The organism is Vibrio sp. E150_011 (assembly GCF_053544015.1).
On record NZ_JBHFOL010000003.1, the window covers coordinates 346,029 to 403,699 of the forward strand.

Annotated in this window: 49 protein-coding genes (2 of these 49 cut by a window edge); 31 read left to right on the forward strand and 18 right to left on the reverse strand. The window is 45.6% G+C overall.

The window, feature by feature from the left end; translation table 11 throughout:
* On the reverse strand, positions 1–2,636 hold the 5' portion of the coding sequence (locus tag ACE1OE_RS07680) for a heavy metal translocating P-type ATPase (protein WP_449210691.1). The gene continues 112 nt to the left of window position 1, outside the view; 2,636 of the gene's 2,748 nt are visible here — the first part of the coding sequence; the start codon lies at positions 2,634–2,636; its stop codon lies off the left edge, out of view.
* 163 nt (positions 2,637–2,799) lie between these two features.
* Between ACE1OE_RS07680 and gltX the strand changes: the two genes are divergently transcribed.
* On the forward strand, positions 2,800–4,227 hold the full coding sequence (gltX, locus tag ACE1OE_RS07685; protein ID WP_449210630.1) for a glutamate--tRNA ligase: 1,428 nt from the start codon (positions 2,800–2,802) through the stop codon (positions 4,225–4,227).
* Positions 4,228–4,323: 96 nt separating this feature from the next.
* Here gltX and dxs read toward each other — a convergent pair whose 3' ends face one another.
* From dxs to xseB, 3 genes are read right to left on the reverse strand one after another with little or no spacing between them, the layout of a single operon-like run.
* Positions 4,324–6,189 carry a 1-deoxy-D-xylulose-5-phosphate synthase gene (dxs, locus tag ACE1OE_RS07690; RefSeq protein ID WP_372059488.1) on the reverse strand — a complete coding sequence of 622 codons (1,866 nt, stop codon included), beginning with the start codon at positions 6,187–6,189 and terminating at the stop codon, positions 4,324–4,326.
* Between the two features lie 22 nt (positions 6,190–6,211).
* Positions 6,212–7,096, reverse strand: coding sequence for a (2E,6E)-farnesyl diphosphate synthase (gene ispA, locus ACE1OE_RS07695; protein WP_102468810.1), 885 nt, complete (start codon positions 7,094–7,096; stop codon positions 6,212–6,214).
* Positions 7,097–7,116: 20 nt separating this feature from the next.
* The gene (xseB, locus tag ACE1OE_RS07700; protein WP_102468809.1) at positions 7,117–7,359 is read right to left on the reverse strand and encodes an exodeoxyribonuclease VII small subunit; all 243 of its coding nucleotides are present in this window, start codon (positions 7,357–7,359) and stop codon (positions 7,117–7,119) included.
* Between the two features lie 325 nt (positions 7,360–7,684).
* Between xseB and pomA the strand changes: the two genes are divergently transcribed.
* The 3 genes from pomA to thiI all read left to right on the forward strand — a co-directional run bounded on the left by pomA (position 7,685) and on the right by thiI (position 11,174).
* Positions 7,685–8,449 (forward strand): flagellar motor protein PomA, encoded by a 765-nt coding sequence (gene pomA, locus ACE1OE_RS07705; RefSeq protein ID WP_102468808.1) that lies wholly within the window; start codon positions 7,685–7,687, stop codon positions 8,447–8,449.
* Positions 8,450–8,548: 99 nt separating this feature from the next.
* Positions 8,549–9,445, forward strand: coding sequence for a flagellar motor protein MotB (locus ACE1OE_RS07710; protein ID WP_372078294.1), 897 nt, complete (start codon positions 8,549–8,551; stop codon positions 9,443–9,445).
* Positions 9,446–9,725: 280 nt separating this feature from the next.
* Positions 9,726–11,174: a tRNA uracil 4-sulfurtransferase ThiI gene (thiI, locus tag ACE1OE_RS07715; protein ID WP_449210631.1), complete on the forward strand. Its 1,449-nt coding sequence runs from the start codon at positions 9,726–9,728 to the stop codon at positions 11,172–11,174.
* Between the two features lie 76 nt (positions 11,175–11,250).
* Here the strand turns inward: thiI and ACE1OE_RS07720 are convergent, their stop codons facing one another.
* Positions 11,251–12,039: a DUF1853 family protein gene (locus ACE1OE_RS07720; RefSeq protein WP_449210632.1), complete on the reverse strand. Its 789-nt coding sequence runs from the start codon at positions 12,037–12,039 to the stop codon at positions 11,251–11,253.
* Positions 12,040–12,118: 79 nt separating this feature from the next.
* Between ACE1OE_RS07720 and ACE1OE_RS07725 the strand changes: the two genes are divergently transcribed.
* A complete protein-coding gene (locus tag ACE1OE_RS07725) occupies positions 12,119–12,874 on the forward strand; it encodes a Nif3-like dinuclear metal center hexameric protein (protein ID WP_449210633.1) in 756 nt (251 codons plus the stop codon).
* Between the two features lie 133 nt (positions 12,875–13,007).
* Here the strand turns inward: ACE1OE_RS07725 and ACE1OE_RS07730 are convergent, their stop codons facing one another.
* Positions 13,008–14,297 (reverse strand): citrate synthase, encoded by a 1,290-nt coding sequence (locus tag ACE1OE_RS07730; RefSeq protein WP_102468803.1) that lies wholly within the window; start codon positions 14,295–14,297, stop codon positions 13,008–13,010.
* A gap of 393 nt (positions 14,298–14,690) precedes the next feature.
* Here ACE1OE_RS07730 and sdhC point away from each other — a divergent pair, with 393 nt between their 5' ends.
* From sdhC to sucD, 8 genes are all read left to right on the forward strand, one after another.
* Complete coding sequence (gene sdhC / locus ACE1OE_RS07735) at positions 14,691–15,083, forward strand: succinate dehydrogenase cytochrome b556 subunit (protein ID WP_102468802.1); 393 nt, start codon at positions 14,691–14,693, stop codon at positions 15,081–15,083.
* The gene (gene sdhD / locus ACE1OE_RS07740; RefSeq protein WP_102468801.1) at positions 15,077–15,424 is read left to right on the forward strand and encodes a succinate dehydrogenase, hydrophobic membrane anchor protein; all 348 of its coding nucleotides are present in this window, start codon (positions 15,077–15,079) and stop codon (positions 15,422–15,424) included. The genes sdhC and sdhD overlap by 7 nt, the downstream gene beginning before the upstream one ends.
* Complete coding sequence (gene sdhA, locus ACE1OE_RS07745) at positions 15,425–17,191, forward strand: succinate dehydrogenase flavoprotein subunit (RefSeq protein WP_102468800.1); 1,767 nt, start codon at positions 15,425–15,427, stop codon at positions 17,189–17,191.
* Between the two features lie 15 nt (positions 17,192–17,206).
* Complete coding sequence (locus ACE1OE_RS07750; protein WP_102468799.1) at positions 17,207–17,917, forward strand: succinate dehydrogenase iron-sulfur subunit; 711 nt, start codon at positions 17,207–17,209, stop codon at positions 17,915–17,917.
* Between the two features lie 124 nt (positions 17,918–18,041).
* Positions 18,042–20,861: a 2-oxoglutarate dehydrogenase E1 component gene (sucA, locus tag ACE1OE_RS07755; protein ID WP_102468798.1), complete on the forward strand. Its 2,820-nt coding sequence runs from the start codon at positions 18,042–18,044 to the stop codon at positions 20,859–20,861.
* A gap of 21 nt (positions 20,862–20,882) precedes the next feature.
* Positions 20,883–22,088 carry a 2-oxoglutarate dehydrogenase complex dihydrolipoyllysine-residue succinyltransferase gene (gene odhB / locus ACE1OE_RS07760; RefSeq protein WP_372059481.1) on the forward strand — a complete coding sequence of 402 codons (1,206 nt, stop codon included), beginning with the start codon at positions 20,883–20,885 and terminating at the stop codon, positions 22,086–22,088.
* 189 nt (positions 22,089–22,277) lie between these two features.
* Complete coding sequence (gene sucC / locus ACE1OE_RS07765) at positions 22,278–23,444, forward strand: ADP-forming succinate--CoA ligase subunit beta (RefSeq protein ID WP_372059480.1); 1,167 nt, start codon at positions 22,278–22,280, stop codon at positions 23,442–23,444.
* On the forward strand, positions 23,444–24,316 hold the full coding sequence (gene sucD / locus ACE1OE_RS07770; RefSeq protein WP_102468795.1) for a succinate--CoA ligase subunit alpha: 873 nt from the start codon (positions 23,444–23,446) through the stop codon (positions 24,314–24,316). Before sucC ends, sucD begins: the two co-directional genes overlap by 1 nt.
* Before the next feature lie 104 nt (positions 24,317–24,420).
* Here the strand turns inward: sucD and znuB are convergent, their stop codons facing one another.
* Entirely contained in the window at positions 24,421–25,206 is a 786-nt protein-coding gene (gene znuB / locus ACE1OE_RS07775; RefSeq protein ID WP_102468794.1) for a zinc ABC transporter permease subunit ZnuB, read from the reverse strand.
* Entirely contained in the window at positions 25,199–25,987 is a 789-nt protein-coding gene (gene znuC, locus ACE1OE_RS07780) for a zinc ABC transporter ATP-binding protein ZnuC (protein ID WP_372059479.1), read from the reverse strand. Before znuC ends, znuB begins: the two co-directional genes overlap by 8 nt.
* Positions 25,988–26,069: 82 nt before the next feature.
* On the opposite strand from znuC, the gene znuA reads away from it, so the two are divergent.
* Both znuA and ACE1OE_RS07790 read left to right on the forward strand, forming a co-directional pair.
* Positions 26,070–26,951 carry a zinc ABC transporter substrate-binding protein ZnuA gene (gene znuA, locus ACE1OE_RS07785; protein WP_102468792.1) on the forward strand — a complete coding sequence of 294 codons (882 nt, stop codon included), beginning with the start codon at positions 26,070–26,072 and terminating at the stop codon, positions 26,949–26,951.
* Positions 26,952–27,171: 220 nt separating this feature from the next.
* On the forward strand, positions 27,172–30,591 hold the full coding sequence (locus ACE1OE_RS07790; protein ID WP_449210634.1) for a helix-turn-helix domain-containing protein: 3,420 nt from the start codon (positions 27,172–27,174) through the stop codon (positions 30,589–30,591).
* Here the strand turns inward: ACE1OE_RS07790 and ACE1OE_RS07795 are convergent.
* From ACE1OE_RS07795 to ACE1OE_RS07805, 3 genes are read right to left on the reverse strand one after another with little or no spacing between them, the layout of a single operon-like run.
* Entirely contained in the window at positions 30,586–31,605 is a 1,020-nt protein-coding gene (locus tag ACE1OE_RS07795) for a 5-oxoprolinase subunit C family protein (RefSeq protein WP_449210635.1), read from the reverse strand. The two genes, ACE1OE_RS07790 and ACE1OE_RS07795, sit on opposite strands and share 6 nt — an antisense overlap.
* Entirely contained in the window at positions 31,590–32,288 is a 699-nt protein-coding gene (gene pxpB / locus ACE1OE_RS07800; protein WP_449210636.1) for a 5-oxoprolinase subunit PxpB, read from the reverse strand. The genes ACE1OE_RS07795 and pxpB overlap by 16 nt, the downstream gene beginning before the upstream one ends.
* Entirely contained in the window at positions 32,278–33,024 is a 747-nt protein-coding gene (locus tag ACE1OE_RS07805; RefSeq protein WP_449210692.1) for a 5-oxoprolinase subunit PxpA, read from the reverse strand. The genes pxpB and ACE1OE_RS07805 overlap by 11 nt, the downstream gene beginning before the upstream one ends.
* A gap of 83 nt (positions 33,025–33,107) precedes the next feature.
* On the opposite strand from ACE1OE_RS07805, the gene ACE1OE_RS07810 reads away from it, so the two are divergent.
* The 4 genes from ACE1OE_RS07810 to ACE1OE_RS07825 all read left to right on the forward strand — a co-directional run bounded on the left by ACE1OE_RS07810 (position 33,108) and on the right by ACE1OE_RS07825 (position 36,319).
* Entirely contained in the window at positions 33,108–33,242 is a 135-nt protein-coding gene (locus ACE1OE_RS07810) for a hypothetical protein (protein ID WP_277869432.1), read from the forward strand.
* 349 nt (positions 33,243–33,591) lie between these two features.
* The gene (locus ACE1OE_RS07815; protein WP_102468787.1) at positions 33,592–33,822 is read left to right on the forward strand and encodes a FeoA family protein; all 231 of its coding nucleotides are present in this window, start codon (positions 33,592–33,594) and stop codon (positions 33,820–33,822) included.
* Positions 33,819–36,092: a Fe(2+) transporter permease subunit FeoB gene (gene feoB, locus ACE1OE_RS07820; protein WP_449210637.1), complete on the forward strand. Its 2,274-nt coding sequence runs from the start codon at positions 33,819–33,821 to the stop codon at positions 36,090–36,092. The genes ACE1OE_RS07815 and feoB overlap by 4 nt, the downstream gene beginning before the upstream one ends.
* Positions 36,089–36,319, forward strand: a complete 231-nt coding sequence (locus ACE1OE_RS07825) for a FeoC-like transcriptional regulator (RefSeq protein WP_102468785.1) — start codon at positions 36,089–36,091, stop codon at positions 36,317–36,319. The genes feoB and ACE1OE_RS07825 overlap by 4 nt, the downstream gene beginning before the upstream one ends.
* 48 nt (positions 36,320–36,367) lie before the next feature.
* Here the strand turns inward: ACE1OE_RS07825 and ACE1OE_RS07830 are convergent, their stop codons facing one another.
* Positions 36,368–36,796 (reverse strand): HIT domain-containing protein, encoded by a 429-nt coding sequence (locus ACE1OE_RS07830; protein ID WP_449210638.1) that lies wholly within the window; start codon positions 36,794–36,796, stop codon positions 36,368–36,370.
* Positions 36,797–36,887: 91 nt separating this feature from the next.
* A complete protein-coding gene (argS, locus tag ACE1OE_RS07835; protein WP_372059473.1) occupies positions 36,888–38,621 on the reverse strand; it encodes an arginine--tRNA ligase in 1,734 nt (577 codons plus the stop codon).
* A 162-nt stretch (positions 38,622–38,783) separates the two neighbouring features.
* Between argS and ACE1OE_RS07840 the strand changes: the two genes are divergently transcribed.
* Together ACE1OE_RS07840 and ACE1OE_RS07845 are read left to right on the forward strand one after the other, a co-directional pair.
* The gene (locus ACE1OE_RS07840) at positions 38,784–39,380 is read left to right on the forward strand and encodes a VOC family protein (protein ID WP_372059472.1); all 597 of its coding nucleotides are present in this window, start codon (positions 38,784–38,786) and stop codon (positions 39,378–39,380) included.
* 220 nt (positions 39,381–39,600) lie between these two features.
* Positions 39,601–40,407: a hypothetical protein gene (locus ACE1OE_RS07845; protein ID WP_449210639.1), complete on the forward strand. Its 807-nt coding sequence runs from the start codon at positions 39,601–39,603 to the stop codon at positions 40,405–40,407.
* Between the two features lie 160 nt (positions 40,408–40,567).
* On the opposite strand, the gene purU is transcribed toward ACE1OE_RS07845, so the two are convergent.
* Positions 40,568–41,401, reverse strand: coding sequence for a formyltetrahydrofolate deformylase (gene purU, locus ACE1OE_RS07850; protein ID WP_102468780.1), 834 nt, complete (start codon positions 41,399–41,401; stop codon positions 40,568–40,570).
* Between the two features lie 413 nt (positions 41,402–41,814).
* Between purU and ACE1OE_RS07855 the strand changes: the two genes are divergently transcribed.
* The 7 genes from ACE1OE_RS07855 (at position 41,815) to rnd (ending at position 49,446) form a co-directional block, all read left to right on the forward strand.
* Entirely contained in the window at positions 41,815–43,773 is a 1,959-nt protein-coding gene (locus ACE1OE_RS07855; RefSeq protein ID WP_372059470.1) for an ATP-dependent DNA helicase, read from the forward strand.
* Positions 43,774–44,475, forward strand: a complete 702-nt coding sequence (gene tsaB, locus ACE1OE_RS07860) for a tRNA (adenosine(37)-N6)-threonylcarbamoyltransferase complex dimerization subunit type 1 TsaB (protein WP_102468778.1) — start codon at positions 43,774–43,776, stop codon at positions 44,473–44,475.
* 122 nt (positions 44,476–44,597) lie between these two features.
* On the forward strand, positions 44,598–44,915 hold the full coding sequence (locus ACE1OE_RS07865; protein WP_102468777.1) for a chromosome partitioning protein ParA: 318 nt from the start codon (positions 44,598–44,600) through the stop codon (positions 44,913–44,915).
* Positions 44,916–44,959: 44 nt separating this feature from the next.
* Complete coding sequence (locus ACE1OE_RS07870; protein WP_102468776.1) at positions 44,960–45,508, forward strand: Slp family lipoprotein; 549 nt, start codon at positions 44,960–44,962, stop codon at positions 45,506–45,508.
* Positions 45,509–45,510: 2 nt separating this feature from the next.
* Entirely contained in the window at positions 45,511–46,374 is an 864-nt protein-coding gene (locus ACE1OE_RS07875; protein ID WP_449210640.1) for an alpha/beta fold hydrolase, read from the forward strand.
* Between the two features lie 178 nt (positions 46,375–46,552).
* Complete coding sequence (gene fadD, locus ACE1OE_RS07880) at positions 46,553–48,253, forward strand: long-chain-fatty-acid--CoA ligase FadD (protein ID WP_449210641.1); 1,701 nt, start codon at positions 46,553–46,555, stop codon at positions 48,251–48,253.
* A gap of 74 nt (positions 48,254–48,327) precedes the next feature.
* On the forward strand, positions 48,328–49,446 hold the full coding sequence (rnd, locus tag ACE1OE_RS07885) for a ribonuclease D (protein ID WP_449210642.1): 1,119 nt from the start codon (positions 48,328–48,330) through the stop codon (positions 49,444–49,446).
* A 140-nt stretch (positions 49,447–49,586) separates the two neighbouring features.
* Here the strand turns inward: rnd and dapD are convergent, their stop codons facing one another.
* Positions 49,587–50,618 carry a 2,3,4,5-tetrahydropyridine-2,6-dicarboxylate N-succinyltransferase gene (gene dapD, locus ACE1OE_RS07890; RefSeq protein ID WP_372059464.1) on the reverse strand — a complete coding sequence of 344 codons (1,032 nt, stop codon included), beginning with the start codon at positions 50,616–50,618 and terminating at the stop codon, positions 49,587–49,589.
* 483 nt (positions 50,619–51,101) lie between these two features.
* Positions 51,102–52,985 carry a hypothetical protein gene (locus ACE1OE_RS07895; RefSeq protein ID WP_449210643.1) on the reverse strand — a complete coding sequence of 628 codons (1,884 nt, stop codon included), beginning with the start codon at positions 52,983–52,985 and terminating at the stop codon, positions 51,102–51,104.
* A gap of 41 nt (positions 52,986–53,026) precedes the next feature.
* Here ACE1OE_RS07895 and ACE1OE_RS07900 point away from each other — a divergent pair, with 41 nt between their 5' ends.
* Positions 53,027–53,680, forward strand: a complete 654-nt coding sequence (locus ACE1OE_RS07900; RefSeq protein WP_449210644.1) for a TetR/AcrR family transcriptional regulator — start codon at positions 53,027–53,029, stop codon at positions 53,678–53,680.
* Positions 53,681–54,199: 519 nt separating this feature from the next.
* Here the strand turns inward: ACE1OE_RS07900 and ACE1OE_RS07905 are convergent.
* Positions 54,200–54,490 carry a YebG family protein gene (locus ACE1OE_RS07905; RefSeq protein WP_102468770.1) on the reverse strand — a complete coding sequence of 97 codons (291 nt, stop codon included), beginning with the start codon at positions 54,488–54,490 and terminating at the stop codon, positions 54,200–54,202.
* Between the two features lie 167 nt (positions 54,491–54,657).
* Positions 54,658–55,554, reverse strand: coding sequence for a LysR family transcriptional regulator (locus ACE1OE_RS07910; RefSeq protein WP_449210645.1), 897 nt, complete (start codon positions 55,552–55,554; stop codon positions 54,658–54,660).
* A 99-nt stretch (positions 55,555–55,653) separates the two neighbouring features.
* Between ACE1OE_RS07910 and ACE1OE_RS07915 the strand changes: the two genes are divergently transcribed.
* Together ACE1OE_RS07915 and recC are read left to right on the forward strand one after the other, a co-directional pair.
* On the forward strand, positions 55,654–56,640 hold the full coding sequence (locus ACE1OE_RS07915) for a TDT family transporter (protein ID WP_449210693.1): 987 nt from the start codon (positions 55,654–55,656) through the stop codon (positions 56,638–56,640).
* A gap of 87 nt (positions 56,641–56,727) precedes the next feature.
* Positions 56,728–57,671: the beginning of an exodeoxyribonuclease V subunit gamma gene (gene recC / locus ACE1OE_RS07920; protein WP_449210646.1), read on the forward strand. It continues 2,569 nt past the right edge of the window; 944 of the gene's 3,513 nt are visible here — the first part of the coding sequence; the start codon lies at positions 56,728–56,730; its stop codon lies beyond the right edge, outside the window.

Here is a 57,671-nt window from a genome sequence, read left to right on the forward strand (position 1 = left end):
GGATACAATGCGCCGGCGGCAATAGGAATGCCGAGTGAGTTGTAAACGAATGCACCAAACAGGTTTTGCTTGATGTTTTTTACCGTTGCTCGCGAGAGTTCAATCGCATAGTTTATGGCGTTGGGGTTACTGTTAAGTAACGTCATTGAGGCACTCTCAATGGCGACGTCACTTCCCGAGCCCATCGCAATACCGACATCAGCTACGGCTAAGGCGGGGGCATCGTTAATACCATCCCCGACCATTGCGACGCTGCCGTATTGTGCTTTGAGCTGCTTAATATGATTGGCTTTTTCGTCAGGTAACACCTCTGCTATGGTCTGTGCGACACCAATTTGTTCGGCGACAGTGTTGGCTACGTGCTGGTTATCCCCGGTGAGCATGACAGTATGGATACCATTCGCCGTTAACGCGTCGATAGCCTGTTTTGCTTCCGGTTTTATTTCGTCGGCGATGGCAATCACGGCTTGAATTTGACCGTTAACGACAACAATCACCGGTGTAGAAGCCAGTCTCCGGCTATGCTCTAACGCCGGTTTAATTGATGACGTTTCAATACCAATAGATTGGATATGATTAAGGGAGGCGATGAGCACAGACTTTCCGAGAATGTCGCCAGAAACGCCTTTCCCTTGAATATTTTCAAATCTCTCGACGTCTACCGCTGTATCGATACGTTCCCAATACTGTGTGACCGCTTTCGCTAATGGGTGTTCTGAGCGGTGTTCTAGCGGCACAACAAGCGTCGCGAGCTCCGGCTCTGAAAGACCAAATAGAAATACGCGTTGAACCGTCGGTTTGCCAATAGTGAGGGTCCCTGTTTTATCAAACACAACGGCTTTAACCTTGCTGAGTTTTTGGAGCGCGTCGGCGTCCTTTATTAAGATGCCAGCTTGAGCCGCCTTGCCAACCCCTACGGTAATAGAGAGCGGGGTTGCTAGGCCAAGCGCGCAGGGACAGGCGATAATGAGCACGGTGGTGGCGACAACAAGCATATAGCTCGCTTGAGGCTCTGGTCCAAAGAAAAACCATAGCATTGCGGATGCAAGTGCGATGACCACCACCACAGGGACAAACACTGCAGAAATGGAGTCCGCCAATTTGGCGATAGCAGGCTTACTGCTTTGTGCTTGTCGAACCATGGTGATGATTCTAGACAGTTTGGTGTCAGCACCGACTCCAGTGGTCACCACTACTAAGCTTCCATTGCGGTTGAGCGTGCCAGCTGAAACGATATCGCCTTGCTGTTTTGATATTGCAATAGGTTCCCCGGTTAGCATGGACTCATCAATATAGCTTTCTCCTTGCGTCACGTAGGCATCTACGGGGATTTTTTCTCCAGGCTTAATGCGCAGCGTCATTCCCAGCGTAATCTCTGCGATAGAGAGGACCGTATCTTTACCGTCGATAATGGCAACAGCATGTTGAGGTTGTAGCGTCATTAATGCCTGAAGCGATTGATTTGTTCTAGATTTTGCTTTGGCCTCAATAAAATGCCCGAGAGAAATCAAGCCGATAATCATTGCGCTTGCTTCGAAGTATACGTGGCGAGATTGAATAGGGAACCAATCGGGTTTGATCACGACCAGTGTTGAATAAAACCATGCCGCACCAGTACCAAGTGCCACTAGAGTATCCATAGTGGCACGTTTATGTTTTAGCGCTTTAGCGGCGTTGACAAAAAAGTCACGCCCAGCGGTGGCAAGCAGCCATAAACACGCAAGACCTATTACGCCCCACACGACTTGGTCCTGAGGGTTTCGAATGATCATATTGCCACCTAGTACTCCCCAAAGCATCAAAGGCGCTCCAAGCGATAGCGCTATGATGGTATTTTTCTTTTGGTGCCGCTGATGATCAAGGAGTCGCTGTTGTTGGGTCGCTTGACTTGATGAAAGGTCGATAACGATTTCCGCATGATAGCCAGCCTCTTCGATCGCTGGGATCAATAATGCGGCGGCATCTTTGTCATTTTCTATCGATACCATGGCACTTTGTTCCGCCAGGTTAACACTCGCTTGGTTGACACCATCCACTTGTTTGAGCGCTTGCTCAACAGAAGAGACACAACTGGCACAAGTCATGCCTTGGATGAGAAGTTGAATACTGCGGTCATTCTCGTCAGTAGTGTGGTTCTGGTGGTTAATCTGAGGTGCGGGTGAGGTTAACACTCGGTCGTGGCTTTGTTTCGGTTCTACCGTTGATACCTGATCGACATGTACATCACCATGATCAACGAGCGTATCGCCAGTGTGCAGTGTCGCTTGATAGCCAGCGTGTGTCACGATATCGGCAATATTGATGTTTGGGTTCGAGCGGCTAACAATGAGTGACAACTTATCGAGGTGGATAATGGACAGTTCGTCATGCTGCTCTAATTGTTGTGTTAGCTTTGCGACGCATTTGCCACAGCTTAATCCAGTGAGCGAGAAATGAAGTGTCTCACTAGCGGTGTAACCAAGTTGGGAGATGATCGGGTAGATCGCTGCCAATGGTGATGTGGAAGAAACCTGCAATTGTGTCGTAGTGATCGAGTGGATAATAATGTCATTTAATGATTGCTTGAGCGCCGCCTCTAGTTTGTTGACACAGCGAGAGCAAGACAGACCTGATAAATCCAATACATAATGATGCATCATAAACCTCAAAAACCTTGGTGTGAGGTTACAACATAAACCTTGACGCAAGGGCAAGGTCAAGCAATTCGTTGTAGATTTAATATAAGGTGATAAAATGGCGTCCAAAATTTGCAACGTACGATGACGAGCATCGTGCGCAGTTGACAACAAGGTACTTTCAATGACGGTTAAAACACGTTTTGCTCCAAGCCCAACGGGCTATCTTCACGTCGGTGGTGCACGTACTGCACTGTATTCTTGGTTATTTGCGAAAAGCCAAGGCGGTGAATTCGTTTTACGTATTGAAGATACCGATCTAGAACGCAACTCTCAAGAAGCGGTCGATGCGATTCTTGAAGGCATGACGTGGATGGGATTGGAGTGGGATGAGGGTCCTTACTTCCAGTCTAAACGCTTTGATCGCTACAACGAAGTCGTTGAGCGCCTGCTTGCTGAAGATAAAGCGTACAAGTGTTATGCGCCTAAAGAGCTACTTGAAGAGATTCGTGCTGAACAAGAAGCGAATAAAGAAATGCCTCGTTACGATGCAAATCATCCTAAAATTGTTGCGGCTAACGCTGCTGCTAAAGAAGGCGATGCTTGCGTGATTCGCTTCCGCAACCCTAAAGAAGGCAGTGTGGTCTTTGAAGACCAAATTCGTGGTCGTATCGAGATTGCTAATAGCCAAATGGATGATCTGATCATTCGTCGTACTGATGGCGCGCCAACTTACAACTTCGTTGTGGTTGTCGATGATTGGGATATGGGCATTACCCATGTTGTTCGTGGTGAAGACCATATCAACAACACGCCTCGTCAGATTAATATCTATGAAGCGCTAGGCGCCCCGGTCCCAACGTTCGCTCACTGTGCCATGATTCTGGGTGATGACGGTGCAAAACTGTCGAAGCGCCATGGTGCGGTTTCAGTTATGCAATACCGCGACGAAGGTTACCTGCCAAATGCGCTCAACAACTACTTGATTCGTCTGGGTTGGTCTCATGGTGACCAAGAGATTTTCTCCCAAGAAGAAATGATCAATTTATTTAGTCTAAGTGCGATCAGTAAGTCGGCATCTGCGTTCAATACGGACAAACTGTTGTGGTTAAACAACCACTACATTAAGACATCGGAACCAGAGTATGTGGCTAAGTACCTGCAATGGCACCTTGACCAGCAAACTATTAAGACAGATAACGGCCCTGCGATTACAGAAGTGATCACATTGGTGGGTGAGCGTTGTAATACCTTGATTGAACTTGCTGAGCAGTCTCGTTATTTCTACGAAGATTTCTCTGAGTTTGAAGCGGGTGCGGCGAAGAAGCACTTACGTGGTGTAGCGAAAGGTCCATTGGAAGCAGCGCTGGCAAAAGTTGAAGCGCTCGAAGAGTGGACAACCCAAAGCATCAAAGACAATGTCATTACAGCGGTATGCGAAGAGTTAGAAATCGGTATGGGTAAGATTGGCATGCCATTGCGTGTTGCGGTGACCGGTGGTGGTCAATCTCCATCTGTCGATGCCGTTATGGAACTTGTTGGTAAAGAGCGCGTGATCGCTCGCATCAAGATGGCCTTAGCGTTTATTGCAGAGCGTGAAGCGAACGCGTAATGCGTTTATGACACGATGTAGTTATTAAAAAAGCCGCTGATATTATTCAGCGGCTTTTTTTGTTCTATATTTAGACTAAATTGTTAATCAGCTTAACTACTTAGTGAGATAATCACGGATTGATTGTTCAATTCCAGCGGCGTCTAGACCAAGCTCTGCATGCAATTCATCTTGGGTGCCTTGGGCAATGAATCGATCAGGCAAACCGAGGTTGAGGACAGGTTTGAGAAGCTTTTCTTTCATCATAAACTCAATCACACCAGCACCAGCACCGCCTGCAATTGCATTTTCTTCAAGCGTGACTATGACATCGTGAGACTGACAAAGCTCACGAATCAGCGCCTCATCCAGAGGTTTCACAAATCGCATATCTGCGACCGTCGCATCCAATGATTCTGCAGCGACGAGTGCACTTTCAAGGAAGGTACCAAAAGACAAAATTGCGATCTTATGACCTTCTTTAACAATGCGACCTTTGCCTATGTCGAGGGCAGTGAATACACTCTCAGGAGTGGTGCCATTGCCGCTGCCTCTAGGGTAACGTACTGCACTAGGTCCGTTGTGAATATGTCCGGTATATAACATCTGACGACATTCATCTTCATTGCTTGGGGCCATAATGACCATGTTCGGAATGCAGCGCATGAAGCTGAGATCAAAAGCCCCTTGGTGTGTTTGACCGTCAGCCCCCACTAAACCTGCGCGATCAATAGCAAACATAACCGGTAAGTTCATGATCGCCACATCGTGAATGAGTTGATCATAACCACGCTGTAGGAATGTGGAGTAGATTGCCACGATAGGATGATTACCTGCTATCGCCATGCCCGTTGCCAGGGTCACCGCGTGTTGCTCAGCAATCGCAACATCGAAGTACTGCTCAGGGTACTCTTTCGAGAAGCGAACCATACCAGAGCCTTCTCTCATAGCCGGTGTGACCGCCATCAGTTTAGGATCTTGTGCCGCCATATCACAAAGGAAGTCACCAAAAATTTTAGAGTACGTTGGCTTGCTTGACGTGCTCTTTGGCAGGCTTGAGTGCGATGGGTCGAACTTAGGAACGCCATGATAGCCTATCGGATCTTTCTCCGCAGGTTCATAGCCTTTGCCTTTTTTTGTCATGATATGAAGAAATTGCGGGCCTTTCAGCTCACGCATATTTTTTAGCGTCTTGATTAGCTCATTCACGTCATGGCCGTCAACAGGGCCGATGTAGTTGAAACCAAACTCTTCGAATAACGTTCCAGGAACGATCATTCCTTTTAGGTGTTCTTCTGTACGTCGCACCAACTCTTTAATTGGTGGTAGTCCCGACAAGGCTTTTTTGCCGCCTTCACGGATAGAGGTGTACAGGCTTCCAGATAGAACTTGTGCTAGGTGGTTATTTAGCGCACCAACGTTTTCTGAAATCGACATCTCGTTATCATTGAGGATAACCAGCATGTCAGGGTGGATATCACCGGCATGATTGAGTGCCTCAAAGGCCATGCCTGCGGTAATCGCACCATCACCAATTACACTCACGACCTTGCGGTTTTGTTGTTCTTTTTGCGCACTAATCGCAATACCAAGCGCCGCGCTGATCGAGGTCGATGAGTGACCGACAGATAATACGTCGTACTCACTTTCTTCTCGCCATGGAAAAGGGTGTAGCCCATCTTTTTGGCGAATCGTCGACATTTTTTCTCGGCGGTTCGTCAGGATTTTGTGTGGGTAAGCCTGGTGTCCCACATCCCAAATAAGTTGGTCAAATGGGGTATTGTAGACGTAGTGTAGGGCGACAGTCAGCTCAACCGTTCCAAGACCGGAAGCAAGGTGGCCGCTCGACTGGCTAACTGAATTTAACAAATACGTCCGTAGCTCTTCGCAGAGCTTAGGAAGTGACTCCTTAGGCATCAGACGCAGCTCTTCTGGCGTATTTGCTAATGTCAGTGTCGGATATTTGGAAATATCAAGTGTCATAGTAATTCAGCGCTTAGTATTGTTAATTGTTGCGCTCGATGACATATCGGGCGAAATCTTCAAGTAATTGCGTATTGTAGGGGATCGCATCTAAAGCACAAAGCGCTTCTTCGAAAAGTGTTTGTGCTTTTTGTTGTGCCCCTTCCAAACCCAGTAGGGCAGGGTAGGTGCTTTTGTTTAACTCTTGATCAGAGCCTTGGGGCTTGCCAAGTGTTTCGGTATCTCCGATGACATCAAGTATGTCATCGTGGACTTGGAACGCGAGCCCTACGGCATCGGCAAACTTTTCAAGTTGTGGTAAAACCGCCAACCCTTTCTCACCGCTCGCCAGTGCACCAAGTTGTACCGCGCACTTGATTAAAGCGCCGGTTTTATGGCGATGAATTTGTTCCAACTCATCAATGCCAACGAAGCGGTTTTCTGCTTCTAGATCTAGCGATTGCCCTATACACATGCCTGCAGCTCCAGAGGCGCTGGCAAGTTGTTTTATCATGGTTATACGCTGGGCTTCAGCATTGGGAGCAATCATACCGTCTGCAAGTATAGTAAATGCAAGCGTTTGTAGTGCATCGCCTGCCAAAATGGCAGTGGCTTCATCGAATTCTATATGGCAAGTGGCTTGACCACGGCGCAGCTCGTCGTCATCCATCGCAGGAAGGTCGTCGTGAATGAGCGAATAGGCGTGGATGCACTCAATGGCCGCTGCCGGGGTATCAAGCTCTTCACGTGAGCATCCGAGCATTTGACCGGTAGCGTATACCAAAAATGGGCGTGCTCGCTTTCCGCCAAGCAAAAGCGCATAGCGCATCGCTTCGGTTAGACGTTGCTGCTGGAATGGGTTTGTGTCTAACCACGCATTGAGTTGCTGGTTATTTCTTGTCTGATAAGACTGCAAAGTCTCGATCATGTAGGCACTCTCTTTTGACTTTATTCTGGCTGTTGAGGGAAATCTTGCAGCTCAGCGTTATCGTCCTTACTAAGAAGAATGCTGACTTTCTGTTCTGCATCGGTAAGCTTGTGTTGGCCGGCTCGAGCTAAGGCAATACCGCGTTCAAATTTTTTGAGGGCATCATCAAGGGCTAAGTCGCCGTTTTCGAGCTGTTCGACAAGCTGATCGAGTTCGTCAATTGTTGCTTCAAATGACATGTTTTCTGGTTTTTTCGTCGCCATAACGTACTTGTTTTATCCGAAATGATCGAACGTTACAGGAGCCTTGCCAGATGGTCAAACTAATGGTGTCAAAAATGTAATAGAGATGTGTGGCTAGCCAATTTTTAACCAAGGTTGACGGTGTTTTGTCATCAACTCATTGCAACTTAGCACTACCAATGCCTACTGGTTTACAGTACTTATGTCTAAAACTGTGATTTTATGGTCATAAATAACTTAAAGATATTGAGGTGTGGTCGATAACCTCATTATAAAGCGATAGACTCAAGCGCATTATCAACCGACAAACGGTTATGTGCGACGTCAAATTATAACGGAGTATTGAGTGGATTTAGCGACGCTTATTGGCCTCATCGGTGGGGTTGCATCTATTATTATGGCCATGGTGCTTGGCGGAAGCATCATGATCTATTTCGACACCACTTCTGTGTTTATTGTGATCGGTGGTTCAACTTTTGTTGTTTTGATGAAGTTCACGTTGAGCCAATTCTTTAGTGCTGCAAAGATTGCCGGTAAGGCCTTTATGTTTAAGACCGATGAGCCTGAAGACCTCATTGCGAAAATCGTGGAAATGGCAGATGCGGCTCGTAAAGGTGGCTTCTTAGCGCTTGAAGAAATGGATATTCAAAATAGCTTCATGCAGAAGGGCATCGACCTGCTAGTGGATGGACATGATGCAGAAGTGGTGAGGAACGCGATGCAAAAAGACATTGCGTTGACCGATGAAAGACACGTCAAAGGCGCCAGTGTCTTTAAGGCTTTTGGTGATGTCGCACCTGCAATGGGCATGATCGGCACCCTGATTGGGTTGGTGGCGATGTTGTCGAATATGGACGATCCCAAATCTATCGGGCCGGCCATGGCGGTTGCCTTGCTGACGACACTGTATGGCGCGATACTATCCAATATGCTGTTCTTCCCTATTGCCGATAAATTGACGCTACGTCGAGAGCAAGAAAAGCTTAATCGTCGCTTGATTATGGACGGAGTGCTAGCAATTCAAGACGGCCAGAACCCTCGTGTTATTGATGGTTATCTTAAAAACTATCTGAATGAAAGCAAGCGCGCTTTTGACTTGGACGGTGAGTAATATGGCACGCCAGCACATTGAGCGAATAAGCGCGGGGGAGGCATCATGACTGAAGAAGACAAGCAATGTGATTGTCCACCTCCAGGACTCCCTCAGTGGATGGGCACCTTTGCCGATCTTATGTCGTTGTTGATGTGTTTCTTTGTTTTGCTATTGTCCTTTTCTGAGATGGATGTTCTAAAATTCAAGCAAATTGCAGGTTCAATGAAATTTGCTTTTGGCGTGCAAAATAGATTGGAAGTCAAAGACATCCCCAAAGGGACGAGTATCATTGCTTTGGAATTTCGTCCAGGTCGTCCTGAGCCCACGCCAATAGATGTGATTATGCAACAAACCATCGATATCACTCAGCAAACCTTGGAGTTTCAAGAGGGTGATTCTGATCGTGCTGGTGGCAACCAGCGTGATGACGGCAAAATCACAGGTGGCCAGACTGCTGACCGAACACAGAAAAATCAAATTGGTACCGCATCTTCTGAGAGTGAATCTGACAGCCAAGAGGCCTCTAAAGATCTAGAAAAACTGGAAGAAGCGATCAAGACTGCGCTTCAGCAAGAGATCAAACAAGGGGCGGTTGAGGTAGAAAATCTAGGCCAGCAACTTGTGATTAGAATCGAAGAAAAAGGGGCATTTCCCGAAGGGTCTGCATTTTTGCAGCCTAAATTCAGGCCATTGGTGCGCCAAGTCGCTGATCTTGCTAAAGACATTCCAGGACTAGTACGAGTATCAGGCCATACCGATAATACGCCATTAGATTCCGAGCTGTATCGCTCAAATTGGGATCTCTCTTCTCAGCGGGCGGTATCCGTAGCGCAAGAGATGGAGAAGGTTGAAGGGTTTTCACATCAAAGGCTGCGAGTATTAGGTGTTGCCGATACAGAGCCATTAGTGGCGAACGATACGGAAAGGCAGCGCGCTAGAAATCGACGTGTTGAAATTAGTATCATGCAAGGTGAGCCTCTGTTTACCGACGAGGTGTCCGCAGACGGCAAGTAGCTTTAGTAAACTTGATAAAAACGTCAGTGCTTTTGTATTGGCGTTTTTTTTGATCCTCACTCACTGTGAATACTTGGTTTTTACCGAGATCTCAGGTGATCAGCCGTCATAAACTGGAATCCAAGAGTCAGTTGGGTATATACTTGCGCCCCTGACGAATTCCCCTAAACTTTTTGCGTCAATATTGATGCCGCAAGAGTCGTGAATTTTGTACTAAAATTGATGTATTGCCACGCCTGTCGAGTTGATTGACAGCATTCCAATGAGATGTGATTAGACTATGAGATTTATTGTAAAACCCCATCCAGAGATTTTTGTTAAAAGTGAATCAGTGCGCAAGCGCTTTACTAAAATCCTTGAGTCCAATTTACGTATTATTATTCAACGTCGTACTGAATCTGTTGCGGTGATTAACCGCCGCGATCACATTGAAGTGACGGCAAACTCGTCGCAATACTACAATGAAGTACTAGAAATCCTGACGCACTCATCAGGGATTCATCATGTTTTAGAGGTTCAGCAATCTGACTTTACCGATATGCATGATATCTACGAGCAAGTACTAGAGCTAAACGGTCGACGTATTATCGATAAAACGTTCTCGGTACGAGCTAAGCGTCGTGGTAAGCATGAGTTTACGTCAATTGAATTAGAGCGTTATGTTGGCGGTGGCTTAAACCAGGCCATTGAATCTGCACGCGTTAAGCTGAATAAACCGGACGTGACAGTCAATATTGAAGTCACCAATGACAAGCTCAATCAGGTCATTGCGCGTTACAAAGGTTTGGGTGGTTTCCCACTAGGTACACAGGAAGACTTGCTGAGCTTGATCTCGGGAGGCTTTGATTCCGGTGTTTCTAGTTACTTGCATATCAAACGTGGTTCGAAAACACATTACTGTTTCTTTAATCTTGGCGGTCCAGCGCATGAAATCGGCGTTAAGCAAGTGGCACATTATTTATGGAACAAGTACGGTTCATCAGCAAAAGTTAAGTTTATCTCTGTTGATTTTGAGCCGGTTGTTGCGGAAATTTTAGAAAAAGTTGACGACGGCCAGATGGGTGTGGTCCTTAAACGTATGTTCATGCGTGCGGGTGGCATGGTCGCGGATAAATTTGGTATTCAAGCCCTAGTCACTGGTGAAGCGCTTGGTCAGGTATCGAGTCAAACACTGACCAACTTGCGCCATATTGATGGTGTGACAGATGCCTTGATCCTTCGTCCATTGATCAACTGGGATAAAGAGGACATCATCGATGTTGCCCGTGAGATTGGTACCGAGGATTTTGCTAAAACAATGCCAGAATACTGTGGTGTGATTTCTAAAAAACCGACAGTAAAAGCCGTAAAAGCCAAGCTTGAAAAAGAAGAAGAAAAGTTCGATTTTTCTATTCTAGAGCAAGTGGTTCTTGACGCACGTGTAATGGATATTCGTGACATTGAGAAACAAAGCCAAGAAAAAGCACCGGAAGTTGAGCAAGTACAAGCCGTTGGAGAGCATGCGATTGTACTTGATATCCGTAGCGCTGATGAAGAAGAGGAAAGCCCTCTAGTACTGGACGGTGTGGAAGTGAAGCATCTACCTTTCTTCAAGCTTGGCACTCAGTTTGGCGATCTTGACCAATCGAAAACGTACTTGCTGTATTGTGACCGAGGTGTGATGAGTCGATTACAAGCGCTGTACCTTCAAGAGCAAGGGTTTGCCAATGTTAAGGTTTATCGCCCATAGCGAGATCTACATTGGACAATAAAAAAGGCGCTTAATGCGCCTTTTTTTGATCGTCTCGTGTCTGACTCTGGCATGTTTACATAGAACTTTGTGGCCAGTCATTCGGAACAATGAACCAAAACACGCCAGATTCTGATTGGCAATGAACAAAATGTCCGGGCCAGGTCACTAAAGCCTCAGGCTTTTTATTCATCGCAGACTCTCCATCAATAAAGCCCGTTGCCCAGCGGTGTTTTGGCAGTACATACATGGGCTCATTAAGTTTGTGGATGTCTTTTTGATAACACCAACGGCCCGACACGTTAGCCGTGTCGATGTCTAGTTCGAGGCATTGTGTCGGTACTGATTCACAATCAAATGGGTTGATGTAGAGCCTTCCCTGCATCAAAAGATGCTTGCTGGCAGGTTTATGATTAGGAAACTGCTCTTGAAATGCAAGCGTGTCACTCATCATGAGCTGGTGATGCATCATTCGAGATAGCTTGAGGTCAAGCCTGTCTTTGGCGTTAGGGCCAAACCATTGACCATCTTTAAGCAGGTAGAACTTGATCGCAACTTCCCAATGTTCCACGTCGCCATTTCGTTGGTTCTGGAGCAGAAAATCGATGGCACCTAATGTCCGCTTGCCTTCTTGCAATTGGATCTCTTCCGCAAGGACCTCGTAATTAGGGTGTTGCTCAAATTGTCGTCGGCATAGCTCTTGGTAAAGAAACCCCAATCTAGGGTTGCCTTTGTAGGGCGCAGATTTGGATAAAGAATGATCGACCTTGGTCGGTAAGCGGATTGCTATTCGCGGATCGCCAAAGACAAGGCTTGTAGAGGTTGATATCCATGATGTAAATTCAGTGAGGTCGTCTGTAGTCATGAGTGCTCTTATTTCCTTTCGACAGCCTTAGATTAAATTGCTATAACCATTTGGATCAAGAAACAAATCAGGAATTTGCATGAATCATCTACAACTTGAAGCCATATTAAACGAGAAACTGGCCCCGCAACTCATTAAAGATTACTGCCCCAATGGATTACAGGTAGAGGGGACATCTCAGATCAATAAAATAGTCACAGGTGTTACCGCTTCTCAAGCGTTGATTGATCATGCTATTGCCGTTAATGCTGATGCTATCTTGGTCCATCATGGGTACTTTTGGAAAGGAGAAACAGAGGCCATTCGAGGGATGAAAGGGCAGCGTATTCGTAGCTTAATCAAACACGACATTAATTTATTTGGCTACCATCTTCCGCTAGATATCCACCCAGAGCTCGGTAACAATGCCCAGTTGGCTCAATTGCTTGGTATTGATGTGGAAGGTGGCTTAGAGGGGCATCCTCAATCTGTGGCTATGTATGGCCGCTTAAAGGCGCCGGTCTCTGGTCATGAGTTTTCCAAAACCATTGCGACAGTGCTTAATCGTGAACCCTTGCATATTGCACCTGACGTGGATAAACCAATAGAAACGGTGGGCTGGTGTACAGGTGGTGGTCAGGATTATCTTGAGCTTGCCGCTTCTCACGGCCTTGATGCATTTGTGTCGGGTGAAATCTCTGAGCGAACCACCTATATTGCACGTGAAATGGGGATTCACTACTTTTCAGCTGGGCATCACGCCACGGAGCGGTATGGCATTAAAGCGTTGGGTGAATGGCTAGCGAGTGAGCATGACCTTGACGTTGAGTTTATCGATATTGATAACCCCGTATAACGCATCTTAAAAAGCCCACTGTGTTTGCAGCGAGGGCATGGTTGGGTTTTACGAAAAAAAAGAGCAGCCCTGGCGCTGCTCTTTTTTGGGTTAAAGTGGGCTCAAAAAGACGTTGAGCGCAAATAAAACGTTGTTATTCACGTTCGTGTAACGGTCTGAAATCACGCATATCTTCACCAGTGTAAAGCTGGCGTGGACGACCAATTCGGTTTGCAGGGTCACTGTGCATTTCGTTCCAGTGTGCAATCCAGCCAACGGTACGAGACATCGCAAAGATAACCGTGAACATAGAGACCGGAATACCAATTGCTTTCAAGATGATGCCTGAGTAAAAGTCTACGTTTGGATACAGTTTCTTCGAGACAAAGTACTCGTCAGATAGCGCAATACGCTCAAGCTCCATAGCAACATCAAGAAGAGGATCTTGAATGTTTAGTTCTTTGAGAACGTCATGGCAAGCTTCACGCATAACCGTTGCTCGTGGGTCATAGTTCTTATAAACACGGTGACCAAAGCCCATTAAGCGGAATGGGTCATCCTTGTCCTTTGCTCTATCAACATATTCTGGAATGTTGTCGACTGAACCGATTTCTTCCAGCATACGCAAGCACGCTTCGTTAGCGCCGCCGTGCGCAGGGCCCCAAAGCGAAGCAATACCAGCCGCAATACAAGCAAACGGGTTAGCACCAGATGAACCCGCAAGACGCACTGTTGATGTTGATGCATTTTGTTCGTGGTCAGCATGCAGAGTGAAAATCTTATCCATTGCGCGAGCAACGATAGGATTGACTTCATATTCTTCACATGGATTAGCAAACATCATGTGTAGGAAGTTTTCCGCGTAAGTCAGATCGTTACGTGGATAGATGAATGGTTGACCGATTGAGTATTTGTAACACATCGCAGCAAGTGTTGGCATCTTCGAAATGAGACGATAGGCGGCGATTTCACGATGATTGTCATTATTGACGTCTAAAGAGTCGTGATAGAAGGCTGCAAGAGCGCCAACTACGCCACACATTACTGCCATCGGGTGAGCGTCACGACGGAAGCCGTGGAAGAAACTTGCGATTTGCTCGTGAACCATTGTGTGACGAGTCACCGTTTGTTTAAAGCTCTCATAAGCTTCGCGAGTCGGTGCTTCTCCCATGAGAAGGATATAACATACTTCTAGGTAATCTGCATTGTTAGCCAATTGATCGATTGGGAAACCACGGTGCAGCAACACACCTTTGTCTCCGTCGATGTACGTGATTTGAGATTCACAGGATGCAGTGGCAAGAAAACCTGGGTCAAAAGTGAAATAACCATTTGCTCCAAGCTTACGAACGTCAACCACTTCCGGTCCAAGTGAACCTTCCATAATCGGCAATTCGATCGGTGCGGTACCTTCGATGTGAAGGGTCGCTTTCTTATCCGCCATAACAATCTCCTTTGTTTATTATTAATCCGTCCAGGATGTTTATGTGCCAATTTTTTACTTTGCTTCGAGTTCAAAGTCAATTTATATACGGTTTTGTGTGCACTTGTTATGATTTTTTGAGTAAAAATGGTTAAAAATCTGTGCTGTGTAGCATATTTTGTTACGGTAATTGTATTAGAATGTTGCCAGCCGTATAGTTGCGGTGAAAATTTTGGCCAAGTCCTTATAAAATCTAGGGTGCAAACCGAAGTGAGGTCGGTTTTAACTGCGGTCCTTTAACATTTCATTTACAATTATCTCTCTTGTAACACGGGAAATTTGTTAAGTTTGTGTTAATTTTTGAGGCTTACGTGCCAAAATTTATCTATAACAATAAATGCTCAATGGAGCTGAGTGAGCAAGCCCATGAAAGAAAGAAAGCCCAGACCTGTTAATTTAGATTTACAGACAATAAAAATGCCAATCACAGCAATCGCGTCCATCCTGCACCGAGTGTCGGGTGTGATTACTTTTGTGTCGATTGGAATCCTCCTATGGTTACTATCCAAGTCACTTTCATCACCTATTGGATTTGCGCAAGCGGCTGAAATCGTTGACGGTTTCTTCGTTACGTTTATCTTGTGGGGGATTTTGACTGCATTGGCTTACCACATTGTTGGTGGTATTCGTCATTTGCTTATGGATCTTGGTTATTTTGAAGAGCTCGATACTGGAGCAAAAAGTGCCAAGGTTTCCTTCATCTTGACAGGTATTCTGTCTCTGCTGGCGGGAGTATTAGTATGGTAGGTAGTGTTTCTTCAGTTGGTCGTAATGGTGTTCACGATTTCTTGTTAATTCGTGCAACCGCGATCATTATGACGCTTTATACGATTTACATCGTAAGCTTTTGTGCCTTTTCTGGCGATATCTCTTATGTGTCATGGACGCAATTCTTTGGTGGGACGTTTACGAAAGTCTTCACTATGCTCGCCCTGACATCAGTGCTGATTCATGCATGGATTGGCCTATGGCAAGTACTTACAGACTATATCAAATGCACTAAGTTACGTGGTGGACTGCAACTTGCGATTGTTGCCACACTTCTTGGTTATTTCTTTTCTGGTTTCTTTATTCTGTGGGGTGCGTAAGTGACTATTCCAGTTCGAGAGTTTGACGCTGTTGTAATCGGCGCTGGCGGTGCGGGTATGCGCGCTGCTCTACAAATTTCAGAGCAAGGCCTAAGCTGTGCTCTTTTATCTAAAGTTTTCCCAACTCGTTCACATACGGTGTCCGCTCAAGGTGGTATTACCGTGGCGCTAGGCAATGCGCATGAGGATCACTGGGAACAACATATGTACGATACGGTTAAAGGTTCCGATTATATCGGTGACCAAGATGCGATTGAATATATGTGTAAAAATGGGCCTGAATCTGTGATTGAGCTTGAGAAAATGGGCTTACCATTCTCTCGCTTTGATGATGGTTCAATCTATCAACGCCCATTTGGCGGACAATCAAAGAACTTTGGCGGAGAGCAAGCAGCACGTACTGCGGCGGCTGCAGACCGTACTGGTCACGCCTTGCTGCACACGCTGTATCAACAAAATATTAAACACAAAACGACCATCTTCTCTGAATGGTACGCGCTTGACCTTGTTAAAAACGAAGACGGCGCGGTAATGGGCTGTACGGCACTTTGCATGGAAACAGGCGAAGTGTGCTACTTCAAATCCAAGGCGACGATTTTGGCAACAGGCGGCGCTGGTCGTATCTATGCCTCGACAACGAACGCGCATATCAATACCGGTGATGGTGTTGGCATGGCAATTCGTGCTGGCGTCCCAATGCAAGATATTGAGATGTGGCAGTTCCACCCAACGGGTATTGCTGGCGCTGGTGTGCTGGTCACTGAAGGTTGTCGTGGCGAAGGTGGCTATCTACTTAATAAAGACGGTGAACGTTTCATGGAGCGTTATGCACCGAATGCAAAAGATTTGGCTGGCCGTGATGTTGTGGCGCGTTCAATGATGATTGAAATCCGCGAAGGTCGTGGTTGCGATGGTCCTTGGGGTCCACATATTAAGCTGAAACTTGACCATCTAGGAAAAGAGACACTTGAATCTCGCCTACCAGGTGTTTGTGAATTATCTCGTACGTTTGCTCACGTTGATCCAGTAAAAGAGCCGATTCCAGTGATCCCAACTTGTCACTACATGATGGGCGGTGTACCAACGCAGGTGTCCGGGCAAGCTATTAAACAAGATGCCGATGGGACTGATGTTGAGATTCAAGGCCTATTTGCTTGTGGTGAAATTGCTTCAGTTTCTGTGCATGGCGCAAACCGTTTAGGCGGAAATTCACTGCTAGATTTAGTTGTATTTGGTCGAGCGACAGGTTTACACCTTGGTGAAACACTGAATAAACAAGCCGAAGCAAAACCAGCAACTGACGCTGATATCGAACGTTCTCTCGCGCGTTACAACCGTTGGGAAAATAGCACTGGCGGTGAAGACCCAGCGCAGATTCGTAAAGATCTACAGCAATGTATGCAGAATAACTTCTCAGTATTCCGTGAAGGCGACGCAATGGCGAAAGGGCTTGAAGAGCTAAAAGTCATTCGTGAACGTTTGAATAACGCGTATCTTTCTGATAAATCTACAGAGTTCAACACTCAACGTATCGAATGTTTAGAGCTTGAGAACTTGATGGAAACGGCTTTTGCAACCGCTGTGGCAGCAAACTTCCGTACAGAAAGTCGCGGGGCGCACGCCCGATTCGATTTCCCGGATCGTGATGATGAGCAATGGCTATGTCACTCAATTTACAATCCTGAGACGGAAGCTATGTCTAAGCGTGGCGTAAATATGGAACCAGTACATCGTGACGCTTTTCCACCAAAAGCACGTACGTACTAAGAGGAGGACCAAATTATGCAACTGAATTTCTCTTTGTATCGTTACAACCCTGATGTTGATCAAAAGCCCTACATGAAAGATTACACCCTTGAGGTGGATGAAGGCTCTGACATGATGCTTTTGGATGCGTTAATTTTGCTTAAAGAGCAAGATCCAAGTATTTCATTTAGACGCTCGTGTCGCGAGGGTGTTTGTGGTTCTGACGGTCTCAACATGAACGGTAAAAATGGCTTAGCATGTATCACGCCATTGTCAGCGTTAGGGGGCGATAAGATAATTATTCGTCCTCTACCTGGATTACCTGTCGTTCGAGACTTGATTGTCGACATGACTCAGTTTTATGATAACTACTCGAAAGTTAAGCCATTTCTTGTTTCTGATGGTAATTTGCCTCCTTCGAGAGAGAATTTACAATCTCCTGAAGAACGAGCACATTTAGATGGCTTATATGAGTGCATAATGTGTGCTTGTTGTACAACATCTTGCCCGTCTTTCTGGTGGAACCCAGATAAGTTTATCGGTCCTGCTGGTTTGCTTGCTGCTTACCGTTGGCTTATCGATAGCCGCGATACGGCAACAGAAGAACGTTTGTCAGAATTGGACGATGCGTTTAGCGTATTTCGTTGTCACGGTATCATGAACTGTGTCAGTGTATGTCCTAAAGGATTGAACCCAACAAAAGCGATTGGTCATATTAAATCGATGTTGGTGAACCGCTCGATTTAATCGTCGATGGTGTTTTAGCGAAATAAAATTGTCGATTCGAGCAGAACGGCTCTGTGAGAATCGACTTTCGATTGCTCGGCGTAGACCGCAGCAACCATGAAAACTACTACTGGTAAGGGAAAATATGCACAACGGCGTGATGAAGGCATGGCTCGAGTCTTCACACTTGGCTGGCGCCAATGCAACCTATGTAGAAGACCTCTACGAACTGTATCTAAGTGATCCTGAACAGGTAAGTGAAGAGTGGAAACGTGTTTTTGATGAGCTGCCTATGCAGCCTGATGATGTGGTGGAACAACCGCATTCACGTGTCCGTGATTACTTCCGACGACTCGCTAAAGAAACAAAGCATTCAAGTGCGCAAGTAAGTGATCCTGAAGTCGATGCTAAGCAAGTAAAAGTACTACAGCTTATCAACGCATACCGCTTTCGCGGTCATCAAGCAGCAGATCTTGACCCATTAGGGTTGTGGAAACGTCCCCCCGTTGCAGAGCTTGACCCTGCATTCCACTCCCTCACGGATGATGATTTAGACGAAACTTTTAATGTTGGTTCTTTTGCCATTGGCCAAGAAAACATGACATTAAGAGACCTCCACAAAGCCCTGCAGAAAACCTACTGTGGTTCTGTTGGCGCTGAATACATGCACATGACAAACACGGAGCAAAAACGTTGGATTCAACAACGTTTAGAGTCTGTTGTGGGTCAACCCTCCTTTGATACTGACAAGAAACATGCTTTCCTCGAAGAGTTAACGGCAGCAGAAGGTCTTGAGCGCTATTTAGGCGCGAAATTTCCAGGTGCAAAACGTTTCTCCTTAGAAGGCGGTGACGCATTGGTACCGATGACGAAGGAATTAATTCGTCATGCTGGAACACAAGGTATTCGAGAAGTGGTTATTGGGATGGCTCACCGTGGTCGTCTTAACATGCTTGTTAACGTGTTAGGTAAAAAGCCGCAAGACTTGTTTGATGAGTTTGCAGGTAAGAAGCACGATGAAACTTGGGGCACGGGTGATGTTAAATATCACCAAGGTTTCTCAGCAGATTTCGCAACACCAGGTGGGGATGTGCATTTAGCATTAGCATTCAACCCATCTCACCTAGAGATTGTGAACCCTGTTGTTATTGGCTCAGTAAGAGCTCGCCAAGATCGTTTAGGTGACAAAGACGGCAGTAAAGTCTTGCCTATTACAATACACGGTGATTCAGCCATTGCTGGTCAAGGCGTGGTTGCTGAAACCTTTAATATGTCTCAAGCTCGTGGGTTTAGAGTGGGTGGTACGGTTAGGATTGTGGTTAATAACCAAGTGGGCTTTACCACGTCTAATCCTCATGACATGCGTTCCACCATGTACTGTACTGACATTGCCAAGATGGTACAGGCTCCAATTTTCCACGTGAACTCTGATGACCCTGAAGCGGTCGCCTTTGTGACACAAATAGCACTGGATTATCGAAATACGTTCCGTAAAGACGTGATTGTTGATCTGGTTTGTTATCGCCGTCATGGTCACAACGAAGCTGATGAGCCGAATGCTACACAGCCTTTGATGTACCAGAAAATCAAAAAACACCCAACACCTCGTAAGCTGTATGCCGACGTATTGATCGAGCGTAATGAAAGCGATATCGAAACGGCGACCCAAATGGTCAATGAATATCGTGATGCGCTAGACCGCGGTGAAGTGGTCGTAAAAGAATGGCGTCCGATGGCTCTTCATTCGGTTGACTGGTCCCCTTACCTCGGGCATGACTGGGATATGGACTGGGACAGCGCGGTAGGCATGAAGCGTGTAGTTGAACTCGGTGAGCGATTGGGGCAATACCCAGATAGCCATAAACTACAAAGCCGAGTGAACAAGCTCTACAACGATCGTGCCGCCATGATGACCGGCGAGAAAATGATCGATTGGGGTATGGCTGAGACGCTTGCGTACGCCACGATTCTTGATGACGGAAAACGCATTCGTATTTCAGGTCAAGATTCTGGCCGTGGTACGTTCTTCCATCGACATTCCGTTCTTCACAACCAAGATGATGCAAGCACCTATATTCCATTGGCTAATATCCATGATAAACAAGGACCTTTCCAAGTTTTTGATTCGGTATTATCTGAAGAAGCAGTATTGGCGTTTGAATATGGTTATGCAACAGCAGAGCCCGGCGGCCTAACTATTTGGGAAGCGCAGTTTGGTGATTTTGCTAACGGCGCTCAAGTGGTTATTGACCAATTCATCTCATCTGGTGAGCAAAAGTGGGGACGATTATGTGGTCTCACTATGTTGCTTCCTCATGGCTATGAGGGGCAAGGCCCAGAGCACTCCTCGGCAAGACTGGAGCGTTACTTACAGCTTTGCGCAGAGCAAAATATGCAGGTAATCATTCCTTCTACGCCCGCTCAGGTTTATCACATGATTCGTCGTCAAGTCGTGCGCCCTATGCGTCGACCTATGATTGTCATGTCACCAAAATCTTTACTTCGCCATCCATTGTGTACATCCAGCTTAGAAGACTTAGCTAATGGCACATTTGAGCCAGCGATTGGTGAGATTGATGACCTTAACCCAGAGAAGATAAAACGCGTTGTGTTCTGTTCCGGCAAAGTGTACTACGACCTTCTGCAGCAACGTCGTAGTGACGAGCAAGATGATGTCGCAATTGTGCGTATCGAGCAGCTTTATCCATTCCCACTGGATGATGTGAGATCGAAAATATCGAAATATACCAACCTAGAAGATGTCGTGTGGTGTCAAGAGGAACCGCAAAACCAAGGTGCTTGGTATTCAAGTCAACATAATTTCCGTGCAGCGATTCCTGTAGGTGTTGATTTGAAATATGCGGGTCGCCCTGCATCTGCCTCACCGGCGGTTGGTTATATGTCCGTACACTTGAAACAACAGAAAGCGTTGATTGACGACGCGTTGACCTTGATTAAGAACTAGAAGTAAAAGGAAGAAACAGATATGACAATTGAAATTCTGGTTCCAGACTTACCTGAATCTGTCGCTGATGCAACCGTCGCGACTTGGCATAAGAAACCAGGCGAAGCCGTGGCTCGTGATGAAGTCATTGTAGATATTGAAACCGACAAAGTTGTGCTAGAAGTGCCGGCTCCAGAGGCGGGTGTACTTGAAGAAATCATTCAAGAAGAAGGCGCAACCGTATTATCAAAAGAACTCATTGCTCGCTTGAAGCCTGGTGCTGTTGCCGGAGAGCCGACAAAAGATACCACTGACGCAACGCAAGCCTCACCGGATAAACGCCATAAAGCGGCATTGACGGAAGAGTCTAACGACGCATTGAGCCCAGCGGTACGTCGCCTATTGGCGGAGCATAGCTTGAGAGCGGAAGATGTGAAAGGCACTGGAGTTGGTGGTCGAATCACTCGTGAAGATATTGACGCCCATCTTGCTTCTGCGAAAAAAGCACCGCAGGCAGATGATGTTGCAGTGGCTGCACCAATCTCGGCTCGTAGCCAAAAACGCGTTCCAATGACGCGTCTTCGCAAACGTGTTGCAGAGCGACTGCTTGAAGCGAAAAACAGCACGGCCATGCTAACGACGTTTAACGAAGTGAACATGAAGCCAATCATGGACTTGCGTAAGCAATATAAAGACCAGTTTGAAGAGCGTCACGGCACACGTTTGGGCTTTATGTCTTTCTACGTGAAAGCCGTAACAGAGGCACTAAAACGTTACCCTGAAGTGAACGCTTCAATCGATGGCGATGAAATTGTTTACCACAATTATTTCGATATTAGCATGGCGGTATCAACGCCTCGTGGTTTGGTGACACCTGTCCTAAAAGACTGTGACACGCTCGGGTTTGCTGGCATCGAAAAAGGCATTAAAGACCTGGCGATAAAAGGTCGTGATGGCAAGCTAACCGTTGAAGAGTTGATTGGCGGTAACTTCACTATTACTAATGGTGGTGTGTTTGGTTCTCTAATGTCGACGCCAATTATTAACCCACCGCAAGCGGCTATTTTGGGTATGCATAAGATCCAAGACCGACCAATGGCGGTGAATGGCAAGGTTGAAATCTTACCAATGATGTACCTAGCGCTGTCTTACGATCACCGTCTTGTTGATGGTCGTGAGTCGGTTGGTTTCTTGGTTACGATTAAAGAACTACTAGAAGATCCAGCACGCTTATTGCTCGACGTATAGTCACGTGTTGTTTGTTCATTTGGGTGGTTAAACATCCAAAGTAAAAGGGGCTAGGCAGGCTCAGCGTCTAGCTCTTATTTAGCCCTTTTATGGGCGATTCGTAGAAGTACCTCCTACAGACGTATGGCCAACTTATCGGCTTTATGGAAATAATAAATCCCTTTAGGGATAAACAAATGGAATAACGAAATGAATTTGCATGAATATCAAGCCAAACAGCTGTTTGCAGAATTCGGTTTGCCTGTACCAGAAGGTTTCGCATGTGATACGGCTCAGGAAGCTTTTGAAGCGGCTGGTCGTATTAGCACAGATAAAAAAGTAGTGAAGTGTCAGGTACACGCTGGTGGTCGCGGTAAAGCGGGTGGCGTTGAGTTGCATGATACGAAAGAAGGCGTTAAAGCGTTTGCACAAAAATGGCTTGGTAAAAACCTTGTCACTTTCCAAACGGATGCAAATGGCCAACCAGTGACGAAAATCTTGGTTGAAGAAGCATCAAATATCGCCAATGAACTTTACCTAGGCGCAGTTGTTGATCGCGCGACTCGTCGAATTGTCTTTATGGCTTCGACGGAAGGTGGCGTAGATATTGAGAAAATTGCAGAAGAAACCCCAGAGCTCATTCATCAAGCGGCCATTGACCCATTAGTTGGTCCTCAGGCTTACCAAGGGCGCGAGCTTGCATTCAAGCTTGGCCTCGTTGGTGATCAAATCAAACAGTTCGTTAAGATCTTCCTAGGTCTTGGCAACATGTTTGCTCAGTACGATTTAGCCCTATTAGAAATTAACCCACTGGTTGTGACGGCAGAAGGTAACCTTCTTTGCCTTGACGGAAAAATCAACATCGATTCAAATGCGATGTACCGTCAACCTAAACTGCGTGAGATGCACGATCCATCACAAGAAGATGAGCGTGAAGCACATGCGGCACAGTGGGAACTTAACTACGTAGCACTAGATGGCAGCATTGGCTGTATGGTTAACGGTGCTGGCCTAGCGATGGGCACAATGGACATCGTTAACCTGCACGGCGGTCAACCTGCTAACTTCCTTGATGTAGGGGGCGGCGCGACGAAAGAACGTGTAACGGAAGCCTTTAAAATCATCTTATCCGACACCAATGTTAAAGCGGTTCTTGTGAACATCTTTGGCGGTATTGTACGTTGTGATCTTATTGCTGACGGCATCATCGGTGCGGTTGAAGAAGTCGGTGTGGAAGTGCCAGTTGTTGTTCGCCTTGAAGGTAACAACGCGCCGTTAGGTTCGCAAAAACTTGCGGAAAGTGGTCTAAATATCATTGCTGCGACTTCTCTAACTGAAGCTGCGGAAAAAGTTGTTGCTGCAGCGGAGGGCAAATAATGTCTGTACTAATTAATAAAGATACGAAAGTTATTTGTCAGGGCTTCACTGGTGGTCAAGGTACATTCCACTCAGAGCAAGCGATTGACTACGGAACACAAATGGTTGGTGGTGTTTCTCCGGGTAAAGGCGGTCAAACGCATCTTGGTCTTCCGGTGTTCAATACTGTTCGTCAGGCAGTAGAAGCAACAGGCGCTACTGCGTCAGTTATCTATGTACCCGCACCGTTTTGTAAAGACGCGATTCTTGAAGCGATTGATGCTGGCATAAAGCTCATCGTCACTATCACTGAAGGTATTCCAACGCTTGATCTTCTTGACGTTAAAGTCCGTCTAGATGAAGCGGGGGTTGTGATGATTGGACCTAACTGTCCAGGCGTGATTACGCCTGATGAATGTAAGATTGGCATTATGCCTGGTCATATTCATAAGAAAGGTAAAGTGGGCATCGTTTCTCGCTCAGGTACGCTGACTTATGAAGCCGTTAAGCAAACCACCGACGAAGGTTTCGGTCAGTCGACTTGTGTTGGTATTGGTGGTGACCCGATCCCAGGTTCAAACTTCATCGATATTCTTAAGCTTTTCCAAGAAGACCCTGAGACAGAAGCCATCGTAATGATTGGTGAGATCGGCGGTACAGCGGAAGAAGAAGCGGCAGCGTACATTAAAGCTAATGTCACTAAGCCAGTCGTTTCTTACATCGCAGGTGTTACTGCTCCTCCTGGTAAGCGTATGGGCCATGCTGGCGCAATTATCTCTGGTGGTAAAGGTACGGCTGAAGATAAGTTTGCAGCACTTGAAGAAGCTGGCGTCAAAACAGTGAAAAGCCTTGCTGATATCGGTAAAGCACTTCGTGAAGTCACTGGCTGGTAAGCGTTAGTCAGTTGTAGAATGCATAAAATGGCTCCCTAGGGAGCCATTTTTTATGGTCATCATTTTTTTAACCTACTCAAAACTCGCGAGTAAGTAGCCAGAATCTAATCTCTGGAAGGAACAAGCTGAGCCATCAAGAAAAATGCGGCAGCGCTTATGACGACCGATGGCCCTGCTGGCGTGTCATAAAGCCAAGATAAGCTGAGTCCACATAATACGGCAATCATCCCGATAATCGAGGCTGTAAAGGCCATTCGCTCAGGCGTGCGGGTAAATTTACGTGCGGTCGCTGCTGGAATAATGAGCAGCGACGTCATGATGAGCGCCCCGACAAATTTCATCCCAATGGCTATCACAAGCCCTACCATGAGCATGATCAGTAAGCGCATTAGGTCGACATTGACGCCCTCAACAGCTGCAAGGTCTTCACTCACGGTCGTAGAAAGCAACGGACGCCAAAAGACAAACAACAACCCACCAATAACGAGTACCCCACAATAGATGTAAACGAGATCCGTTGGGGATACGGCAAGCAAATCACCAAATAAGTAGCTCATTAAATCAACGCGGATATTGTCTAAGAAGCTAACGGCAACCAACCCGAGGGATAGCGCGCTGTGTGCCAAAATACCAAGAAGCGTATCAGTGGCGACAAGTTGCTGCTTTTGCAGGGTCACTAAGATAACAGCCAATGCCATACAGCAAATAATGAGTGCTAAATAGAGATTAATGTTGAACAGAAAACCCAGAGCTAGCCCCATCAACGAAGCGTGCGCCAGTGTATCGCCAAAATAAGCCATTTTTCGCCAGACTACAAAAGAGCCAAGTGGCCCTGCAATCAAGGCAATACCAAGGCCGGCAAGAATCGAAGGAAGTAGAAACTCAATCATGATGCGAATGCCCGTGTTTATGATGTCCACATTGTGCAGCATCACCCGATACAGCGTCACCCGATAAATCATGATGATGGTGACTGTGTTGGTGTTGATAAAATGCCAAGGTTTCCTTGGTGGCACTGCCAAACAATGCAATATAGGACGGATGTTGCGTAATAGTTTGTGGGCTACCCTGACAACAGATGTGGTGATGAAGACAGATCACATCATCCGTTTTTGCCATGACTAAGTGCAGATCATGGGAGACCATAAAAACCGCGCAGCCGAAGCGGTGACGAATAGTATCAATTAATTCATACAAATCAATCTGACCTTGCACATCTACGCCTTGAGCGGGTTCATCCAAGACCAGTACATCAGGCCTTTGCAGCAGAGCTCTAGCAAGTAAAACACGTTGATTTTCACCACCCGAGAGCTGATGCATATTACTCGTGATAAGGTGCTCTGCGCCTACGAGTTTTAAAGCATCAAGTCGTTCTTGCGCGCTGTATTTTCCGGCAAGTGCTAAGAATCGACTGACATCTAGTGGCAGGGTTTCATTGAGCTTTAGCTTTTGTGGCACGTAGCCAATACGGAGCTTTTTAGCTCGAACCACGCTTCCTATATAGCGTTTTTGCAGACCTAATACGACTTTGACAAGCGTAGACTTTCCGGCACCGTTAGGACCAATTAGTGTAAGGATCTGACCCTTATTGATCGTCAATGTGATGTTATCGAGCACACGACGCTTACCGAACTCGACAGAAACACCATCGAGCCGAATTAATTCGGACATGAATAGAACTCATTTGCAAATGCTGAGTGTTATAATGTAACATTTAACGTATTCTTAAGCCAGTCTATGATAAGAGACCGCCATGTACCGTTATATTTCCACTGTTGCGCTAGCGACATTAATACCAATGAAAGCCAATGCTTTTGAAGTGTTAAGCAGTATTAAACCGTTTGAAATGATCTCTCATGAGTTGATTCTTGATGGCCAAACAACCTCTTCATTGTTGAACGCCAATGCATCGCCACACGACTATGCAATGAAGCCATCAGATGTAAAAAGATTGCGAAGCAGTGATTTGGTCGTCTGGTTTGGACCTGATCTTGAGAGCTTTCTTGCCAAGTCGCTCGACGGCAATACCAATGTCGTAAAAATTACTGATATTGACGGGCTGCCACTGCGTGAGTTCGGTAGTGATGACCATGGTCATGAAGGTCATCACCATGGTAGTTACGACCCGCATGTTTGGTTGGGACCCGCGCAAGCGGTAATAGTCGCGCAGGCAATTAGTCAAAAACTCATTGAAGTGGATCCTGATAACCAGGAAAAGTACGCTGCGAAGCTCGCGGATTTTAAGCGAAATCTTAGCCTGACCGAAGATAAAATAAAACACACGCTTGCCCCAATCAAAGAAGAAGGCTATTACGTATTTCATGACGCATACGGGTATTTCGAGTCGTACTTTGGTCTCAATAATCTTGGTCATTTTACCGTGAGTCCAGAGCGTAAGCCGGGCGCTAAGACACTGATTAATATTAAAAGCACATTAAAAAGTGAACAGGTAAAATGTGTGTTTGCTGAGCCCCAGTATACACCGGCTGTTATTGAAACCGTTACCCGCGGTACGGGTACTCACATCGGTAGACTCGATCCTTTAGGCACCGATATTGCTATTGAAAAAGGCAGTTATTTCACTTTCCTTGAATCGATTTCAATGAGTTACTCTGATTGTTTGTTGCAAGAATAAAGTGAGCGAGTGAGCTTTAACTAGCATGGGTGTGATCCAATAAACAGATTAACCGATGATTTTTAGAAGAACGCTTTAATAAAAAGGTCAAATCGATTAAATTGGTGATAATTATCGCCGCGAATTAACCGGGTTTACCTTGACTGACATTGCCTCTATCCAACGACGTTTATTGCCCATGTCTCTTACTCGAGTCATGGGCAGATTGTTGAGAGCGTATTTGTATAGAGGGCTTACAATAACCTATTCAGGCCTACTGCAGGGCATGCTTGTATTATCGGTCATGATCGCCTCTAAGGTTATTGCATCCGAATTCCCTCCTATTTTTTATCCACTTCAAATGCAATCACAAGGGCAGTATTTACCCGCTAAAAAACTCAATATGGGTCAGCAGGGGGGCTTGTGGTCATTTGACGTTCATGACCAATTACGCTTTTTCGATGGTAGCCGTTTTGTTGCTGTAGAGAATCCCCCATTTGAGGCCTCATCATCTACCTTTTCGCATGGGCAGTTTTGGTATTACCGTAATCATAGCGTGTACGCACAGGTTCCGACTGGCAATGAACGGCATGTTTATGATGTGGACTTGATTAATACGATAAGTAAAGTTGGCGCATCAAAAGATTATCTCTGGTTTGTCGATGAGGTGAATATTTATCTCTATTCAATGGGGGATAAACGAGTGACAGAGGTATCGCTGCAGAAATTTGAGCCTTTTCATTCAGGTTTAACGATAGACGTATCGGATGCCATATTGGTGCACAACACATGGTACTTCGCAACATCTGTTGGCGTCTTTGCTTGGGATAACCATGTTCTGAGCCGAGTTAAACTGTCCACAAGTGCGTTGGCCACGACGCTTTATTATTCTACCGACTTAAACCAACTCATTGTTGGCTACACCACCGGTGCAGAAATCTACTCTTTGAGTTCCTCACAGTCCCAGTATTTTGGTTTAGCGCGTTCGCATGTGTTGACCATCGACGAATCAGAACAATACATTTGGTTAGGAACAGAGCACGGACTCTACCTTGTTGATAAGCGAACCAAGCAAGCCAGCAAAGTCGAGGTAAACCCCAATGATGAATATGGTCTGATGGGGGAAAAAATTTACTCTTTAGCTCGAGATGGCACGCAGGGTATGTGGATAGCGACCAACAGCGGAGTGCGTTATTTTTCTGAGTATGATGCGTTATTTCGTCGGTTTTCAGTGACACATCAAGAGGATTTACGAAGGGTTGATACGAAATTAGATATGTTCGACAACCCGCTCGGTGGATACTGGGTTGTGACCAATAATGGCCTGTATTCCATCAATAATGATGGATTATCAACGTTGGTATTTTGGGGGCAGGTCTCTTCTGTCGCACAGCGGGGTAAGACCCTTTGGCTGGCAACCGAGAGAGGACTGTTATCGTTAGATTTAGGTCGCTATCGGGTAGCGTCGTTAATGGATGAGTTTCCTACATTGCCAGCAGAGATCGATCATCTGTCTTTTCGTGGCTTTGATAACGATGATGATACTCTCTGGGTGAGCAGTGGACTGCGCGTATTAGCGATTGATCTATCCAACCATACACTACGAGATTTCGGTCAAGACTGGATACTGAAAAAACACCTGCCAGCTAAAATTACGTCGCTGAAAGCACTAACAAACAAAAAGTTAGCGGTTGGTACGGATCATGGATTGTATCTGATAGATAAGGATAAGAGCCACTATGTCAATGACAGTGAGTCCTTTGGACGTGTGATTGAAATGACGGATACCAGAGAGGGACTTTGGGCGGTGAGCAGCTACGGTGTATTCAATTATCACCTGCTGAACCAAGTATTGACGCCAATAGCCTTGCCACAAAATAATATTAGACCGGTATGTGTCACTCAAAGTAAAGAGGCAATATGGCTCATCACATCGAGAGGCGTAAGTGCACACTTACATACAGGTGCCTTGTTGCGTGAGCTCTCAGAGCCCTATGGTGTAATAAACAATGAATTTATTGATGGTAGTTGTGCGTACAACCAAGACACTGATGCGGTTGCTGTAGGTTCTCGATATGGCATTGTCGAATTTACGTCTGATGAGGTATTGAGCGCGTCATACCCCACTCAAACCGTATTGATAACAGAACTTCGCGTTGATAACCAACCCGTGTCGATTGGAATGAAGCCATCAGAAGTGCTGCGTATTCCATATGGTGAATCGATAAGTGCTAGATTCGGCGTTTGGCCATTTTCTTCGGGACAAACCGTTGAATACCGTTTTGATGGTGATGAAGACTGGACACCTATCCAAGGGCTTGAGTTGAGCTTGGATAAACCTGCTGAAGGGACTCATCAACTATCCGTTCGCGTGCGTGGTGATGAGAGCACGCGTCGCCTAAAATCATTTCAATTTGTGGTGCTAACCCCATGGTATAAGTCTATTCGCTTCTATGCGTTTAGTGTGGTGATGTTGCTGGTGGTGATTATCTGGGGTGTTCTATGGCGTTCGCGACGTGTTACCGCAATTAATAAGATGTTAAAGACTCAGGTATCGCTTAAAACAGAGCAATTGCAGCATCAAAGCCGAGTGCTTATTCGGAGTAATCAGCAACTACGTAAAGTTTTTCACGTCAGGCAAGAGGTCGTACGTGACTTAGTGAAAGCGGCAATGGATGCATCAAAACAGAATGTTTGGTATCGAGAATATCAAGAAAAAATGCATCGGGATAATAAGCATCACGATGAACCATTTAATAACCTCGAAGCGGTTTTTAACAAAGACAGTCAACGTTCGCCAGTATGTTCTGTGAGTGCGTTTATTTATTTTTCCGTTAAGGCTTGGCAACAAGAGTTTGATAGTCATGGTGTGCGAATTAATTTGGGTGTTTTACCATCTCAAAGTAAGGTTATTTTAGACGATTGCAATCTAGATATTATTTTCAATTCTGTTTTGGCAAGTGCATTGAAGCGCCTAGTCAGGGGGCAAGTCATGGACATTATTGTCGATGTGGATCGAACTAAGCTAAGCGTGATATTTGAGGATTCAGGATTGCCGTTTCCGAGTGTAAACCGAGCGCCGGAGGGATTCGAAAGCACGGACTTAGAGAAAGTCTTAGACTTCAGCCCAAGTCGTTTACCTATGCATATACATAATTCGGGGGGGGAACTGCTTCCTATTGAAAGGGGTGAGTTGAATCGAGTGGTGATACGGTGGAACCTATATAGCGAGAACTCAGTGGCGACGATTGAGAATCAACCGTTATTTGTCCCTCCTAGCCCCGTAACAAATACGTCGCCAACAATGCATGATAAAACGAGTGCTAAGCATGATGACTGGAAAACGAATGTGATTCAGTTAGTGGCAGAGCAATGTACTCACGCGGAATTCAGTACATCAAGTGCCGCCAAGGCCTTGTTTATTTCTGAACGTAGTTTACAAAGGCGATTTAAATCTTTGTTTGGCGTTACGTTTTCTGACTACTTAAGTGAAGTTAGAATGGAAAAAGCATGTGAGATGCTACTGCAAGGAGACAAGGTCGCCGATGTTGCCTTTGCTTGTGGATTTAATGATCCTTCGTATTTTTCACAGCGTTTTAAGCTCTATTTTGGCGTCTCACCCTCTAAGTTTGTGCTGCTAGATAACGATGAGTCTTCATAGCGAAAAGGCGTGGAAAAAAGCGCGTTGTTTGACGCGCTCGACCTCAAGGTTAGTGCGCTCAAACATGAGCTGATCGCCGGGACGTAGTTGTCCTAGCTTCATTAAATCTCGAAATGCAACCACCCCAATCTTACGGTAACCGCCAAGAGTTTGCCTATCTTGTAATAAAATAATGGGTGAGCCGCCATGAGTAATTTGAACGGAACCGCATACAATTCCCTCTGAGATCATGCTGATGTCCTGTGGTGTTAACCGCGGCTGGCTTAATTGCGGTGACGTCGATCTAGAAGAAGGTGAGCTGGTTTGATCTATGGTTAAACGAATGCCCATGCGATCAGTTTGCGGTGAAACGGTGAAGGTTCGCTGAAAAAAGTCACGTCGAAACGCATCAGAAAAAGTAGCGTGCTGATAGCTGGGAATCAATTTGATTTTTTGCAACGCGGGATACGTTGATATTTGTGAGCGAGGTATTTGAGATCCAGCCATAGGTGAGCGAGGTCTTGGTGAGTCTGATGTTGGCGCTATGGGCAGTGTATCTTGTTTTATTGCGAGTATGTCGCCTTTCTTTAGTGGTTCACCATTATTGATACCACCAACTTGATTTCTCATCACGGTAGAAACACTGCCGAGATGTGAGGGGATATCAAACGCGCCTTGGATAGAAAGGTAGGTACGCAATCCACTTTTGGGACGTTTCAACGTCAAACACTCGCCTTTATTGAGGGTAAATGGCTGCCAATTTGAGATCGGTTGAAGGGAGGGGGTGGTCACCGCTTGGCAGTCTGCGCCAGTGAGAATCATGGTGATAGTGTCGGTTGCCTGAAATTGAGCATGTCCAAATAAGATCTCAATACTGCTATTTGTGATGGGATTTCCTAATGCCTTTTGTCCCCAGCAATGAGCATGCAAGTCGCAAGCCCCTCCTTGACTTAGACCAAATTGACCGACATTAAATCGCCCGAGATCTTGAACCAAACAGAGGTGGCCTGGATTAATGATCACCAATGCGGGCATAACTCACCTCCTAGTGCGATGAACTCATCTTGATGAATAGCATGGAATTGAACGCGGTCACCTACCTGTAATAACGAATGTTGCGGCGAAGCGGCGTCATACAGCGAGACAGGGCAATTACCGATAATGTTCCAACCACCGGGTGTCGACATGGGATAAACCGCGGTTTGGCGGTCAGCAATACCTACGCTTCCTTTTGGTACGAATTTTCTTGGCTCTGTTAGCCTAGGCATGCGAATAAGAGGATCTACGTCAGCAAGAAAAGCAAAACCGGGAGCAAAACCTATTGCACAAACGGTATAAATTGTTGATTGATGGCAAGCGATAATGTCATGTGTTGAAAGCGAGAGTTGTGCGGCCATGTTGATGAGGTCGGGACCCACGCTGGTATCATAGTAGATAGGTAACTGGATGGTTTTTTGCAAGCGGTTTGAGTCTTGCCTCATTGGCTTTATCGCGCTGATGAAACGACGAAGTTCGGCGTCATCTAGCTTAAGCGGGTGGTACTCAATCGTGAGCGATGTATAAGATGGGATGCAATTTAGAATGTATGGTGCATAGTGTTGCTTAATCTGTCGTGCATACTCTGCGATCAGTACGGGTAGCTCTGGGTCAATCTCAGCACCAAAATAGACGATGAGACTAGACTCGGAAGCCGGTTGAATCGTTAGGCTACGGTTCATTGGTTAAACCATACTGATTAATTAATGTTCTTATTGATGTGGCGACTTCAATAGAGGCAGCGTTATCGCCATGAACACATAATGTACTTGCGCTGAGTTTCAGCGCACGACCTGTTGCTGAAAACACCACGCTATTCTCCAAGATCGAATGTGCTTGTGTAAGAATATCGTCTTCCTTGTGAAATACTGCGTCAGTTTGAGTACGCGGTGCTAATTCTCCACCTTCTGTATATCGACGGTCCGCAAAGGCTTCGAAGATGACCGTCACTCCCATTTCATTAGCGAGATGAATCGATGGCTCAGGTTGTTTGTTTGCTAAAAGCATCACTGGGAGATTGAGTATGGCCGCTGCCTTAAAAATAGCCGTCATAACGGACGTTGAAGCCATCATATCGTGGTACATCGCACCGTGAGGTTTTATGTAGTCGACTTGACATGAGTGCAGCTGACAGATGCCTTGTAATGCGCCGACTTGGTACATAATCGACGCGGTGATTGCACTTTCAGACATATCAATGCTTCTGCGACCAAAGCCTACCTTGTCATCGTAGCCGGGATGAGCGCCAATAGAGACATTATGCTGGCGGCATAGCCGGACGGTGTTAGACATCGTTTCTGGGTCGGAGGCGTGAAACCCACAAGCGATATTGGCCATATCCAATAGTGGGATGAGTTGTTCATCACGGCCAAGCGACCATATACCGTAGCTTTCACCTACGTCGCCATTTAGTGTCATCATGACTCTAATTTCCTGAAAATAAATGAATTCCATTATGCGGTAATTCTAGTCGAATAGACAAATTGAAGGGAGGTGAGCGTGTGGTTTTTGAGAAGAATAGACAAGAAGAAAAAAAAATCGCGGCACAGTCGGGGGACCATACCGCGGGTGTCAATGACACCTTCGCTTGCTGCCGGAGTGATGTGGATGACCACATCACCTCTGGAATTTCATAAACAGGCGCGATTTGCTCTGTTGAAATTTACTATAACGACTCTCACTTAATTTCCTTATAAAAAAAACGGCAACCTACCATTAAAATTACGACATTTTTAAGTTTTCATTTTAACTTGTTTATTTTATTGGGTTTTTTGTTTTTTGTTTTAGTTTTTTAGATTTTATAGAAAGGCCGTTAATCTATGGATGTCACTATTTTTGACGAAATTAACGTGATTTTTTTGACGTTACTTTCAGTTACAATTGCCACAAACTTGATTTAACGCAAAGCGGAACATAAGATTGCGCCTTTAAAATAACCGCTAATGTTAATATTTCTCATTACCAATCATACTTTGGGTGAACTAAATGAAGCTGGCTGAATTACAAGTAGGAAGCAGTGGTACGATTACTGCTTTATCGGGGCTCTCGACTGACGTCCGAAAGAAACTAATGGTAATGGGAATTTTACCTAATACAGAGATTAAAGTGATTCGCCGAGCTCCGATGGGTGATCCTCTTCAGATTGAAGTTCGTGGTGTCTCATTGGCTATTCGAAATGCGATAGCGCAATCCATTGAAGTGGAGTCTGCAAAATGAACTACACCATTTTAACGGTTGGTAACCCAAACAGTGGCAAAACGACCTTGTTCAATGGGCTTACCGGCGCTAAGCAACAAGTCGGTAACTGGGCGGGTGTCACCGTCGAAAAGAAAACGGGGCAATACCGTCACGCAGGCGATATGTTCCAGCTTACCGACCTGCCAGGTATATATGCACTGGATAGTGGTAATGATGGCAACAGTATCGATGAGTCAATAGCATCTCGTGCGGTTCTTACACATCCAGCCGATCTGATTATTAACGTTGTTGATGCGACCAGTCTTGAGCGCAGTTTATATATGACGCTTCAACTTCGTGAATTGGGTCGACCAATGATCGTTGTTCTTAATAAAATGGATGCGTTGAAGCGTGAACGCGTCAAACTGGACATTAAGGCGCTTGAAAAAACATTAGGCTGCCCAGTTCTAACACTTTCTGCGACAGATAAAGACCAAGTGAGAACGCTAAAGGAGCAACTGCATAAGATCTTAGTTCAAGGTTTGACCTTAGATAAAATCGATCTTAATTATGGCGATGACATGGAGCATGCCATTGCTAAGTTAGTTCCAATGTTTACGGGTGAGTCTGTCGATGCGAGAGCGTTGGCAATTCGTTCACTTGAAGATGATGTCATGGTATTGAATACCTTAACCAGTGAACAAAAAGAAGCGGTTGCAACAGCTCGTATGCAAACGGGGATAGATATTGACTTACAAGTTGCCGATGTTAAGTACACGTTTCTCCATGAAGAATGTAAAAAATTACGCCGCAGTGAAGGCAAATTAAGCCGTAGCTTTACTGAAAAAGTGGATGGTTTTATCCTAAATAAGTGGATTGGGATTCCATTTTTCTTTGTTGTGATGTACTTGATGTTCATGTTCTCTATTAACATCGGTAGCGCGTTTATTGATTTCTTTGATATTGGCGTAGGGGCATTGCTCGTTGATGGAGGCCATCATCTATTAGACGGTCATCTGCCAGTCTGGTTGGTGACTTTAATCGCTGACGGTGTCGGTGGCGGTATTCAAACGGTGGCGACCTTTGTTCCTGTCATTGCTGCACTTTATCTATTCCTTGCGGTATTAGAAAGTTCTGGCTACATGGCCCGCGCTGCTTTTGTTCTTGACAAAGTGATGCAAAAAATCGGTCTACCAGGTAAGGCATTTGTACCACTTGTTCTTGGGTTTGGTTGTAATGTACCGTCTATTATGGCCACTCGTACCCTTGACCAAGAGCGTGAACGTAAGTTAGCGGCATCAATGGCTCCGTTTATGTCGTGTGGTGCTCGTTTACCTGTTTATGCATTATTTGCAGCAGCTTTCTTTCCAGACAGTGGGCAAAACATTGTTTTCGCTCTTTATGTGTTGGGTATTGTTGCCGCTGTATTTACCGGGCTTGTGCTAAAACACACCATTTACCCTGGTTCAAGCGATAGCTTGGTCATGGAGATGCCAGACTACGAGTTACCAACCGTTCAAAATGTCATGATAAAGACATGGCAAAAACTGAAGCGCTTCGTACTTGGTGCTGGTAAGACTATCGTGGTGGTGGTGACCATTCTTAGCTTCTTTAATTCAGTTGGCATGGATGGTTCGTTTGGTAACGAAGACAGTGAAAATTCTGTGTTATCAAAAGCGGCGCAAGTCGTAACTCCTGTTTTTGCTCCGATGGGCGTTCAGCAAGACAACTGGCCAGCGACGGTCGGTATTATCACGGGCATTTTCGCAAAAGAAGCCGTGGTTGGTACACTCAATAGCTTGTATACGTCAGGCGATGATGAGGGTGCTGAGTTTGACCTGATGGCGAGTTTGCAAGAAGCGGTGGCGTCTATTCCAGAGAATCTGGCAGGGTTGAGTTATTCTGATCCATTAGGTGTTGATGTCGGTGATTTGTCCGATACCAATGCGGTGGCCGCAGACCAGGAAGTTGATTCATCGATATTTGGTAACCTGAAAGGGTACTTTGTGAGTGCTAATGCTGCGTTTGCTTACCTTATCTTTATCTTGCTCTACACGCCTTGTGTGGCAGCAATGGGCGCGTATGTGCGAGAGTTTGGTCAGAAATATGCACGCTTTATTGGTGTTTGGACCATGGGGCTTGCTTATGGCAGCGCGACATTATACTACCAAGTGACTCACTTTAGTGCGCACCCAATGTCGAGTGCTGCTTGGATCTGTGGCATCCTAGTGTTCTGTTTGTTGGTCTTTAAGTTGTTGAAATCGGAAGGCAAGAAGCAACAAAAAGGCTTAGAGGCACAGGTGGCATGATCTTAGCTGACTTGAAAGCGCATATTGAGCATCACCCTGGCGTCACTCGCCAAGCGCTTGCTGCAGAGTTTGCCTTGAGTGAAGATGGCGTAGAAGCCATGCTTGAGGTATGGATACGGAAAGGTAAACTGTCGAGAACAGAGGACTGTGATAAAGCCGGACAATTGCTTCGAGTGAGATATCACGTCAACCAACCCAATGGGTTGTCTATCCAAGTTAAGATGTAAAAAAAGGCCTCATGTTGAGGCCTTTTTTATTGCCCATGTAAACACTCATTATCGTGTTGAAAATTCGGCATACTTCGACAGTTCATTTCGTAGTTGAGCGACGAGTGCTTCTTGAGCACTCTCGGCTCGATATTGTCCTTTGGTGCTGCCCCACAGCGGACCGGGCCAGGCTATATCGTGATGGAATCTAGCAATATGGTGGATGTGAAGCTGTGGCACCATGTTACCTAATGCACCAAAGTTGAGCTTATCTGGAGAGAATAAGGTTTCGAGGGCGAGGTTGATACATTGTGACTCATTCAGAAATTGTTGCTGCTGATCCATTGGTAAGTGATGGAGTTCAGTAAGGTCAGGGTGCTTGGGAACCAAAATCACCCAAGGTACAGAATCATCTCGGTGCAGTAATGCAATGCAGAGCGGAAAATCACCAAGATAAACGGTATCTTGAGCAAGTTGAGGGTGCAGTGAAAACGTCATTGTATTCTCCTGAAACTGAATTAAAAAAGGCGAGTTGCTTTCGCAATTCGCCTTTTATTTGACTATAACTTCATTGAAGTACAGTGGGTCGTTACATTCTGTCTAATGTTTCGATGCCAAGTAGATCCAAGCCTTGTTTGATGGTCTTCGCTGTTAGCGCAGCCAACTTCAAACGGCTTTGTTTTGTTGTTTCATCTGCTGCACTAAGAATAGGGCAAGCTTCGTAGAAGCTAGAGAACTGACCAGCAAGTTCAAACAGGTAGCTACACATAATATGAGGCTGACCTTCTTTGGCTACAGACTGCACGGCTTCTTCAAACTGCATAAGCTTGGCAACTAGCGCTTTTTCTTTCTCATCTGTAATGAGAATGTCGCCTTGAAGCTCATCCATAGAAACGCCAGCTTTTGCAAATACAGAGGCAACACGCGTGTATGCGTATTGCATGTATGGGGCCGTGTTACCTTCAAAAGCTAACATGTTGTCCCAATCAAACACATAATCGGTAGTACGGTGCTTGGATAGATCTGCGTACTTGACGGCTGCCATGGCAACAGTATTCGCGATGTTCGCTTTTTCCGCTGATTCTAGCTCAGGATTTTTTGATTCAATAAGTGCGCCAGCACGCTCGATGGCTTCATCAAGTAGGTCGGCTAGACGAACGGTACCGCCTGCACGAGTCTTAAATGGGCGACCATCTTTGCCTAGCATCATACCAAACGCATGGTGCTCAAGCGTGGTGCTTTCCGGCACATAACCAGCTTTACGAACAATAGTCCAAGCTTGTTGTAGATGCTGATGTTGACGAGAGTCAATGAAGTACAGCACGCGATCAGCATTTAGCTGCTCATAACGATATTTCGCACATGCAATATCAGTAGTGGTGTATAGGAAGCCGCCGTCACGCTTTTGGATGATGACACCCATAGGCTCGCCGTCTTTGTTTTTGTATTCGTTTAGGTAGACCACTTGAGCGCCGTCACTTTCAACAGCCAGTCCTTGCTCTTGAAGATCTTTGACAATACCTGGCAGCATGTCGTTATACATGCTCTCACCCATCACATCATCACGAGTCAGTGATACATTCAAGCGATCGTAGTTAAGCTGGTTTTGAACCATGGTGACATCGACCAGTTTTTTCCACATTTGAGCACAGAACTCATCGCCGCCTTGTAGTTTCACTACGTAGCCACGAGCGCGGGCTGCAAACGCTTCGTCTTCATCGTAAAGTTTTTTAGATTCACGGTAGAAGGCTTCAAGATCGGACAGTTCCATAGAAACCTCGCCCGACTCTTTTTGCACACGCTCAAGGTTAGCGATAAGCATGCCAAATTGTGTGCCCCAGTCGCCAATGTGGTTCGCACGGATAACATTGTGTCCCAAGAACTCCAGCGTACGAACAACTGCGTCACCAATGATGGTAGAACGCAAGTGGCCAACGTGCATTTCTTTTGCCACGTTTGGTGCCGAGTAATCTGCAACAATATTTTGTTGTTCTTGAGCCGCTACGCCAAGGCGAGAGTCAGCTAATGCGGCTTCTGCGCTTTTTGCTAGGAATTCTTCACTAAGGAAAATATTGATGAAACCAGGGCCTGCGATTTCAGTTTTGCTTGCAATACCATCTAGGTCCAAAACGTCTAGGACTTTTTGAGCGAATTCTCGTGGATTACTGCCCAACTTCTTAGCAACGCCCATGACGCCATTGGCTTGGTAGTCACCAAACTGTGGTTTCGCAGATTGGCGAACTGCTGCAGGGCTGCCTGCTGGTGCGCCAGCGGCTTCAAGAGCCTGAGATACTTTGTCGTTGATCAGTGCTTGGATATTCACACGCGTTTCCTTCAATTCTTGGAATTGGTTTTCACTAGTAATTTGGCGCACATAATAACAACTTTAACGTCTTGCACCTAGGGGCAAACATTGGATTTTTTCTTAATCTTAAGGATTACTGGTAGTATTTACCCCTCGAAGGACAAAAAGAGTGATCACCTAGTGCAACAAACCCTGATGCAAAAAGGCTTAATGCCTTCTCAAATGTTGAATGAAATCGACACATTTACGGATAAAATCCAGACTTTATGCGACACATTATCCCTCGATCTCTCCGATTATCAGGCTGATCACATTGCGCTGAGAATCAACGATTATGATGTCGCTCAGGCGGCGCATCAAGAGTGGTTGTCATACGGAGAGGTGATTTCTCAGGCCAGCATTAATGGTCGACCAATCATCGTCTTAGCGTTTAAAGAACCCCTAAAGACAGCCCTAGGTCGTATCGAATGTTTAGAGTTGCCTTACCCTGCACCGAACAAGCAGCACCCTATTGAGCACTGGGAGCATGTCGAATTTGTGATTCCTTCGGATGCCACGACGGCGGATGATTTTCTTAGTGAGCTTTGTCTGCGTTTTCCTTTGCTCTCGAAAAAACTGACGCAACTCGATGAAAGCGGCGTAGTCATGAAGTTGTCGAGCCCTCACGGTGAGGGGGAACGTTTAGCAAACCCGACCGTGGCATTCAAATCTGATGGGGTGTGTATCAAACTGCACCCTCATAGTTTGAAAAACATAGTGGCCTCTGAGCAAGTATAGTGGTTTCTGAGCGAGTATAGTGGCCTCTGAGTAAGTATTAAGTGGCCCTGCGCAAGCTCGGCATCTGTAAGCAAGCCCTTTAGGTGATTGGATGCTGTCCTTGAGTTGATAAGAATCCCACATATCGACTCAAGGATGCAAAAACGCACACGAAATAGACAAATGGATACCGATAAACGGCTAAATAACAACTAAACTTATCAAAAACACGTAAAGGTGCATGATGAAGTTTATCGTAATGCTGGCATTGGCTTGTCTCGCTTTCCCTTCCGTTTCTGCGTCGTACAATCGCGATTCATCTTTTGATATTGATAATCCAACGTGCGAAGCCATGGCGAATCAAGCCGTCACCAATGGTCGCATAACACTCAATTTTACGTTCTGCAATCGAATTCAATTACCAGATGAAAAACCTGTAGCGTGGTCACCTTCCTATATAGCCGCCTATGAAAAAGCAGGAACTCGTTGGCTAGAAGTCTTAACCGCAGTCAATGAGGTTGAGCATCACGTCATCGACATCGATGTGTACGTGGTCCCGCTTGCTGATGCAAACGGCATGGCGGGGCCGGAGCATGAAATTGATGTGAATTGGCGATTGATCCCCACGAAAGGGTCGATTTTTATTGGCAATCATACCTATACCGATGGTTTTGATGCGACTGAGTTCAATGCCAATATATTGCATGAGATGGGGCATGTGTTTGGTGTTGGGGCGTATACCGCTGATTACACTCGATTGGACGCTCAATTAGGCAATGTATTTAAGGTCCGTGATAGTCAGGCAATAAAACAATACAACCGGCAGTATAAAGTGGATTATCGAGTGTTACCGATAAGCGATGATGGCGGCCACCTGTACGACACGAAATGGGCTGAAGACAAAAAACGCTATGATAAGAATGGGCGGCCAGTGCCCGTCATGACGCAAGAATTGATGGCGAACGGGAATCTAATTGGCCCAGTGACCATGGGCCTAATGGATGATTTAGGTTATCAAGTCAATTATGCCAATGGTGACACGTATTAGTCGCGCAGATCAGTGCGGATTGTTATTTTAAAAAGCCCCCTTTCATTTTGAGAGGGGGCTTTTTCGTGTTTAAGACGACAGGTTGCGATAGTGCACAATGCACGTCGTTATCTGACGCACATTATAATATGTGGTATTAACTTATGCGCATTATCTGATGCTATAGGATAACCGTCTTATTGCCGTAAACAAACACGTGGTCATTGACGACTTTGTTCAGCGCTTTAGAAAGCACATTCTTTTCTACATCACGGCCAGCTTGTGCCATATCAGCAGCGCTGAAGTTATGATCGACAGGGATCACGTCTTGCTTAATGATTGGCCCTTCATCAAGGTCGTTAGTGACAAAGTGAGCCGTTGCTCCGATGATTTTTACACCGCGGTCATAGGCTTGTTGATAAGGCTTCGCGCCAATAAATGCAGGAAGAAAGCTATGATGTATGTTGATGATCTTATGGTGATACTTTTCAACAAAGCTAGGTGTTAACACGCGCATGTATTTGGCGAGTACAAGGTAATCGGCATCATACTGGTCGATGACATTGAGCATTTCTGCTTCGTGTTCTTCACGATTTAGTCCCACATGAGAAACGTGATGATAAGGGATATCAAATTTTTCCGTTAGCCCTTGTAGGGTGTCGTAGTTACCGACTACTGCGGCAATGTCTACATTCAAGCTACCATCGAAGTTTTTCATCAAAATATCGCCCAAACAGTGCGCTTCTTTTGTGACGAGAATAACCACACGTTTTCGTGATGAATCGACCAGTGAGCGTTTGGTCCCTGTAGGCAGAGCTTGGTCAAGGTCGGCGAGTAAGGTTTGATTATTAAAATAACCTTCAAGCTCAGTACGCATAAAGAAATGACCACTGGCATTATCCACAAATTCATTGTTATGGATGATATTCAGCTGGTGCTTGTAACAAATGTTGGTGATCTTTGAGATGAGCCCCGGCGCATCGTTGCAATGCGTTAGCAGAGTTTTCTTTTCCATGATTTACGGCTTCCGTGAAATAGTAAAAATTCTGAACCAATTGAAGTAACTCGATCTCAATAATGTTGAATAGACAATCTATTGAAGTGAATCGTAACTTACGATCAAGAGGATTTAAGTTTGGTGCGTATCCCGCTTTGGTATGTTTAGCGTCAATATATTCAGCGTTGGTACGCCTAATTTTGGAGCGTTTAATGCAGTAACACGCAATCTGTCACCCAGTTTTAATCGATTTTGCATAAGGTTTCAACAAAATCAAACCGACACGTGTTTATTCTTAATAAAGAGCGGTGAGTGTGAATGATAACTCACCTTGATTTTTTACTTTTAAAAGCAGAAACGATTTGAGAGGTTCAAGCTTGTCCCCTTGTTCGGGTATACTGGTGGCATTAGAATCTAAATGACTCGGTGTAATGGTATCTAAGGCAATAAATAAGGCTTTCGCATCAGGGGGCGCTTTAGGGCAAGTGATCCCTGGTTTTCAACCGCGCCAGCCACAGCTCGATATGGCGAATGCGGTAGAAGCCGCGATCCAACAAGATCAGCAACTGGTTGTTGAGGCGGGCACGGGCACGGGGAAAACCTTCGCTTATTTGGTTCCAGCGTTACTTAGCGGCAAGAAAACCATCATTAGTACCGGGTCAAAAAACCTGCAAGAGCAGCTGTTTCACCGTGATCTCCCCCTGATGGTGGATGCACTCGGTTTTCACGGTAAGGTGTCACTGTTAAAAGGGCGCTCCAACTACTTATGCCATGACCGTCTAAGTCGTCAAATGGTAGAGAGCCACACCACCGAAACCAATACTGAGCTGTTGTCGCAACTGGTCAAGGTGCGAGGTTGGGCATCCGAGACTCAATCAGGCGATTTAGGGGAGTGTGATGCTATTGCCGAGGACAGCCCTGTCATCCCCACTATTACCTCAACCAATGACAATTGCTTGGGTAAAGATTGCCCGAGTTTTCAAGACTGCTTTGTTTTAAAAGCTAGAAAGCGGGCGTTGGATTCCGATGTCGTCGTCGTCAATCACCATCTGTTTTTAGCCGACTTAGCGATTAAAGAAACAGGGTTTGGGGAGCTGATTCCTGAAGCAGAAGTGTTTATTTTCGATGAAGCGCATCAGATTCCCGATATTGCCAGTCAGTATTTTGGGCAATCATTGTCGAGCCGCCAGATCCAAGAATTGGCAAAAGATATTGATATTGGTTACCGCACCGAAGCGCGAGATATGAAGCAATTGCAAAAAGCGGGTGATCGCTTGTCTCAAGCCGCGATGGATCTACGAATTGTATTAGGTGATACCGGCTTTCGCGGTAACTGGCGTGATGCGATACAGTCACCGTCTATATTACGAGAGGTCGAAAGGCTGCGAGATTCGGTGGTGTTGTGCATCGACGTGTTGAAGCTTGCCTTAGGGCGAAGCCAATTGTTGGATACGGCATTCGAACGCGCAAACCTAATCAAAGGGCGTATCGAGCGAGTGTGTGATGTATCCATCACCGGGTATTCATATTGGTACGATACAACGCCGAGGCAGTTTAGTTTACATATCACACCATTAAGCGTCGCTGACAAATTTCATGAGCAGATTGAGCTAAAAGGCGGAGCGTGGATCTTTACCTCAGCCACCTTGGCGGTGTCGGAGGACTTCCAGCATTTCACCTCTCGTTTGGGATTGACACCGACACAACAATTCTCACTGCCAAGCCCTTTTGACTACTCCAAACAAGCTCGGTTGTGTGTACCTCGTTATCTGCCAGAGCCTAATAGTAAAGGGTTGGCTGAAAAGCTGGTGTCGATGCTGGCCCCCGTCATCGAAAAAAACCAAGGGCGCTGCTTCTTTCTGTGCACATCCCATAGCATGATGCGAGAGTTAGGGGAGCGCTTTCGTGAAACCTTGTCTCTGCCAGTGTTGTTGCAAGGAGAAACCAGTAAACAAAAAACGTTGGCTGAGTTCATGGAGTTGGGTAATGCACTGTTGGTGGCGACCGGCGCGTTTTGGGAGGGAATAGATGTTAGAGGTGACGCATTGAGCTGTGTTATTATCGACAAATTACCGTTTACGGCCCCAGATGACCCGCTTTTAAAAGCACGGATCGAGGATTGTAAGCTACAGGGTGGGGACCCTTTTAACCATGTCCAATTACCGGATGCGGTTATCACCCTAAAACAAGGGGTCGGTCGACTGATTCGAGACCAAAAAGATTGTGGGGCGCTCATTATTTGCGACAACCGATTGGTGACTCGTGATTATGGCGCGACATTCTTGGCCAGTTTACCGCCGATTCCAAGAACGCGAGACCTCGAAAAAATAGAGGCATTTTTGCTACAATCCCAGCAAAATGCGACAGAAAAAGCACCCATTGAGAAATAGATGACTAACAAAATTCTAGCAATTGATACCGCCACTGAAAACTGCTCTGTAGCGCTTTTGGTCGGTGATAAAACGTATACTCGTAGCGAGCTTGCACCGCGTGATCACACCAAAAAAGTGCTGCCAATGGTTGATGAGTTACTAAATGAAGCGGGTCTAACGCTGCATGATCTTGATGCGCTTGCCTTTGCGCGTGGTCCAGGCAGCTTTACGGGGGTTCGTATCTGTATCGGTGTCGCCCAGGGGCTGGGATTTGGTGCAGACTTACCCATGATCGGTATCTCTACGCTTAAAGCGATGGCGCAGGGCTGTTTCAGAGAAAATGGCGCAACGCACGTTGCTAGCGCGATTGATGCTCGCATGAGTGAGGTGTATTGGGGACGTTTCGAGCGCTCAGAAAATGGCGATTGGACCGAGTTTGATGCAGAGCAAGTGGTCGCACCGGATGCTGTTGTGGCGAATACGTCAGCCGATGAGCATACGTGGGTAACCGCTGGTACAGGATGGGACGCCTATGCTGAATCGCTTTCGACGCTAGCGTTGACGACAGAAGTGTCTGGTGTTTTGTACCCTGAAGCCGAGGACATCGCATTTTTGGCGCAGTATGAATTAGCGAAAGGCAACGTAGTGGCTGCGGAAGAAGCGAGCCCGGTTTATCTTCGTGATAATGTGACTTGGAAAAAACTACCAGGCCGCGAATAACATATTGATAAAAGGGTTAAGTGAAGGCTTAACCCTTTTTATATGAGCCGTTTTTACGTCGCCTAACACTTTTACGAATGCTCTTGGTGTCATTAAAGGCACTCATGAAATAGGTCAGGTTTATGGTTTCGATTCAGGGTTTACCTACCGTCTACTCGCAGCAGCGGACGAATAAAGCCAAACGCAAACAACCGGTGTCTGGCACCTCGACGTCTAAATCGGCGACTCAGACAAATCAGTCTACACAAGTGACGAAAGTCGCCCAAGCGGTGGCAAATTCGGTCAATAACGTATCGACAGCCGACATAGACCGAGCCAATATTCAATATGATCTACCTGAGGGACGCTCTAAGAAAGCCCTTGAATCCTATATGAATGTGATGAATCGAGCTAAGCGAGAGGAACTTGAACAACTCTTTGGTGTCGATATGTACGTATGATAATAAGAACGATTCACCTTTATTTAGGACTTATAGACTCAGCCATGATGAAATCGATAAAAATGTGGGGGGCGCTGTGCCTTTCTTTTCTTCTTACTGCCTGTGGCAGTTTGCCCGATCAACTCGCTACTACGAATGAAAATGTGGTGGCGCAATATCAACCCGTCGTTGACGCAAGTGATGGTATTGAGGTGCGCCTCGGCGGTGTGATTGATACTGTGACCAATCTTGCGTCACGTACTCGCATTGAAATCGTCAACTTACCCATTGATAAGTATGGCAAGCCAGACATCGATCAAGAACCCAATGGCCGTTTCATCGCGTATGTCGATGGGTTCGTTGATCCTGTCACCTATTCACGCGGTCGACTTATCACTGTGGGTGGAAAAAAGGCCGGCGTCGAGCGCGGAAAAGTTGGTGAGTTTGAGGCTGATTTCCCAGTCATCAATGCGTACGGGCAATATTTATGGCGAGTCGAAGAGCGTTTAATCATCAATCGTCATAACAGCTCATTCAATTCGTGTTGGGGGTATTACTGTGACGACTTTTACTACGGCCCGACACAAGGGCGCGTGGTTAAAGAGGTGAAATAACCTTGTCTTTATTTACCGAAAAATATATTGAGATAGGCGAGCAAAACATTGCCTATCTTGAATACTCATCCCAAAAGACGACCGCTAAGACGGTCGTTTTTATTCATGGTTGGATGGATAACGCTGCCAGCTTTCATAAACAGCTCTCCATCATAGAGCAACTGCAACCTAATTGGCGTGTTCTCGCGATAGATTTACCGGGCCATGGGCTTTCAACACACAAGAATGGTGATCATTTTTATAGCTTTCATGACTATATTGATGATTTACACCGCGTGTTGGTGAATCTTCAAGCGATCAATGCAATCTTGGTTGGACATTCACTTGGTGCATTGATCGCAAGTTGCTATAGTGCGGCCTTTCCTGACAACGTGACAGGATTAGTTCAAATTGAGGCACACTTTCCAATCGCTGAATCGCCAGAGCAAAGCGTTATCCGTTTAAGAAAAGGGGTGGAAAGTCGCGAACGCTGGAGAAAAAAGAGCGCTCGAGCACTGCCGTCTTTCGATGATGCGATAACCATGCGAATGCATGCGACAAAGCTCGATCTGACTAGCGTTCGACCGATTGTAGAAAGAGATGTTAAGCAGGTCGAAGGTAAGTGGTATTGGCGTCACGATAGCAAACTCAAGTGTGAATCGGTGTATCGAATGTCGGAGCCTCACGCTGCCGCTATCATGCAGGCGATTGTCATTCCTCATTTGGTGATATTAGGGCGTTCTAGTTATCGTATGCTACAAAATGATGCCATGCTTGAAAAGCTTCATGCCACTCAAATTGAATGGGTAGAGGGTGATCATCATTGCCATTTAGAATCTCCCGCTAGAGTATTTGAACTAATTTCTGAACTAGTTAACAAAAATTAAACAAGTGTTTGAGTCTTTCGTGCGTGAACGGGTTGCCTGTGCTGTAATAACAAGCAATACCAACAAGTAACGATTTTTCGGGCTGTAGAAGAAATTAACAAATTGTTAAACAAACGACCTGTTGATGACTTGTATCTCGAATTTCAAACAAAAGACTTAATACGCAAGGAGTGTAATTGTGGATAAACCTTGGCTTTCTCGATACCCAAGTGACGTGCCTGAGGATATCAATCCGGATCAGTATCCTTCGTTAGTAGAGATGTTCGAGCAGTCGGTGCACAAGTTTGCCGATCAGCCGGCTTTCGTCAACATGGGTTCGGTGATGACGTTCCGTAAACTAGAGGAGCGCAGCCGTGCGTTTTCTGCTTATTTACAAAATGATCTCAAGCTAAAAAAGGGTGATCGTGTTGCGATTATGATGCCTAATCTGCTGCAATACCCTGTGGCATTGTTTGGTATATTGCGAGCCGGCCTTATCGCCGTCAACGTGAATCCACTTTATACACCGCGCGAGCTGGAACATCAGCTCAACGATGCCGATGCCAAAGCCATCGTGATTGTTTCGAACTTCGCTAGTACCTTAGAAAAGGTAGTGGAGAATACACCGATTAAGCACGTTGTCTTAACGAGCCTTGGGCAAATGCTGCCACGAGCAAAAGGGACGGTTGTCGATTTTGTCGTGAAGTATGTCAAGGGTATGGTGCCAAAATACAACCTGCCGGGCGCAATTTCGTTTCGACAGGTGCTGCATAAAGGCCGCAGACAGCAGTATGTGAAACCATTTATGTCGGGTGATGATATTGCCTTTTTGCAATACACCGGGGGTACCACCGGGGTCGCAAAAGGCGCAATCTTGACCCACCGCAATATGATTGCGAACGTCCTGCAAGCCAAGGGTATGTACTCACCAGTGCTGCAAGAAGGACGAGAGTTCGTGGTGACGGCATTGCCGCTTTATCATGTGTTTGCACTGACGGTGAACTGCTTATTGTTTATCGAAATGGGTGGACAGAATCTGCTTATCACTAACCCGCGTGACATTCCAGGCTTCATTAAGGAATTGCAGAAGTACCCATTCACTGCGATCACTGGCGTCAACACCTTGTTCAATGCACTGATTCATAATGAAGATTTCCATGAGTTGGATTTCAGAGGATTGAGGCTTTCCGTTGGCGGTGGGATGGCGGTACAACGCGCCGTTGCAGAGCAATGGAAAAAAACGACAGGTTGCTTACTGCTCGAAGGCTACGGCTTGACGGAGTGTTCGCCATTAGTTGCCGCTTATCCTTATGATCTAGAAGAATATAATGGCTCTATCGGCTTGCCTGTACCGGGGACAGAGATACGCATTGTTGATGACGAAGGTCAACCGGTAACGGATGATTCACCTGGTGAGCTGCAAGTTCGCGGCCCACAAGTGATGCAAGGCTACTGGCAGCGCGTTGAAGCGACGAAAGAGGTCATCAACCAAGAGGGTTGGTTATCGACAGGCGATATTGTGAAGTTTGATGATGACGGGTTCCTGCATATTGTCGATCGCAAAAAAGACATGATCTTGGTCTCGGGCTTCAACGTTTACCCGAATGAAATTGAAGATGTCATTGCGCTCAACGAAAAGGTGCTTGAGGTTGCGGCTATCGGTGAGGCGAATGAAGCCTCCGGTGAACTGGTTAAGGTGTATATCGTTAAAAGCGACAATAGCCTGACGAAAGAAGAAGTGATCGAGCACTGCCGTGTTCACCTCACTGGCTATAAGATACCTAAGCGTGTCGAATTCAGAGAAGATCTACCGAAGACGAACGTAGGCAAAATCTTGCGCCGAGTACTTCGAGAAGAGAACGACGCTAAACTGACGCAAACGTCAGAAAAAACGGTTTAGCGTTAACCTTTTGTTACTATCAGTGTTAAAATGCCAGCCCTCAGTGCTGGCATTGTTTTTTTAAGAGAGTCATCGTGGAATATCAGATAATTACAGAATTCGCCGAATTAGAGTCGGTATGTACTAAGGCTCGCGAATCCGACGTTGTGATGTTGGATACCGAGTTTGTTCGCATCCGAACGTATTACCCTAAACTGGGGCTAATTCAGCTTTATGACGGTAATCAACTGTCCTTGATTGATCCGCTAACCATCAGCGATTTCTCTCCATTCATTTCCTTGCTGCAAGATACGTCAGTTCTTAAGGTGCTGCATGCTTGTGGTGAAGATTTAGAAGTCTTTGCGAACAGCTTTGGTTGTATGCCTTTCCCAATGGTTGATACACAAATCATGGCGGCTTTCCTAGGCTACGGATTGTCGACGGGTTTTGCAGCCCTAGTGGATGAGTATATTGATGTGCAGCTGGATAAGAGTGAATCACGCGCCGATTGGGTAGCGCGTCCTTTGACTCAAAAGCAATTGGATTATGCCGCGGCAGACGTGTTTTATTTATGGCCACTGTATCAGCAGCTTAGCCAAAAAGTAGACGATAAAGGCTGGTGGGATGCGGCGCTGCAAGAGTCGGAATTGATGACCAAAAAGCGCGGTAAAACACCAAACGCAGAGCTGGCATATTTAGATATCAAAGGCGCGTGGCAGCTGAATCCTAAGCAGCTAGCGGCGCTAAAACCATTGGCAACATGGCGACTTAAAGAAGCGATTAAACGCGATTTAGCGTTGAATTTTGTTGTGAAAGAACAAGACCTATGGACCATCGCTCGGTTTGGACTAACGCAACCGAAAAAGATGGAAGAGGAAGGGATGGATCCTCGTTCTATTCGTCGACATGCCGAGCGAATTGCCGGTATTGTGAAAAAGGCGCAGCACTGCTCAGAAGCTGACTACCCTGAGCAAATCGAACGTCTAATGGATTTCTCAGGTTACAAGCAAGTATTTAAAGTGCTAAAAGATGAAGTGAAGTCGGCATCACAGCAGACAGGGCTTGCCACTGAATTCCTAGCATCAAAAAAACAACTGAATCAGTTTTTATCGTGGGTCTGGAAGAAAGACCGCGATCCAGCTGCATTGCCTGATGTTATGCAAGGCTGGAGATTGGACGTGTTAGGTAGACATTTAGACAAGCGAATGGACTAACACACTCCTTTGCGTCGTCCGCCCAATAAAAAACCGAGTGTATGAAACACTCGGTTTTTTTGTGCACGTTATTGCTTGTTTCTAAAGATACGAGCAATAACTATCGTGAGTTATGAACTGACGACTCACGTGTTGAAGCCTTAGTTGTTGCTGTGCAATTCGCTGTTAAGCTCTACTGCTGTCTTGTTCGTTAGGCATTCAATCTGTCCAGTCACTGAATTGCGACGGAACAACAAGTCTGACTTTCCAGCAAGGTCGCGAGCTTTAGCAATCTCAACTTCTTGGCCTGTTGAATCTAACATGCGAACTTTAGATCCAGCCGTCACGTACAAACCTGACTCAACCGTACAGCGATCGCCAAGTGGGAAACCTAGTCCTGCATTCGCGCCAAGTAGTGAGTTCTCACCGATAGAAACAACCACCGTACCACCACCGGACAGTGTACCCATGATAGAAGCACCACCGCCGATATCAGAACCGTTGCCGACAACCACGCCAGCAGAAATGCGACCTTCTACCATGCTAACACCTGTTGTGCCGGCGTTGAAGTTGATGAAGCCTTCGTGCATAACCGTGGTGCCTTCGCCCACATGAGCACCCAAACGCACACGAGAAGTATCGGCGATACGAATGCCCGTTGGTACAACGTAATCAACCATTTTAGGGAACTTATCAACGCAATCAACGGTTAGAGCTTGACCCGCAAGGCGAGCTTCGATTTGGCGGTCAGCAAGCTCAGGAAGGTCGATAGGACCTTGGTTTGTCCACGCAATATTGTGCAGTAGACCAAAGATACCATCAAGAACCGTACCGTGAGGTTGTACAAGGCGGTTTGAAATCAATTGTAGCTTAAGGAAGCCTTCTGCCACAGATTGTGGTTTTTCATCGCTAGCAAGCACAACAAGAACAAGTGGCTGCGCTGATTGCGCCGCTTTTTCTGCAAAAGCCGCATTTTGTGCGTCATCAGCGTTAGCAAAAGCGGTGGCGAGTTGAGCGCTTTGTGCAGCGGTGATTTCGATAGCTTGGTTGCCTTGAGTGTACCCAGAGACCTCAGCAATTGCCGCTACTGCTGCATCACTAGGGTTAAGGCGCGGGTGAGGAAAAAATGCTTCAATGATTTTTCCGTCGCGGTTTTTAGTTGCAGTACCAAAGGCGAGTGAAAATGCTGCCATGACTATCGTTCTCCATTTTGAATTGTCCATAAACGGTAGCAAGTGGCGCAACCGCTTAGATTCTGTTGATGACATTCATCTTAAAGAGAGCGACCTGCAGATGAAAGGGGAAACACGGCAAAAGTCTGTAAAAAGATATTGGTTGTCTTTTTGGAGACACTTTTCGCCAAAAAGAAATATCGCTAGTTCACTACCGAGATTAGGAACGAAGCCATAAGACTGGCAGGTATGGATTGTTGTGGATAGATGACAAAGATTCAATCTAATCCATCGTAATTAAGGTTCCCTTTTCAAGGGAATGACGGCTTTTTTTTGTGGTGATGAGCAATGTACCAAGCCCTGTTGCGTGTATACAGCCCCGAATTTTCTGCTCATCATAGGTAAATAGGTAAATAGGTAGATAGGTTAAATGGAACACTTTATGGTAAAAAAACAGAGTGGGGTCTTATAAAGAAACCCCACTCTATCGCTTAGATCATTGTCTTACTTTGCGGGGGTCTGATCGATTGTGATATCAAATGAATTGATGGTAACCACCTCACTCAATAAATCACCCTCTTCGCCTTTACCATTATCATTATCACCAAAGCGAAGTATAAAGTTAGTGTTTAACTTCGTTCCTTCAGCAAGCCCTTTCACTTTTGTATCAGGGTAGGTAGCTTGAAAAGCGTTATAATCTGAATATTCTTCCTTCTTTTCGCCTTCTCGGTGAGTTCGCTGAACGACTTGTCCGTTACGCGGCCCTGAAACATATAACGCAAATGTTTCTGTCGCGTTCCAGCCATCAAGGTAAATGTTGATATAGGCGTCAGAAGCAGCCTTATCCGAAAATGTATCAGAAACTTCAACGTCGACATCTACCGATACCTGACTTAAAGTAGGCGCGTCGCTTTCTTTAGCTGCAAACTTGGTAGTTGAATAAACCCAAAGTGGGTTGTTAGCGCTTGATTGGCGGTTACCGGTGAATTCAATGTCTACACTATGATTAGTATCATCGATTGAATCAAGAATAGTTCCTCCAACCAACTGTTCTGATACGACAACTGGCGATAGCTCTTTGACTGTAAAATCTTTAACTTTAAATTGTAGATCTGCTTCTGTATTGTCATCAGCTACGCGAACAATAAAGTTAGTCTTGAATCTCTCACCATCCATTCGCGCTGCTAATTTGTAGCTGCCATAATTTTCAATAAACGTGGTTTTATCCATAGGCGCTGCACCATCATCAACTGTTATGTCGCCATTTGGATAATAAATAGCACGAACTAGAGTACCAGTTTCATCCAATAGGTAGATGTTCATAAAAGTGCTAAAGCTTTCATGTCCTTCGAGTTCATAGCTGAACTCAAACTGCTTCAAAGACTTCTGGCCATCTTCAAACTGCATCTCGGGATACAACCAAGGTTCTGCCAATCCTCTGTTATTCGCTACCGTACTGAATACACCAAAACCGTTTTGATCGAAAGACACTAGCTCAGCATTATCAACCTGTGACGGCTTTATTACTGGAGTGACTGGTGTCGGAATAGGAATTATTTCAATTGGATCTCCAAAGTCTGGAGGGGTAATAATGATTACTCCTGATTTTGGGTCGATCTTTAATTCCCCAAAGTCGTAGTGTTTTAAGGGTTGGAAGTCAATCGATGCAATAGTTGATGCGCCATTGTTAGCCGTAAGTATAACTTCAGCATCTCTCGTTATATAACGATAAGCATGAGTGTCGTAAACCACTTCCTTATCTTCATCTTCGTAAGCTGAACCGGTTGCCCCAAAGTTCTTTGATTCCTCACGCGATTCAGTAATCGTTGAATGATAGAAATCGATGTCTTCGCGGTCAGTTACTGTGAAAGTAACGTAGGAAAATTTTTTGTTATCTACTTTTATTTCCACATACATTTCATTTCCAGGAACGTCTTCTTCGCCTTCAACTAGATAGTAGGAATAAAACTGGTTGTATTCGCCATCGACATGTTGCGGAGTAATTTTGAACGTAGCATCACCAAAAACTTCGACGTCTTGAATTCCATCGAGAACAATATCGTTGATGTCATAATCTTTTGTTCCGTACGTATCAGTAACTGACAGTTTATAGCTACTGGTTCGAACATAATGAACGTTGCCGTCAATGTCTTGTATCGCACATACATTGCTTTCGAATTCAGGCGTTTTGACCGTTTTACTCTTTGGTAACTGCACGTCTTTTAGGCACGTATTAGATAATGCGTTCATTTCTGAAATATTAGCTAGTGTCGCATTAACACTAACAGTGCGACCTTGCAGTGCTGGCGATTCTGAAGTCGAACTATCATCACATCCAACCAACACCAAACTTGCTAATACTAGTGAAGATAAAACTGTTTTTTTCATGTTACTCTCGCTTTCGACTTAATTGGTACTAGTACCAATTAATGATAAAAAATTTTGACTATGAATTGTTCTTTCAACCAGAAATCTCTCTTGGTCAAGTGCGATGCAGTCTAATGCGTACTGGTACGCATTGCAAGATTTATTTGGTACCAGTACTTAAAATTGCTTGTGAGGCAGGAACTCTGTATGCTGGTCATTCCCTAGATACGAGTCGGTTGAAGATGATGGCGCGAATTACCGCGGAAGAAAAAAGACAAAAAAAAGAAAGAATGGACGAGTGCATTGTTAAGATTTTTCTTAATGAAGGTTGGTCATCTGTGACCTATGACCGCCTTGCCAAAGAGTTTAATGTCCGAAAAAGTAGTATCCAAGCGTATTACCCCAGCAGCATTATGTTTGCCACAGCACTTCAAGGCGTGATTTTTCCTCTCTTTTTAGAGATGCTTGATTTTGAAACGAAGGACAAGTTTATTGACTCATGGGTATCGGCTTATGAAGACGAAAGTAATCACGTGTTTAGAGAAGTTGTTGAGATGCTCCTTCAAAATATCTTGAAGGATGGGACTAGTCCATATTCTCGCGGTGGCGTGCTCAGATTAAAGCAACATTTGGCTCAAACAATTGGCGAAGGAGAAGCGACCAGTGCCATCAAATCAGTGTTCGGTGAGTTAGTCTACCGAAAAATGTATGACTAACAGCTTTTCTTTGCCTGTCATTATCATCTACTAATTGACGAAAGTTTATGTGGGCACTACCTAGGCAGCATCATGATCCGGAAGCCATCGTCTAACCAACGTTAAAACGACAAAAATAATGACAGCCCAAAACACGAATGAGTAACAAAATCTAGAGAGGAAAAAAAAGTAACTATCCGATTTACCGCTGTATGACAGGAAATTAAACGGGTATCCAATGATTCTTTCGGCAGTAAAGAATGACTGAAATTGAAGAAGGAAAACAGCCGTACCCAAACTTATCTTGGCGATAATACGTTTGTTCTTTTGAGTAAAATGTAACATGGTGAAATAGACATCACATAATAGGTAGGTGTGTTTAGGGTAGATCCAATCAGTAGCTTTTATGAGAAAAAATTCACGTTCATTAAATCACACGATCGGATACGTGCCCATAAAGGACAAAACTGGCGACCATATCATCCAAATAAAAAACCAGCGTAAAGTGCGTCACTTTAAGCTGGTTAGTATGGTATTTATTTAAGCCGCGTCATCTTGAGCTTCAACTGCCTCAACCGCTTTTGGTTTTTTCGGCGTTGGTTTACGCTTTGCTCCGAGTGCGTAAAGCACTTCTTCTTTATGCTGAGCTAAGAACAAAGAGAGCTCTTCTTGCTTATCTTCCGTTTCAATGATTTTGCTTTCAGCGAGTAGCGTAAACAACTCATCGGCAGTATCTAGCATTTTATCATAAGCGTCAGCTTCAGCTTTAGAGGTAAAAGTCATCTTTTCTTCTCCGTTGCGTTCCACCACGTACTTGACGATTACAGCCATGGTTAATCCTCTAACAAGTTAAATTTTTATCGACAATACTGTCTGTTTATACATAGGTTGAAAGTGCTTGTCCAGTCAGTAGGGGAAAACTGAGAACTGATTGCCTAATTACTATTCTCTGTGGCTGGTTGTTGGTGTTAAGCCGTGCCACAGACAGGAACCATGGATTATTTTGTATTGTCCCACTGTTGGCAAAACGTGATGAACGATCGTAGTAATGGGCTTTGATACTTTTCTTTGTGGAACAGCAGCCAAAAGCGTCGTTTCATATCCAAAGAGACGGGGAGCTCACAGATTCGTCCGTCTTGAATCGCCGTTTGTGCGGCGAGTTTTGAGATACACGCTAACCCTAAACCAGACGATACACAATTGAGAATGGCTTCGGTGGTATTGAGTTGAAATGCTTCATGCCATACCTCAATACGCGGTGCCACCGTTCTTAAGAAAAACTCACGAGTGCCTGACCCGGGTTCTCTCAGTATCCATTCGCTGTTTTCGAGCAGAGAGAGGTCGATCACTCCGGCATGAGCAAGTGGATGCGAAACGCTGGCTACGATACACATCTCATCTTCACTAAAGGGGGTGCTTTCTAATTCGGGATGCAGTGTCTTGCCTTCAATTAAGCCAATATCCAATTCGTAGTCGACTAATTTTTGGCAGATCAGGGCGCTATTTGATATGAAGAGTTGCTGCGCTTTGTGCTGGAACGTTTGTCGATATTCGCTCAATAAATAGGGGGCGACTTGATTACCAATCGTGTCACTGGCGCCGATGCGCAGCTGACCACGAAAACTTTGTTCCTCAGAAAAAAGGGATTCAATATCCTTACTTCGGCTCAATAATTCATCAGCGAGGGGCAGCAATTTTTGCCCTTCTTGATTGATCACTAGCCGGTTGTTAACACGGTCAAATAGCGCATGACCGATCTGTTTTTCCAGTTCACTCAAAGACATACTGACCGCTGCTTTTGATAAGAACAGGGTGTCAGAGGCGGCGGTTAAGGTCTGGTGCTGAGTAACCGCAACAAATACCTTGAGCTGTTTCAGTGAAATATTAGTATTCATGTTAAATTTTTTTGAACGGCTGTTGAAAACAAATGGATATACCTAAACGTAAACTAGATTTATCATGAGCGCAACTTAATAAAACGAGCAGGCATGGTTATGATTGCACTAGCAAAACGAACTCACCATAAAGTGAAAAATGCACCAACCCCAATGGCAGGGCTGGCGTTAGGGATCGCAAGTCTTGGATGGAGTTGGGAAAATGCGGGCAATTTTAATCACATGGCACAATGGACGGGTGCGGCTATTGCGGGTCTACTGCTTGTGTTGCTGGCGTATAAGTTTCTTTTTCATAGTCACTTGCTAAGACAAGACCTTGCTCATCCGGTTGTGGGCAGTGTTGTACCAACATTTGCGATGGGAACCATGGTCGTGTCGAACTCGGTTGGCCACTTCTACCCTGTACTGGGTGACAGTATCTGGTTAGGTGCGGTCGCATTACATGTCGTGTTCCTAGTGAGCTTTATCTATCACCGTAGCCGAGACTTTAAACTGCATCATATGGTGCCAAGCTGGTTTGTACCCCCTATTGGTATTGTGGTCGCGGATGTTGCATTTTCGGGTACGCCAGCGTTAGCGCCAGTGGCGGATGCGGTGTTGTATTTTGGCATTGCTATCTACGCGGTTATGCTGCCTTGTATGGTTTATCGCTTAATTTTTGCCGGCGAAGTGCCTGACGCGGCCAAACCAACATTAGCAATATTGGCTGCGCCTGCGAGTTTGTCATTAGCAGGGTATCTAACCGTCGTCTCAAACCCATCGCCAGTCCTTGTCGCCTTGTTGTTTGGCATTGCTGTGTTGATGACGATGGTGATTTATCTCGCCTTTATTAAACTGATACGCCTACCATTTAGCCCGGGTTATGCGGCCTTTACTTTCCCGTTGGTGATTGGCGCTACCGCTTTGTTTAAATTGGCAGCATGGATGGTCAATGTAGGGGTGGCGCAGGATGCGGTCAATCAAGTGATGGTCTTAGCAAATATTGAATTGGTTATCGCAAGTATTGTTGTTAGCTACGTTGCGCTGCGTTATATGTTGGCTTATCGACCACAAACTCGACCACAAACGACAAAGGTTTGTGCTTAGGACCTTGAATACACACATACCATCATGCGTTGCCACGAAATTATGTGATAATCTTACACAAGGATTATCTGCAAAAGGCGCGGCAACGTGTTCACCGTTTATCACTCAAATCAAATAGATGTACTCAAATCCCTGTTGGTGCAGCTTATTAAGATCGACCCGCTAGCCAACCCCTTCGAAAAAGAACAAATTCTGGTACAAAGCCCGGGCATGTCGCAATGGCTCAATATTGCCATGGCGCAAGAATTTGGGATTGCGGCGAACACCGATTTTCCTTTACCTGCTACTTTTATTTGGGAGCGCTTTACTCAAGTGCTTGATGATGTTCCTCAGCGCAGTGCCTTTAATAAAGAAGCGATGACATGGAAGATCATGCATCTATTGCCGCATCACCTCGGTGATGAGGATTTCGCTCCTCTTGCCCAGTATCTGGAACACGATGACGACGCATCGAAGCGATACCAGCTCGCTGAAAAAATAGCTGATATCTATGATGGTTATTTGGTGTATAGGCCGGAATGGATTGCCGCGTGGGAATCAGGGCAGTCGGTTCCTGATTTGGAAGATGAGCAGCCTTGGCAGCCAAAACTTTGGCAGTCTTTGTATGACCATACACTGGCTTTAGGCCAATCGCCTTACCATCGTGCCAACTTGTATGAGCATTTTATCGACACCTTGGCGCACAGTCGTGGTGAGCAATTGGATGCCCGGCTTGCGGGTTTGCCAAAGCGATTGTTTGTGTTTGGTATTTCCTCATTGCCTCCACGTTATTTGGATGCGTTAAAAGCATTAGGGCAGCATATTGATGTGCACTTGATGTTCACCAACCCTTGCCGGTATTACTGGGGGGATGTGAGAGACCGTAAATACCTCGCACGATTGGCCGCCAGCAATCGTAAGCATTTACAAGCCATAAGTGAGATTGGCGATGTGTCTGAGTGTCATGATACCCCGACATTAAAAGGCAGCGTTGATGACAACGTCGACGATGAACTTCACGTCAGCGATATTGGCAATAGCTTATTGGCTTC

Excerpts from the sequence above, each read along its gene's own strand:
- ACE1OE_RS07905 (WP_102468770.1), bottom strand. The coding sequence starts at position 54,490 with ATGGCTGTAATCGTCAAGTACGTGGTGGAACGCAACGGAGAAGAAAAG.
- ACE1OE_RS07750 (WP_102468799.1), top strand. The coding sequence starts at position 17,207 with ATGCAACTGAATTTCTCTTTGTATCGTTACAACCCTGATGTTGATCAA.
- sdhD (WP_102468801.1), top strand. The coding sequence starts at position 15,077 with ATGGTAGGTAGTGTTTCTTCAGTTGGTCGTAATGGTGTTCACGATTTC.
- ACE1OE_RS07910 (WP_449210645.1), bottom strand. The coding sequence starts at position 55,554 with ATGAATACTAATATTTCACTGAAACAGCTCAAGGTATTTGTTGCGGTT.
- ACE1OE_RS07720 (WP_449210632.1), bottom strand. The coding sequence starts at position 12,039 with ATGACTACAGACGACCTCACTGAATTTACATCATGGATATCAACCTCT.
- ACE1OE_RS07710 (WP_372078294.1), top strand. The coding sequence starts at position 8,549 with ATGGGCACCTTTGCCGATCTTATGTCGTTGTTGATGTGTTTCTTTGTT.
- ACE1OE_RS07830 (WP_449210638.1), bottom strand. The coding sequence starts at position 36,796 with ATGACGTTTTCACTGCACCCTCAACTTGCTCAAGATACCGTTTATCTT.
- sucA (WP_102468798.1), top strand. The coding sequence starts at position 18,042 with ATGCACAACGGCGTGATGAAGGCATGGCTCGAGTCTTCACACTTGGCT.
- znuC (WP_372059479.1), bottom strand. The coding sequence starts at position 25,987 with ATGTCCGAATTAATTCGGCTCGATGGTGTTTCTGTCGAGTTCGGTAAG.
- tsaB (WP_102468778.1), top strand. The coding sequence starts at position 43,774 with ATGACTAACAAAATTCTAGCAATTGATACCGCCACTGAAAACTGCTCT.
- ACE1OE_RS07915 (WP_449210693.1), top strand. The coding sequence starts at position 55,654 with ATGATTGCACTAGCAAAACGAACTCACCATAAAGTGAAAAATGCACCA.
- feoB (WP_449210637.1), top strand. The coding sequence starts at position 33,819 with ATGAACTACACCATTTTAACGGTTGGTAACCCAAACAGTGGCAAAACG.
- pxpB (WP_449210636.1), bottom strand. The coding sequence starts at position 32,288 with ATGAACCGTAGCCTAACGATTCAACCGGCTTCCGAGTCTAGTCTCATC.
- ACE1OE_RS07730 (WP_102468803.1), bottom strand. The coding sequence starts at position 14,297 with ATGGCGGATAAGAAAGCGACCCTTCACATCGAAGGTACCGCACCGATC.
- odhB (WP_372059481.1), top strand. The coding sequence starts at position 20,883 with ATGACAATTGAAATTCTGGTTCCAGACTTACCTGAATCTGTCGCTGAT.
- purU (WP_102468780.1), bottom strand. The coding sequence starts at position 41,401 with ATGGAAAAGAAAACTCTGCTAACGCATTGCAACGATGCGCCGGGGCTC.
- dapD (WP_372059464.1), bottom strand. The coding sequence starts at position 50,618 with ATGGCAGCATTTTCACTCGCCTTTGGTACTGCAACTAAAAACCGCGAC.
- ACE1OE_RS07825 (WP_102468785.1), top strand. The coding sequence starts at position 36,089 with ATGATCTTAGCTGACTTGAAAGCGCATATTGAGCATCACCCTGGCGTC.
- znuB (WP_102468794.1), bottom strand. The coding sequence starts at position 25,206 with ATGATTGAGTTTCTACTTCCTTCGATTCTTGCCGGCCTTGGTATTGCC.
- ACE1OE_RS07795 (WP_449210635.1), bottom strand. The coding sequence starts at position 31,605 with ATGCCCGCATTGGTGATCATTAATCCAGGCCACCTCTGTTTGGTTCAA.
- ACE1OE_RS07900 (WP_449210644.1), top strand. The coding sequence starts at position 53,027 with ATGATAAAAAATTTTGACTATGAATTGTTCTTTCAACCAGAAATCTCT.
- ACE1OE_RS07815 (WP_102468787.1), top strand. The coding sequence starts at position 33,592 with ATGAAGCTGGCTGAATTACAAGTAGGAAGCAGTGGTACGATTACTGCT.
- ACE1OE_RS07895 (WP_449210643.1), bottom strand. The coding sequence starts at position 52,985 with ATGAAAAAAACAGTTTTATCTTCACTAGTATTAGCAAGTTTGGTGTTG.
- ACE1OE_RS07870 (WP_102468776.1), top strand. The coding sequence starts at position 44,960 with ATGATGAAATCGATAAAAATGTGGGGGGCGCTGTGCCTTTCTTTTCTT.
- sucD (WP_102468795.1), top strand. The coding sequence starts at position 23,444 with ATGTCTGTACTAATTAATAAAGATACGAAAGTTATTTGTCAGGGCTTC.
- gltX (WP_449210630.1), top strand. The coding sequence starts at position 2,800 with ATGACGGTTAAAACACGTTTTGCTCCAAGCCCAACGGGCTATCTTCAC.
- sucC (WP_372059480.1), top strand. The coding sequence starts at position 22,278 with ATGAATTTGCATGAATATCAAGCCAAACAGCTGTTTGCAGAATTCGGT.
- dxs (WP_372059488.1), bottom strand. The coding sequence starts at position 6,189 with ATGACACTTGATATTTCCAAATATCCGACACTGACATTAGCAAATACG.
- xseB (WP_102468809.1), bottom strand. The coding sequence starts at position 7,359 with ATGGCGACGAAAAAACCAGAAAACATGTCATTTGAAGCAACAATTGAC.
- znuA (WP_102468792.1), top strand. The coding sequence starts at position 26,070 with ATGTACCGTTATATTTCCACTGTTGCGCTAGCGACATTAATACCAATG.
- ACE1OE_RS07845 (WP_449210639.1), top strand. The coding sequence starts at position 39,601 with ATGATGAAGTTTATCGTAATGCTGGCATTGGCTTGTCTCGCTTTCCCT.
- thiI (WP_449210631.1), top strand. The coding sequence starts at position 9,726 with ATGAGATTTATTGTAAAACCCCATCCAGAGATTTTTGTTAAAAGTGAA.
- ACE1OE_RS07855 (WP_372059470.1), top strand. The coding sequence starts at position 41,815 with ATGGTATCTAAGGCAATAAATAAGGCTTTCGCATCAGGGGGCGCTTTA.
- ispA (WP_102468810.1), bottom strand. The coding sequence starts at position 7,096 with ATGATCGAGACTTTGCAGTCTTATCAGACAAGAAATAACCAGCAACTC.
- ACE1OE_RS07725 (WP_449210633.1), top strand. The coding sequence starts at position 12,119 with ATGAATCATCTACAACTTGAAGCCATATTAAACGAGAAACTGGCCCCG.
- ACE1OE_RS07805 (WP_449210692.1), bottom strand. The coding sequence starts at position 33,024 with ATGACACTAAATGGCGACGTAGGTGAAAGCTACGGTATATGGTCGCTT.
- ACE1OE_RS07865 (WP_102468777.1), top strand. The coding sequence starts at position 44,598 with ATGGTTTCGATTCAGGGTTTACCTACCGTCTACTCGCAGCAGCGGACG.